The sequence below is a fragment of the Giesbergeria sinuosa genome, assembly GCF_042652905.1.
Lineage (GTDB): Bacteria > Pseudomonadota > Gammaproteobacteria > Burkholderiales > Burkholderiaceae_C > Simplicispira > Simplicispira sinuosa.
On record NZ_JBHSHJ010000007.1, the window covers coordinates 1 to 57671 of the forward strand.

At 59.0% G+C, this 57671-nt stretch carries 53 protein-coding genes, 1 tRNA gene and 1 pseudogene (1 of these 55 running past the window's edge); 44 read left to right on the forward strand and 11 right to left on the reverse strand.

The window, feature by feature from the left end; translation table 11 throughout:
- Together ACFO6X_RS09850 and ychF are read right to left on the reverse strand one after the other, a co-directional pair.
- Positions 1-189: pseudogene (locus ACFO6X_RS09850) on the reverse strand (RNA-guided endonuclease InsQ/TnpB family protein); the annotation flags it as partial.
- A 235-nt stretch (positions 190-424) separates the two neighbouring features.
- A complete protein-coding gene (gene ychF / locus ACFO6X_RS09855; RefSeq protein ID WP_382432515.1) occupies positions 425-1519 on the reverse strand; it encodes a redox-regulated ATPase YchF in 1095 nt (364 codons plus the stop codon).
- A gap of 87 nt (positions 1520-1606) precedes the next feature.
- Between ychF and ACFO6X_RS09860 the strand changes: the two genes are divergently transcribed.
- From ACFO6X_RS09860 to ACFO6X_RS09960, 21 genes are all read left to right on the forward strand, one after another.
- Positions 1607-2737: an FAD-dependent monooxygenase gene (locus ACFO6X_RS09860; protein WP_382432517.1), complete on the forward strand. Its 1131-nt coding sequence runs from the start codon at positions 1607-1609 to the stop codon at positions 2735-2737.
- Between the two features lie 40 nt (positions 2738-2777).
- Positions 2778-3512, forward strand: a complete 735-nt coding sequence (locus ACFO6X_RS09865) for a DsbC family protein (RefSeq protein ID WP_382432519.1) — start codon at positions 2778-2780, stop codon at positions 3510-3512.
- Positions 3513-3585: 73 nt separating this feature from the next.
- A complete protein-coding gene (locus tag ACFO6X_RS09870; RefSeq protein WP_382432521.1) occupies positions 3586-5358 on the forward strand; it encodes a M61 family metallopeptidase in 1773 nt (590 codons plus the stop codon).
- Between the two features lie 65 nt (positions 5359-5423).
- The gene (locus tag ACFO6X_RS09875) at positions 5424-6203 is read left to right on the forward strand and encodes an enoyl-CoA hydratase (RefSeq protein WP_382432523.1); all 780 of its coding nucleotides are present in this window, start codon (positions 5424-5426) and stop codon (positions 6201-6203) included.
- Positions 6204-6229: 26 nt separating this feature from the next.
- Positions 6230-6306: transfer RNA gene (locus ACFO6X_RS09880), tRNA-Met, on the forward strand.
- Positions 6307-6540: 234 nt separating this feature from the next.
- Positions 6541-7785 carry a tyrosine-type recombinase/integrase gene (locus tag ACFO6X_RS09885; protein WP_382432525.1) on the forward strand — a complete coding sequence of 415 codons (1245 nt, stop codon included), beginning with the start codon at positions 6541-6543 and terminating at the stop codon, positions 7783-7785.
- Positions 7786-8113: 328 nt separating this feature from the next.
- Positions 8114-8692 (forward strand): Panacea domain-containing protein, encoded by a 579-nt coding sequence (locus ACFO6X_RS09890; RefSeq protein ID WP_382432527.1) that lies wholly within the window; start codon positions 8114-8116, stop codon positions 8690-8692.
- Between the two features lie 2 nt (positions 8693-8694).
- Positions 8695-9102, forward strand: coding sequence for a hypothetical protein (locus ACFO6X_RS09895; protein WP_382432529.1), 408 nt, complete (start codon positions 8695-8697; stop codon positions 9100-9102).
- A gap of 421 nt (positions 9103-9523) precedes the next feature.
- Positions 9524-10204: a hypothetical protein gene (locus tag ACFO6X_RS09900; RefSeq protein ID WP_382432531.1), complete on the forward strand. Its 681-nt coding sequence runs from the start codon at positions 9524-9526 to the stop codon at positions 10202-10204.
- A 153-nt stretch (positions 10205-10357) separates the two neighbouring features.
- Entirely contained in the window at positions 10358-10675 is a 318-nt protein-coding gene (locus ACFO6X_RS09905) for a helix-turn-helix transcriptional regulator (protein ID WP_382432533.1), read from the forward strand.
- Positions 10676-10730: 55 nt separating this feature from the next.
- Positions 10731-11012 carry a hypothetical protein gene (locus tag ACFO6X_RS09910; RefSeq protein WP_382432535.1) on the forward strand — a complete coding sequence of 94 codons (282 nt, stop codon included), beginning with the start codon at positions 10731-10733 and terminating at the stop codon, positions 11010-11012.
- A 326-nt stretch (positions 11013-11338) separates the two neighbouring features.
- A complete protein-coding gene (locus tag ACFO6X_RS09915; protein WP_382432537.1) occupies positions 11339-11575 on the forward strand; it encodes a hypothetical protein in 237 nt (78 codons plus the stop codon).
- Entirely contained in the window at positions 11568-11795 is a 228-nt protein-coding gene (locus ACFO6X_RS09920; RefSeq protein WP_382432539.1) for a hypothetical protein, read from the forward strand. Before ACFO6X_RS09915 ends, ACFO6X_RS09920 begins: the two co-directional genes overlap by 8 nt.
- Positions 11792-12061, forward strand: a complete 270-nt coding sequence (locus ACFO6X_RS09925) for a hypothetical protein (RefSeq protein ID WP_382432541.1) — start codon at positions 11792-11794, stop codon at positions 12059-12061. Before ACFO6X_RS09920 ends, ACFO6X_RS09925 begins: the two co-directional genes overlap by 4 nt.
- Complete coding sequence (locus tag ACFO6X_RS09930) at positions 12061-12255, forward strand: hypothetical protein (protein WP_382432543.1); 195 nt, start codon at positions 12061-12063, stop codon at positions 12253-12255. The genes ACFO6X_RS09925 and ACFO6X_RS09930 overlap by 1 nt, the downstream gene beginning before the upstream one ends.
- Before the next feature lie 8 nt (positions 12256-12263).
- A complete protein-coding gene (locus tag ACFO6X_RS09935) occupies positions 12264-13556 on the forward strand; it encodes a ParB N-terminal domain-containing protein (RefSeq protein WP_382432545.1) in 1293 nt (430 codons plus the stop codon).
- Positions 13553-15121 carry a DEAD/DEAH box helicase gene (locus ACFO6X_RS09940; protein WP_382432547.1) on the forward strand — a complete coding sequence of 523 codons (1569 nt, stop codon included), beginning with the start codon at positions 13553-13555 and terminating at the stop codon, positions 15119-15121. Before ACFO6X_RS09935 ends, ACFO6X_RS09940 begins: the two co-directional genes overlap by 4 nt.
- A complete protein-coding gene (locus ACFO6X_RS09945) occupies positions 15118-15987 on the forward strand; it encodes a hypothetical protein (RefSeq protein ID WP_382432549.1) in 870 nt (289 codons plus the stop codon). The genes ACFO6X_RS09940 and ACFO6X_RS09945 overlap by 4 nt, the downstream gene beginning before the upstream one ends.
- Positions 15988-15989: 2 nt before the next feature.
- Positions 15990-17450: a hypothetical protein gene (locus ACFO6X_RS09950; protein ID WP_382432551.1), complete on the forward strand. Its 1461-nt coding sequence runs from the start codon at positions 15990-15992 to the stop codon at positions 17448-17450.
- Between the two features lie 127 nt (positions 17451-17577).
- Positions 17578-18507 (forward strand): hypothetical protein, encoded by a 930-nt coding sequence (locus ACFO6X_RS09955; RefSeq protein ID WP_382432553.1) that lies wholly within the window; start codon positions 17578-17580, stop codon positions 18505-18507.
- 85 nt (positions 18508-18592) lie between these two features.
- Entirely contained in the window at positions 18593-19123 is a 531-nt protein-coding gene (locus ACFO6X_RS09960) for a hypothetical protein (protein ID WP_382432555.1), read from the forward strand.
- 730 nt (positions 19124-19853) lie between these two features.
- On the opposite strand, the gene ACFO6X_RS09965 is transcribed toward ACFO6X_RS09960, so the two are convergent.
- A complete protein-coding gene (locus tag ACFO6X_RS09965; protein ID WP_382432557.1) occupies positions 19854-20111 on the reverse strand; it encodes a hypothetical protein in 258 nt (85 codons plus the stop codon).
- 773 nt (positions 20112-20884) lie between these two features.
- On the opposite strand from ACFO6X_RS09965, the gene ACFO6X_RS09970 reads away from it, so the two are divergent.
- From ACFO6X_RS09970 to ACFO6X_RS09990, 5 genes are read left to right on the forward strand one after another with little or no spacing between them, the layout of a single operon-like run.
- A complete protein-coding gene (locus ACFO6X_RS09970; RefSeq protein WP_382432559.1) occupies positions 20885-21511 on the forward strand; it encodes a tetratricopeptide repeat protein in 627 nt (208 codons plus the stop codon).
- A gap of 55 nt (positions 21512-21566) precedes the next feature.
- A complete protein-coding gene (gene ppk2 / locus ACFO6X_RS09975) occupies positions 21567-22757 on the forward strand; it encodes a polyphosphate kinase 2 (RefSeq protein ID WP_382432561.1) in 1191 nt (396 codons plus the stop codon).
- 11 nt (positions 22758-22768) lie between these two features.
- The gene (locus ACFO6X_RS09980) at positions 22769-23179 is read left to right on the forward strand and encodes a YchJ family protein (RefSeq protein WP_382432795.1); all 411 of its coding nucleotides are present in this window, start codon (positions 22769-22771) and stop codon (positions 23177-23179) included.
- A 30-nt stretch (positions 23180-23209) separates the two neighbouring features.
- Positions 23210-23878: an HAD family hydrolase gene (locus ACFO6X_RS09985; protein ID WP_382432796.1), complete on the forward strand. Its 669-nt coding sequence runs from the start codon at positions 23210-23212 to the stop codon at positions 23876-23878.
- A gap of 19 nt (positions 23879-23897) precedes the next feature.
- Positions 23898-25112 carry an HD-GYP domain-containing protein gene (locus ACFO6X_RS09990; RefSeq protein WP_382432563.1) on the forward strand — a complete coding sequence of 405 codons (1215 nt, stop codon included), beginning with the start codon at positions 23898-23900 and terminating at the stop codon, positions 25110-25112.
- Positions 25113-25118: 6 nt separating this feature from the next.
- Here ACFO6X_RS09990 and ACFO6X_RS09995 read toward each other — a convergent pair whose 3' ends face one another.
- Entirely contained in the window at positions 25119-26183 is a 1065-nt protein-coding gene (locus tag ACFO6X_RS09995; protein ID WP_382432565.1) for an AraC family transcriptional regulator, read from the reverse strand.
- 117 nt (positions 26184-26300) lie between these two features.
- Between ACFO6X_RS09995 and ACFO6X_RS10000 the strand changes: the two genes are divergently transcribed.
- From ACFO6X_RS10000 to ACFO6X_RS10025, 6 genes are read left to right on the forward strand one after another with little or no spacing between them, the layout of a single operon-like run.
- Entirely contained in the window at positions 26301-27908 is a 1608-nt protein-coding gene (locus ACFO6X_RS10000) for a carboxyl transferase domain-containing protein (RefSeq protein WP_382432567.1), read from the forward strand.
- A gap of 15 nt (positions 27909-27923) precedes the next feature.
- The gene (locus ACFO6X_RS10005; RefSeq protein WP_382432569.1) at positions 27924-28703 is read left to right on the forward strand and encodes an enoyl-CoA hydratase/isomerase family protein; all 780 of its coding nucleotides are present in this window, start codon (positions 27924-27926) and stop codon (positions 28701-28703) included.
- Between the two features lie 30 nt (positions 28704-28733).
- A complete protein-coding gene (locus tag ACFO6X_RS10010; protein ID WP_382432571.1) occupies positions 28734-30764 on the forward strand; it encodes an acetyl/propionyl/methylcrotonyl-CoA carboxylase subunit alpha in 2031 nt (676 codons plus the stop codon).
- Entirely contained in the window at positions 30761-31678 is a 918-nt protein-coding gene (locus tag ACFO6X_RS10015; protein ID WP_382432573.1) for a hydroxymethylglutaryl-CoA lyase, read from the forward strand. The genes ACFO6X_RS10010 and ACFO6X_RS10015 overlap by 4 nt, the downstream gene beginning before the upstream one ends.
- A 55-nt stretch (positions 31679-31733) precedes the next feature.
- Positions 31734-32018 (forward strand): DUF1289 domain-containing protein, encoded by a 285-nt coding sequence (locus ACFO6X_RS10020; protein ID WP_382432575.1) that lies wholly within the window; start codon positions 31734-31736, stop codon positions 32016-32018.
- Positions 32015-32659, forward strand: a complete 645-nt coding sequence (locus ACFO6X_RS10025; protein WP_382432577.1) for a DsbA family protein — start codon at positions 32015-32017, stop codon at positions 32657-32659. The genes ACFO6X_RS10020 and ACFO6X_RS10025 overlap by 4 nt, the downstream gene beginning before the upstream one ends.
- A gap of 26 nt (positions 32660-32685) precedes the next feature.
- On the opposite strand, the gene ACFO6X_RS10030 is transcribed toward ACFO6X_RS10025, so the two are convergent.
- Positions 32686-32907: a hypothetical protein gene (locus tag ACFO6X_RS10030; RefSeq protein WP_382432579.1), complete on the reverse strand. Its 222-nt coding sequence runs from the start codon at positions 32905-32907 to the stop codon at positions 32686-32688.
- A 5-nt stretch (positions 32908-32912) separates the two neighbouring features.
- Positions 32913-33224, reverse strand: coding sequence for a hypothetical protein (locus ACFO6X_RS10035; RefSeq protein ID WP_382432581.1), 312 nt, complete (start codon positions 33222-33224; stop codon positions 32913-32915).
- Between the two features lie 311 nt (positions 33225-33535).
- On the opposite strand from ACFO6X_RS10035, the gene ACFO6X_RS10040 reads away from it, so the two are divergent.
- Genes ACFO6X_RS10040 through ACFO6X_RS10070 form a run of 7 tightly spaced genes read left to right on the forward strand, consistent with a single transcriptional unit; the run spans position 33536 to position 41456 of the window.
- Positions 33536-35701: a TonB-dependent receptor gene (locus ACFO6X_RS10040; protein ID WP_382432583.1), complete on the forward strand. Its 2166-nt coding sequence runs from the start codon at positions 33536-33538 to the stop codon at positions 35699-35701.
- Positions 35702-35706: 5 nt separating this feature from the next.
- Complete coding sequence (locus ACFO6X_RS10045) at positions 35707-36651, forward strand: alpha/beta hydrolase (protein ID WP_382432585.1); 945 nt, start codon at positions 35707-35709, stop codon at positions 36649-36651.
- The gene (locus ACFO6X_RS10050; protein WP_382432587.1) at positions 36648-36917 is read left to right on the forward strand and encodes a hypothetical protein; all 270 of its coding nucleotides are present in this window, start codon (positions 36648-36650) and stop codon (positions 36915-36917) included. The genes ACFO6X_RS10045 and ACFO6X_RS10050 overlap by 4 nt, the downstream gene beginning before the upstream one ends.
- 4 nt (positions 36918-36921) lie before the next feature.
- Positions 36922-37215, forward strand: a complete 294-nt coding sequence (locus ACFO6X_RS10055; protein WP_382432589.1) for a hypothetical protein — start codon at positions 36922-36924, stop codon at positions 37213-37215.
- A gap of 19 nt (positions 37216-37234) precedes the next feature.
- Positions 37235-38932 carry a PepSY-associated TM helix domain-containing protein gene (locus ACFO6X_RS10060; protein WP_382432591.1) on the forward strand — a complete coding sequence of 566 codons (1698 nt, stop codon included), beginning with the start codon at positions 37235-37237 and terminating at the stop codon, positions 38930-38932.
- Positions 38933-38979: 47 nt separating this feature from the next.
- Positions 38980-40800 carry a DUF294 nucleotidyltransferase-like domain-containing protein gene (locus ACFO6X_RS10065; protein WP_382432593.1) on the forward strand — a complete coding sequence of 607 codons (1821 nt, stop codon included), beginning with the start codon at positions 38980-38982 and terminating at the stop codon, positions 40798-40800.
- Positions 40797-41456: a 3'-5' exonuclease gene (locus ACFO6X_RS10070; RefSeq protein WP_382432595.1), complete on the forward strand. Its 660-nt coding sequence runs from the start codon at positions 40797-40799 to the stop codon at positions 41454-41456. Before ACFO6X_RS10065 ends, ACFO6X_RS10070 begins: the two co-directional genes overlap by 4 nt.
- Positions 41457-41481: 25 nt before the next feature.
- On the opposite strand, the gene ACFO6X_RS10075 is transcribed toward ACFO6X_RS10070, so the two are convergent.
- The 3 genes from ACFO6X_RS10075 to ACFO6X_RS10085 all read right to left on the reverse strand — a co-directional run bounded on the left by ACFO6X_RS10075 (position 41482) and on the right by ACFO6X_RS10085 (position 44796).
- Positions 41482-42639 carry a hypothetical protein gene (locus ACFO6X_RS10075; protein ID WP_382432597.1) on the reverse strand — a complete coding sequence of 386 codons (1158 nt, stop codon included), beginning with the start codon at positions 42637-42639 and terminating at the stop codon, positions 41482-41484.
- Between the two features lie 124 nt (positions 42640-42763).
- Positions 42764-44491 carry a cation acetate symporter gene (locus tag ACFO6X_RS10080; protein ID WP_382432599.1) on the reverse strand — a complete coding sequence of 576 codons (1728 nt, stop codon included), beginning with the start codon at positions 44489-44491 and terminating at the stop codon, positions 42764-42766.
- Positions 44488-44796 (reverse strand): DUF485 domain-containing protein, encoded by a 309-nt coding sequence (locus ACFO6X_RS10085; protein ID WP_382432601.1) that lies wholly within the window; start codon positions 44794-44796, stop codon positions 44488-44490. Before ACFO6X_RS10085 ends, ACFO6X_RS10080 begins: the two co-directional genes overlap by 4 nt.
- A gap of 260 nt (positions 44797-45056) precedes the next feature.
- Between ACFO6X_RS10085 and uvrA the strand changes: the two genes are divergently transcribed.
- Positions 45057-50801 carry an excinuclease ABC subunit UvrA gene (uvrA, locus tag ACFO6X_RS10090; protein ID WP_382432603.1) on the forward strand — a complete coding sequence of 1915 codons (5745 nt, stop codon included), beginning with the start codon at positions 45057-45059 and terminating at the stop codon, positions 50799-50801.
- A 1-nt stretch (position 50802) separates the two neighbouring features.
- Here uvrA and ACFO6X_RS10095 read toward each other — a convergent pair whose 3' ends face one another.
- Positions 50803-52053: a BaiN/RdsA family NAD(P)/FAD-dependent oxidoreductase gene (locus ACFO6X_RS10095; RefSeq protein ID WP_382432605.1), complete on the reverse strand. Its 1251-nt coding sequence runs from the start codon at positions 52051-52053 to the stop codon at positions 50803-50805.
- A gap of 81 nt (positions 52054-52134) precedes the next feature.
- Positions 52135-52896, reverse strand: a complete 762-nt coding sequence (locus ACFO6X_RS10100; protein WP_382432607.1) for a GntR family transcriptional regulator — start codon at positions 52894-52896, stop codon at positions 52135-52137.
- Positions 52897-53179: 283 nt separating this feature from the next.
- Here ACFO6X_RS10100 and ACFO6X_RS10105 point away from each other — a divergent pair, with 283 nt between their 5' ends.
- From ACFO6X_RS10105 to ACFO6X_RS10120, 4 genes are all read left to right on the forward strand, one after another.
- Complete coding sequence (locus ACFO6X_RS10105; RefSeq protein ID WP_382432609.1) at positions 53180-54001, forward strand: (Fe-S)-binding protein; 822 nt, start codon at positions 53180-53182, stop codon at positions 53999-54001.
- Positions 53998-54672, forward strand: coding sequence for a LutC/YkgG family protein (locus ACFO6X_RS10110; RefSeq protein WP_382432611.1), 675 nt, complete (start codon positions 53998-54000; stop codon positions 54670-54672). Before ACFO6X_RS10105 ends, ACFO6X_RS10110 begins: the two co-directional genes overlap by 4 nt.
- A complete protein-coding gene (locus ACFO6X_RS10115) occupies positions 54669-56105 on the forward strand; it encodes a LutB/LldF family L-lactate oxidation iron-sulfur protein (RefSeq protein ID WP_382432613.1) in 1437 nt (478 codons plus the stop codon). Before ACFO6X_RS10110 ends, ACFO6X_RS10115 begins: the two co-directional genes overlap by 4 nt.
- Positions 56106-56241: 136 nt before the next feature.
- On the forward strand, positions 56242-57671 hold the 5' portion of the coding sequence (locus tag ACFO6X_RS10120) for an FAD-binding and (Fe-S)-binding domain-containing protein (RefSeq protein WP_382432615.1). Its footprint extends 1351 nt past the window's final position; only the first 1430 of its 2781 coding nucleotides appear in the window; it begins with the start codon at positions 56242-56244; the stop codon falls past the right edge of the window.

The window sequence follows — 57671 nt, forward strand, 5'->3', positions numbered from 1 at the left end:
GCACTTGCTGAACCCATTGGTCAGCTTTTGCAGGTCGTAACCAGTCAGAAACTGGTGGCGCTCGCGGATGGCGCGGTGGCTGGTTTCGTTACAAAAATTCCAGACCTGATTGACCTCACGCGCCATCGCAGCCAGCACTGTGGCGTGCTTGTCTTTAATGCGCAGGCGCAGGGTTTTGGTGCAGTCCATGACGTAGATTATGGATTGCAAATCCCTATTAGCACGCCTACGGCGCGCGCGCTCTCAACCCCGGACTGAACTCCGGGGCTTCCCGCGCACCGGGTGACAGCATTGGCCCAATGCAGCCAGCCAATGAAAAACGGCGCTGCGTGGTGCAACACGAAGCGCCGTAAAGTTTCATTTGAAATGATCTGTTAAACCGTCATGGCATGGTTGGCACAGATGCCAAATGTGGGAGGGCTGGTCAGACGTTGAACAGGAAGTTCATCACATCGCCATCTTTGACGATGTATTCTTTGCCTTCGGCGCGCATCTTGCCTGCGTCTTTGGCGCCCTGTTCGCCCTTGTGGGCAATGAAGTCATCAAAAGCGATGGTTTGGGCACGGATAAAGCCCCGCTCGAAGTCGCCGTGAATCACCCCTGCGGCCTGCGGTGCCGTATCGCCTACACGGATAGTCCAGGCGCGTACCTCTTTCACGCCAGCGGTGAAGTAGGTTTGCAGGCCCAATAGTTTGAAGCCAGCGCGGATCAGGCGGTTCAGGCCGGGCTCGGTCTGCCCCATTTCTGCCAAGAACATGTCGCGGTCTTCATCGCTCATCTCAGCCATTTCGGCTTCCATCTTGGCGCAAATAGCCACCACGGGGGCATTTTGGCTGGCCGCATACTCTTGTAGACGCTGCAGGTATGGGTTGTTCTCGAACCCATCTTCACTGACATTGCCAACAAACATTGCCGGTTTGGCGGTGATCAGGCAAAAGGACTTGAGCAGAGGCTGGTCTTCTTTGCTGACCTCGACGCTGCGCGCTGGTTTGCCTTCGTTCAGTGCCGCTTGGATGCGTGTTAGCAGCGCCACCAGCTTGGCCGCTTCTTTGTCGTTGCCCGATTTGGCTGCTTTGCTGTAGCGGTTCAGGGCTTTTTCGACGGTGCCCAGATCGGCCAGGCACAGTTCGGTCTGGATGACCTCAATATCGGCAATTGGATCGACCCGGTTGGCTACGTGAATCACGTTGTCGTCTTCAAAGCAGCGCACCACATTGACGATGGCGTCGGTCTCGCGGATGTGGGCCAGGAACTGGTTGCCCAGCCCCTCACCCTTGGAAGCGCCAGCGACCAGACCAGCAATGTCTACAAACTCGACAATGGCTGGCACGATGCGCTCGGGTTCGATGATGTGGGCTAGCTGTTGCAGACGCGGATCGGGCACCTCGACCACGCCAGTATTCGGCTCAATGGTGCAGAAGGGGTAGTTCTCGGCGGCAATGCCGGCCTTGGTCAGTGCGTTAAAAAGGGTGGACTTGCCCACATTGGGCAAACCCACGATGCCGCATTTCAGGCTCATGGCAGGGCTTTCAGGTAATCAGGGGAAACAGAAGTGGCGATTTTAGAGTCCCGCCACAAAGGTGGGTGTGCCTCCTACAATCGCCCCATGCCGCAAACCTTTGATGTCTGTATTCGCGGCGCCGGTGTGGTTGGTCACACCCTGGCGCTTTTATTGGCGCGCGAGAGGCTGCGCGTGGCACTGGTCAGCAGTGCCCCCACCCCCGGCCCGGACGTGCGGGCCTATGCGCTCAACACGGCTTCGCGCCAGCTCCTTGAGTCTTTGCGCACCTGGCCCGATGCTATTCATGCCAGCCCAGTGCTGCGAATGCAGGTGCAGGGCGACCAAGGCGGCGAGGTGGTGTTTGATGCCGCAGCCCAAGGCACAGAAGCCTTGACATGGATTGTGGATGTGCCAGCGTTAGAGACCCGTCTGGCGGAGGCAGTGCGCTATCAACCCCAAGTAGAGCGGGTATCAGCCCCAGTGCCAGCCGCCCTGACCGTGGTGTGTGAAGGCCGTGCCAGCCAGACGCGCACCGAGTTGGGCGTGGATTTTGAGGTCATGCCATACGCACAACATGCCATTGCTACCCGGCTGGTTTGTGAGCTGCCCCACGGTCAAACGGCACGGCAATGGTTTCATCAGGGCAGTATCTTGGCCTTTTTGCCCTTAGAGGGCGAAACGGGCAACAAGGTGGCGGTAGTTTGGTCGGTGCCAGCAGAACAGGTCAGCGAGTTGCTGACCTTGGACGACGACGGTTTTGCCCAAGCCTTGTATGTGGCCAGCCACGGAGAACTGGGGGCACTGGAATTGTGCTCGGCACGGGCTGCATGGCCCTTGCAACAGGCCCAAGCCAGCCGCTGGTGTGGCCCCGTGTTGCACCACGGCCAACCCAGTGCCGTCGAGAGTTGGGTGCTCGCTGGTGATGCGGCCCACAACGTACACCCGTTGGCAGGCCAAGGCTTGAACTTGGGGTTGGGGGATGTGCAAGCATTGGCCCAGATCTTGAGCCAGCGCGAGGACTGGCGCAGTGTGGCCGATTTGCGGCTGTTGCGCCGCTACGAGCGTGAACGCAAGGCGGCTCTTTTGCCCGTTGGGTTGCTCATGGATGGTTTGCAGCAATTGTTCTCGCGCACCGAAGCCCCATTGCAGGCGCTGCGTAACTGGGGCATGAACAGCTTTGAGCGCAGTGGCGCCCTCAAGGATTGGATGGCCCGCCGTGCCATGGGCACCCGTTGACGCTCCCTCTCATCGTCTATCTACTTCTCTGATCTCCTCCATGACCCTGATTCGTACGCTGCTGGTTGCTGCCAGTTTGGGTGTGGCTTTGGCCGCAACTGCCCAAGAGCCCACCATTCGCAAGACTTTGATTGAGCGTATTCCACAACTGGAAAAAATTGACGAGGTGCGCGCCACCCCCATGAAAGGTCTGTATGAAGTGCGCGTGGGCACCGACCTGTTCTATACCGACACCAAAGGCAACTTTCTGATTCAAGGTGAGCTGATCGATACCCAGGCGCGGCGCAACCTGACCGAAGACCGGATCAAGCAACTCACGGCAGTGGACTTCAACGCGTTGCCACTGCAAGATGCGTTTGTCACGGTGCGTGGCAATGGCAAGCGCAAACTGGTCGTGTTTGCCGATCCCAATTGCGGCTATTGCAAACGCTTTGAGCGTGATCTACAGCAGGTGGACAACATTACGGTACATACTTTTTTGTACCCCATCCTGAGCCCAGAATCGGCAGAGAAATCACGCAATATCTGGTGTGCCAAAGACCGCGTTGCCACTTGGAATGATTGGATGCTGCGCGACAAAACACCCCCCGCTGCCAGTTGTGACACAGCCGCTTTGCAACGCAATCTGGTGTTTGGCAAAAAGCACAAAATCACTGGCACGCCCACGTTGTTGTTTGCCAACGGTAGTCGCATTCCCGGTGCCATCGGTACACAAGATATTGAAAAACGCCTTGCCGACATCGAGGCTGGAGCTAAGGTCAGCGCCGCTCAGTAAGCTGTCCTATCCCTTGTATCACCCCGGTGCTTGCACACGCTGGGGGTCTGTGTTTGCTGCCTGAGGCGTTGCCATGTCTATTTCCATCGAACCTGCCGCCCTGCACTACCGTGTTGCAGTGGCTGATTTGCACGCCCATTTGTTTCACGTCACGCTCACCATTACTGAGCCGCTGGCGATGCAAGAGCTATCGCTGCCGGTATGGATTCCGGGCAGTTACTTGGTACGTGAATTTGCCAAAAATCTGCAAAACCTGCGGGCAAGCCAACAAGGCCAGCCTGTGGCCTGCGTGCAACTCAACAAACAGCGTTGGCAAACGGCCAGCCAACCCGGTCAGCCGTTGGTACTGGAGTACGAGGTCTATGCCAACGACCCCTCCGTACGCACGGCCAGTTTGGATGCGCTGCGCGGGTTCTTCAATGGCACCAGCCTGTGTCTGCGCCCCGAAGGCTTAACCGAGCACTCTTGTGTGCTCGAAGTGGTTCCGCCTGAACTGCCTGCAAATCAGCCCGGTTGGCAATGTGCGACGGGTCTGGCGGCCATACAAACTGACCCCGCTGGCTTTGGTTTCTACCGGGCCGCAGACTATGACGAGCTGACCGACAGCCCCGTCGAGATGGGCAATTTTTGGAGTACCGAGTTTGTCGCTGCAGGCGTACCGCATCGGTTGGTGGTGGCTGGTGCAGCACCATCGTTGGATGCCAGCCGCTTGCTGGCAGATACCCAGCGCATTTGCGAAGCTGCGATCCGTTTCTGGCATGGTACAGAGCCACCACCATTTCAGCACTATGTTTTCTTGCTGCATGCCACCGCCGATGGCTATGGTGGGTTGGAACACCGCCACTCTACCGCCCTGATCTGTGCCCGCAGCGATTTGCCTCGCCAAGGCCAAACCCAGCCCAGTGAGGGCTACACCACGCTGCTGGGGTTGATCAGCCACGAGTATTTTCATACGTGGAACGTCAAGCGGTTGCGCCCGGCAGAATTTACCCGCTACGACTACAGCCAAGAAAACTACACAGAACTGCTGTGGTTTTTTGAAGGCTTTACCAGCTACTACGACGATCTGTTGCTGCGCCGTGCGGGGCTGATCGACGATGCCACCTACCTCAAGCTGCTGGGTAAAACCATTGCCCAAGTGCAGCAAACCCCTGGTCGGTTAGTCCAAACGGTGGCCCAGGCCAGCATGGATGCTTGGATCAAGTACTACCGCCAAGATGAAAACACCCCCAACGCCACCGTCAGTTACTACACCAAGGGCGCATTGGTGGCGCTGTGCTTGGATTTAACGCTGCGCCACGAAGGCCAAACCACCCTGGATGTGGTGATGCAAGCCTTGTGGCGGCGCTGCGCTGGTGGCCCCATGACTGAAGCTGATTTGCGCGCTGTGCTGCGCGATTGGGCGGGGCGCTCTTTTGATGCGGAGTTGGATGCGTGGGTGCATAGCACTGCAGAACTGCCAGTGCCCGCTTTGCTGGCTGCCCACGGCATTGCGCAGCAGACCGAAGACGCCCCTGCCGCCCAAATTTTGGGCCTGCGTGTTACAGAAAACGGTGGCATTCGCCTGCAAACGGTGCTGCGTGGCAGCTTGGCCGAGCGTGCAGGCATGGCGGCCAACGATGAGTGGCTGGGCCTAGAAGTGCAAGGCCAAGGCTGGCGTTTGCGCAAACTGGCCGATGTGGCGTTGTATGCGGGCCATGCCACACGGGTGACAGCATTGGTGGTCAGGGGCGAACGCCTATTGCGCCTGCCGCTGGAGTTGCCTGGTGCAGAGGCCCGCACTGTGGCGAGCCAATGGCAAGTCAGCGATAGTGCAGCAGCCACCCGCTGGTTATCCGGCCACTGAAACGGGTCTGTCTTACGTCTTGGTTATATTGACAGGCTTCATCCCACATAAACCCAGGAGATACCATGACCTATGAAATGATTGAAGTTCGTGTTGAAGCCGAGAAAGTCGGCGTCATTACCCTCAATCGTCCCAAGCAGCTCAATGCCCTGAATGACCAACTCATGGACGAGTTGGGCGCAGCCCTCAAGGCTTTTGATGCCGATGAAAAAATTGGCTGCATCATCCTGACTGGCAGTGAAAAGGCTTTTGCTGCCGGTGCCGACATCACTGTCATGGCCAAGTTCACCTTTGCCGATGCCTACAAGGGCGATTTCATCACCCGCAACTGGGAAACCATTCGCAACATTCGCAAGCCCGTGATTGCTGCCGTGAGTGGCTTTGCCTTGGGTGGAGGCTGTGAGTTAGCCATGATGTGTGATTTCATCATTGCCGCCGACAATGCCAAGTTTGGTCAACCCGAAATCAAGCTGGGCACGATTCCTGGTGCCGGTGGCACTCAGCGTCTGCCCCGTGCGGTGGGCAAGTCCAAAGCGATGGACATGGCCCTGACTGGCCGCATGATGAATGCCGAAGAAGCAGAACGTGCTGGTTTGGTCAGCCGCGTTGTGGCACTGGACAAACTGCAAGAAGAGGCGTTGGGGGCTGCTTTGGTGATCAGCGACTACTCGCAAATTACCGTGATGGCTGCCAAAGAAGCCGTCAACCGTGCGTTTGAAGGCACTCTGTCGGATGGCCTGATGTTTGAGCGTCGCCTGTTCCATTCGCTGTTTGCTACTGCTGACCAAAAAGAAGGTATGGATGCCTTTGTGAACAAACGCAAGGCTGTGTTTACACACCAGTGATTTTTGGGCTATAATTTCGCTCGTTCGGTGATATAGCTCAGTTGGTTAGAGCGCAGCATTCATAATGCTGATGTCGGTGGTTCAAATCCACCTATCACCACCACCTACCAGAACAAAGCCGTCCAACCTAGTACAGGTGGGCGGCTTTTTAATTGGGCGATCCACTAGGGCACTGTGCAAGCTAGGCCAAGCCGGTACACTGCAAGCCAGCACAAAACGGGGGAACAAACGGGGGAACGATTGGCACGGATTCGGGGAAATGGGGTTTTTGTTCCCCCATCCCCCTCTGTAGCAGGTCAATTTCCACTGTTCCCCCACCGCCCGGAGGAACTGCCCCATGTTGACCGATACCGCCTGCAAGAAAGCCACCTGCCCACCAGACAAGAAGCGCGAACGCTTTGCCGACTCTGGTGGCCTGTATTTGGAGGTCAGCCCCAACGGCTCTAAGCGTTGGTTCTGGAAATACCGTAAGCAGGGCAAGGAAGGCCGTATGGCTTTGGGCAGCTACCCTGACGTGGGCTTGGCTGCGGCCCGTACTGCCCGTGATACCGCCAAGAACGTCAAGGCGGGGGGGGTTGACCCGGTGCAAGAACGCAAGGTGGGCCAGCTCAAGGCCGCCGCAAATCTGGGAGAAACCTTTGAGCTGGTGGCCCGTGAGTGGTTTGATAAGCGTGCCCCCGGCTGGAGTAGCCACCACCAAGTGCGTGAACTACGCAACCTAGAGAAAGACTTGATACCGTGGCTAGGAGCGCGCAAGGTGGGCGATATGGAGGCCGTGGAGTTGTTGGCCGCCGTGCGCCGGGTAGAAGATCGTGGTGCCTTGGACGTGGCACACCGGGTATTGAGTACCGCCCGTGGCGCACTGGCCTACGCCGTGGCCACTGGCAGGGCCAGCCGCAATGTGGCGCTGGACTTGGCAGGGGCACTCACCCCCCACCGCAAAAAGCACTTTGCCGCTATCACCGACCCAGGCAAGCTGGGAGAACTACTGCGCGCCATTCGGGGCTATCAGGGTGGGCCGGTGGTACGCACGGCGCTGGCGCTGGCGCCCATGCTGTTTCAACGCCCCAACGAGCTGCGCGGCATGGCGTGGGCAGAACTGGATTTAGAGGCTGGCTTGTGGAGCATTGCCCCGGCCCGGATGAAGCGCACCAAGGATGGCAAGGAAAACGGCGCTCCCCACTTGGTGCCACTGCCACGCCAAGCCGTGGAGTTGCTGCGCGACTTGCAGCTCCTGACCGGCCACACGGGCTTGGTGTTTCCGGGGGAGAGAGGCACCACCCGGCCTATCAGTGACAACACCTTGCGCACGGCCCTGCAAACCTTGGGCTATGCCAGCGACACCCAGACCGTCCACGGCTTTCGGGCCACGGCCCGCACCATCTTGGCCGAACGCTTGGAGTTTGACCCGCTGATTGTGGAAGCCCAGTTGGCCCATGCCGTGAAAGATGCCAATGGCCGGGCTTACAACCGCACCAGCTATGTAGAGCAGCGCCGCGCCATGATGCAGACATGGGCTGATTACCTGGACAAGCTGCGCACGGGGGTGAACGTGATTCCACTGCATGGCAAGGTGGCGTAAATGCACTTCACTGGACTGCACTGGCCTTCCTTGCACTTCACGGGTTGCCTGAAAATGGTACGATCTTTGGCATATAAGCACCTACAAAACCTGATGGCTGGCTTTACGTTGGCTGCCAATTGGGGGCTACAGGATAGGCCATACACTTTGCCAAGTGGGGGCTTTGCTCGTGACCGCCACAAGCTGTCTGGGAATGTGCAGCGCGTAGGTAATGACATCCGCAAGGTATCCGAGCGACAGGGGAATCCCCTTCAATGAACAAGCGCAACAGCTTTACATGTGCAAATGTCTGCCTGAGATGCCTCAATTGATCCTATAGAGAGATGCCATGAATCAATACAGCCTGTTCGATGAGCGCAAAGCAGCGCAGGCGGCTGCGTACCTGTTGTTTCGGGCCGGTGGTCAGTTGCCCATCCTCAAGTTGATGAAGCTTTTGTATCTGGCCGAACGCGAGTCGTTCAAACGCTACGGCGACTCCATCACTGGAGACCGTTTGGTCTCGATGCCGCATGGCCCGGTGCTGTCTAGGACGTATGACCTCAGCGGAGGATGTGAGTCTTCCAAGGCGGGCGGTTGGGATACATGGATTGGCGACCGCGCTGGCTACGATGTGGCGCTCAAGGATGCCAGCATGATCCGTTCGCCAGAAGAAGATTTGCTGGCTTTGAGTGATAGCGACCTTGATTGCCTAGCAGAGACATGGAAGCAATTTGGTCATTGGGATAAATACAAGCTTCGTGACTACACCCATACCGATGCGTGCCCAGAGTGGATTGATCCCTTGGACGGTAGTCACGACATACCCTATGCGCGTCTACTCAAGGCTGTGGGCCATAGCCCAGAGCAAGTTGAGGCACTGTCCCGCCGATTGCACGAGCAACGCTACATCAACCAAGCTTTTGCCTGAACGTGCAAGATTGGCGTTGCAGCAAAGGGGAGTCACTGCTGATTCCATCAGGGCCAAGCGAAAAGAGGCATTTGTTTGCTATCTTGCTTGATCCCTGTCGGGTTGAAGGGCGTGGTTCAAAACCACATGTTCTGCTGGCTTCGGTTCTGAGTATCAAGCCGGGGATGTTTGTTGACGACAGTTGCTTACTCAAGCCCGGAGATCATCCTTTCATACGGCACGACAGCTTCATCGACTACCGCTTCACTCGCTTGGAGCAGGCAGAACATGTGGAGGCCAGAGTTGCCGAGGGTGTGTTTGATGTCAAAGAATCCTGTTCTCCAGACCTGATCCGGCGCATCATCGAAGGTGCTCTCAAATCTCCCCGCATCCCGCGAGAGTACAAGATGATTCTGAAAAATCAGTTGTAACCTCAGCCCTCACTCGTCACCGCCCACACCACCAGCCCGGCCACCGCGCCGGGTTTGTGCTTTCTGGGGGCACAGCACCATACTTAAAAACAGAATACGGGGGAAAAAAACAAACGCGCGCGACTTGTATTTGTTGGGGGTACCGGGGGTACTGGGGGTACCACAATACATTTACAGAGAGAAGCTATCCAAAAAAGAGCGGTACCCCGGCAATTTTTAACGGGGGTACCGGGGGTACCGACACCACCAGCCTGTGCCATTGTTCGCTGGCGTTGGTGCCCTTCCCACTGGTGCCGTGCCCCTGTGCCACAATCGCCACCAGCGCCCCAAGCATCGGCCTAATTACCCGATGCCACACCGGATTCCCCCTGTCCGGTTTGGGGCGCTTTCTTGTTTCAGGGGGCAATGCAAAGGGGGGTGCATGAGCATTGTCGCTAAATTGCTTCAAGAGAAACGGGCCGAATTCATTAGTTTGCACGAGCTATTGGAAACAATCGTCCAGCATGACGGCTGCACATTGAGGTTGGCAGCACAGTTTGTTGACCAAAAATTTACAGATGATCCAAAATCAGGATCATTTTCATGGTTGGTTCGCTTGGGTGAAAACACCATTGATATGGGCAATGACGATGAAATAGAGTTTCTAGATTTGCTGGAGTATGTCGCTTTGCATGGCAATTATCACAGCGCATCTTCTGATGCTTCAATTGATAAAAACTACTTCAACTTTGTATTTGAACGTGCAGAAATTTTCAATTTTCTCAATCGGCACGGACTTAATCTGGGATACGTGGCAGTAGAAACATCAGAATCCACCACTCCCACGGCTGCGACACAAGCACCGACTGTGCCAGCATTAAATGACTCGACAGAACCTGAAAGCTACTGGCCTTGGGGCAACCATCACACTGAAGCCTTAGGGCACTTGGAAGCTGCTGCACGGGAATTTTGGTCAGCCTACGACCATACCAAGCCAAGAACCGCACCCAAGAACGAGGTTGTATCCAACTGGCTGCAAGCGCGTGGGGTGTCAAAAACGAACAGCGACGTTATGGCATCTATCCTGCGCTTGGATGGCCTGCCAACCGGCCCGCGCAAATAGTTGTCCCGCCCCATTAAACCCAGCATCCATGCGGGTTTGCGGGGTTGTCCGGGGTAACTCTGCCCCAGTTACCCGGATGAACCCGCCCTATTCGCCAGTCCCCAAACCCGGCCAAATTGCTGTCATTGCAACTACAGACAAGGACGGCCAAGCATGGCTATCTTGCGAATTGACGGGGTTTTGGGTAAGACGGGGCAGCGATCCAAGTCCGCCATCTACTGCGCGGCACGAGAGGGTCTATTCACCAAGCCCGTGAAAATCGGCGCACAAATCACAGGCTGGCCCGATTATGAAGTGGAAACCATCGTGGCGGCCCAAGTGGCAGGCCAAACGAAGGAACAAATCCGCGAGTTGGTCAACCAGCTTCACGCCCAACGCATGGAGCGTTTCAAGGCTTTGCTGAATTCGGCCACGGCCATGAATACCAGTCCTGCCAATACCAACGTGGTGCAAATGGCGGGGGCACGTTAATGGTGGCCGCCATCTTCTATTTGGTGCTGCGCCTGCGCAAATGGAGGGCTTCAAAGTGAAAACGCCCGACACCACCAAAGCAGTATCGAGCGCCCCTACAACAGGCCACTATTCTGCCACCACCACCCAGGTCAATACGGAAGTGCCCGACCAGCCCGCCAGTTTCAGCAACATGACCTTGGCCGAGCTGCTCAAGCGCCTCGGTGCCATCCAAGCCGCTGCCTACCGCAACATGGCTACGATGACCGGCGCGGCCTACACACAGGCAGCCCAAACACACGCCTATGCTGTGCTGGCTGTCCAGACAATCCAAAGCGTGATTGACGGGGGGCTGTAATGATGACCAGCATTATGTTGGCCCTGCCCCGCACTTGCTTGGCTGGCGCTGGCCATGCTACAGTTGCACCCGATGCCAAACAGCATCACGGGTTTGGCGACCCGGTATTAGATAAGGCGCAGCAGCCGCGCCCCTCTCGGACAGCGGCTTTTTTCATGCCCGTGGGCTGCACACGGCACGCACGGCTATCCATTTTGGTGGGCCGTGTGGGGACACCCGCGAGGGTGTGCCGGTTCCTTATCCCGGTTCGCCAACCCCGCACGGTCTGCCACCCTCATTTGGCGATGAGGACGGCAGGTTTCAAACCTGTTGATAAGGAGCCACTCGTGGCTAACACCATCCCCAAGGGCCATATTGCGCCCGCCTCTTTGCCCAGCACGGGCAAGCACTCCCACCCTGTTGACTTGGTAGCCCTGCATGGTGAAGCTGTCAACGCCTGCGCTATGGCCCGTTGGTATGCCGCCCGGCACAACCATGCAGCCGCTGCCCGCAAGTCGGCTCAAGCCCTGTCTGCACTGCGCAAGCTGGCTGCTTTTGAACGTGTGGAGGCAAGCCATGCTTGACCACACCACCACCATTGAGCTTGCAGCCAATACCGTAGCCATCGTGTCGCCATCGCTGGTATTCCCTGACCACCGTATCGCCATGAACGTCTTTGACCGTGGAGCATGGAGCAACTTCGGTATCGAACTGACCCCAGACACCGCCCGTCAATTGGCCGCTGCACTGGTGGCCCAAGCGGATGCCATGCAAGCGCGCAACACGGCGGGGGGGGCAGCATGAGCTATCCAAAATTCAACCCCGACATCTGCTTCGTGGCTGGACTCACCTTGTACGGCAGGAACGGCAAGGTTGCGGCTTCAGCCAAGGTGGGAGGCCCATCGTTCGTGTCGGCTACCCAGCCAGGTGAAATCAACTTGGGCGTGGCGATAGATGGCGAGGCCTTCCATGTGAAGCTCTGCACCAAGTCGGCCCGCGAGTTTGGGGCAGCACTGATGACGGCAGCAGTGCTGCGCGATGCGGCAGACCGCGCGAAGGGGGCCAAGTAATGACTGCCACCACCGCCTATCTGCACTGGCTAGATGCCGAACTGGACGCCACCGCCAACGACCTACGCCAACAGGCTGGCCCCGGCTTGGCCGATGCCGCTGAACGCCTGACCGACCTGATGGTAGCCAAAACCATGCTACGCGAGTTCATCGCCAGCCAGACCCCCAACACCCCCGCAAACCTCACCGAGTAGAGGGAAACATGACCCAATTTCAGAAGCCCGAGCAGTCGGGTCAAGCCGCTGCATTGCCTAAAACCTACGCCCAGCACCCTTTGAGCGCCGCTTTCCCGGCCATGACCGCCGAGGAATTTCAGGAGCTGAAGGACTCAATCGAGAATTTCGGCCCCATGAGTCCGGTTGTGATTGCCAATGGCATGGTGTTGCACGGTTGGGACATCTACCGCGCCTGCACCGAGTTGGCCGTGCCCTACCAAGTGCAAGAACTGCCCGCCCACGTTACCCCGCAGGATTACCTTGACGCGCAAAGCATTGGACGCAAGGCAAGCAGCGTAGAGCAGGTATCTGGCCCCAACGCCATCATGCTGGCGCTGGAATCCATCCGCATTGACGGCAATACCCAATCGCGGGTTGAGCTGGATCAGGCCGTGGTGGCCGAGTACGCCGAAGCTATGGCCGAAGGTGCGCAGTTTCCGCCGCTGATCGTGTTCTTTGACGGCGCGCATCGCTGGCTAGGGGATGGCTTTCACCGCTACTTTGGTGCCCGTAAGGCCGGATTGGTACAGATGGTTGCCGAAGTACGCAGCGGCACCCAGCAGGACGCACAACTGTTTAGCTTTGGCGTGAACGCAAGCCACGGCCTACGCCGCACCAATGCGGACAAGCGCAAGGCGGTTACTGGGGCGCTGCAACACCCGGTTTCATGCCAGTGGAGTGACCGGCAAATTGCCAAACACTGCGGGGTATCCGGCAAGACGGTCGCTTCTGTTCGCCAAGCTAACTGCGGAAATTCCGCAGTGACGCATCAAGAGCGCACCTACACCACCAAACACGGCACCACCGCCGTGATGAACACCAGCAATATCGGCAAGAAGCCAGAGGGACCACAGGCCGCACCGCTCGAGCAGCAGGCCCAGCCCCTGCGGCACACCGTGTCGGTGGTGCCCCCGCCCAAGAGCAGCCAGCCCGACGAGTTGGCCAACTTGGAGGAAGGCGACTACACCCCGCCCGAAGGCATGACCGAGGAAGACTTCGGCCCCAGCCCGGAGGAAATCGCCGAAGCACTGGCGCACGAGGCAGCAGAAAAAGCCAAGCGTGAGCTGCTGGAAAAGATGATCGAGTCGGACAACCAGATGGCTACGTTGTTCGAGGAAGCCAAGATGCTCAAGGCACAGGTGGCCCGGCTGGAACGCTACCGCGACGAGCTGATGAACAAGGCCCATGCCATCGAGCAGATTGCCAAGAAGCGCGACCGCGAGAACCTTCGTCTGCGCAAAGAGTTGGACGCACTGCGTGGCAAAGGTGGTGCCCAATGAACGCCCCTATCTCCAGCCGCCTGTTTCAGGACGCGGCCCCCGACTACAGCAACACCAGCTTTCCGCCGCCACGCCCCTTCCAACAAAGCGCCCATGAGGCACTGCGTCAGGGCTTTCGGGAAGGCCACCGCTGCCAACTCATCATGGCCCCCACCGGGGCTGGGAAGAGCTACCTAGGGCACCGCATTGCCCATGAAGCCTTGCTCAAGGGCCGCCGCGTGGTGTTCCTGTGTGACCGCAACACCCTCATTAACCAGACCAGCGCTGGGGCTGATGCCTATGGGCTGACCCAACACGGCATCATTCAGGCGGGCCACCTACGCCGTGACAGCGAGTTGCCCTACCAAATTGCCAGCGTCCAGACTTTAGCCAAGCGCGGTTTCTGGCCCAAGCTAGATGTGTTGATTGTGGACGAGGCCCACACGATGCACAGCAGTTGGGTAGAGTTTGCCAAGACCACCAAGGCTGCGGTGATTGGCCTATCGGCTACGCCCTTCACCAAGGGGCTGGGGCAGGTGTTCGGCCAGCTCATCAATGCCACCACCACCCACGACCTGACCGAATCCGGGGTGCTGGTACCGCTGCGGGTGTTGTCCTGCACCAAACCCGATATGGCTGGCGCTGCCGTGAGCAAGTCGGGGGAGTGGAGCGATAAGGCCGCCGAAGAACGGGGTATGGCCATCATCGGTGACGTGGTTTCCGAGTGGCTTGGGCATGGCGAGAACCGCAAAACCATCGTGTTCGGGGCCAGCATTGTGCACTGCAAGGAACTGTGCCGCCAGTTTGTCGATGCCGGTGTCATGGCTGCCGTTTTCACCTCAGAGACCACCGCCGCCGAGCGTGAAGTGCTGGTACGCGAGTTCTCTAAGCCAGACGCCACCTTGCGCGTGCTCATATCCGTTGAGGCTTTGGCAAAAGGTTTTGACGTGCCAGACGTGGGCTGTGTGGTTGATTGCCGACCACTGCGCAAGAGCTTGTCCACCTTCATGCAGATGATTGACAGGGGCTTGCGCTCCAGCCCTGCCACCGGCAAGACCGATTGCATCTTGCTTGACCACTCTGGAAACATCTTGCGCTTCGCCGAAGACTTCGAGCAGGTCTATTTCAATGGCGTTGAGTCCTTGGACATGGGCCAGAAGCTGGATAAGACAGTGCGCAAGGAGGAGCAGCAGGACGAATATGAGGCCAAAGGCTGCCCCCATTGTGGCCACAAGCCGTTCCGTAAGCATTGCATGGCCTGTGGCTATGAGAAACCAGCCCCGGCAGTAGAGGTTGCTGGGTCAGGCCAGATGGTGGAAATCACGATCGGCAAGGGAAAAAACAAGAAGGTGCTGGCTGATAACCCCGCGCACCTCTGGGGCCAAGTCTGCACCTACGCCCGCACCCACAGTGCCCCAGACAAGCAGGAGTGGCGTGCCCGCTTTTTGTACCGCGACATCATGGGGGGCCAGCTACCGCCCAAGGCATGGCACATCAGCACCACCCCCGAAGTTCCGCTGTCTGCCGCAGTCGCCAGCAAGATCAAAAGCCTGACGATTCGCAACGTCAACCGGAGGGCAGCATGAGCTTCGTGCAGTTTGCTCGTGCCCACGGGGTGGAGATTGACCCGGCCAAGCTGTACCCCAGCCAGAAAATCCGCCGCTGCGGCACGACTGAGAAGCCCCGCTCCGGCAACGGTGCCTACTTCTGGGACGGAGAGCGCGGCTGGGTGTTTGATTGGAGTGGTGAAGCCAAGGTCAATTGGTACAACGACCCGAACGCCCAGCCGTGGACGCAGGCGGAGAAAGACGCATGGAAGGCCAAGCGCCAAGCCCAGCGCGCCCAGCAGGAGCAGGGCTACCAACGCGCTGCCCAGCAGGCCGCCGAGATGCTACGCAGTGCAACACCCGGCGAACACAGCTACCTGCACAGCAAGGGCTTTCCACTGGCCCAAGGGCTGGTGGCCCAGGACGGTGCCTTGCTGGTACCCATGCGCCACCACCAAACCAACGCGCTGCAAGGCGTGCAGGTCATCCGCTGGTTAGAGGACGAGCGCCGCCACGAGAAAAAGATGCAGCCCTATGGCATGAAGGCTGCTGGCGCTGTGTTGCGCATGGGGCCACCCAAGGCCGTTGAGACGGTACTGGTGGAGGGCTATGCCACCGGCTTGACCGTACTGGAGGCACTGCGTGGTATCGGCATCCATGCTGTGGTGCTGGTCACGTTCAGCGCCCACAACCTCACCCAAGTGGCCCAAGCCGTGGGGGGGAAGGCGTACATCTTTGCCGACCACGACCAGAGCGGCACCGGCCAGAAGGCGGCAGAAGCTACCGGACTGCCGTGGTGCATGAGTCCGGTGGAGGGGGAAGACGCCAACGACTTGCACCAGCGTGCGGGCCTGTTGGCCGTGCGGCAGTTGCTCATGCGGGTGCGCCTGCAACGGAAGGGGTAATCATGGCCGTGAAACGCGATGAAGTAGTGCCCGAGGACTTGGTGGCTCACCTGCAAAAGACCATCCCCGGCTTCAGGAAGGAGGCCATGCACCACCAATTGGCCCTAGCCAGCATGGTATGGACTGGCTCCAGCAAGCGCCGCCAACATGAGAGCTTGGAGGGGGCCATGAGCTTTTACTGCCGGGAACTGGAGGATGCCTTTGGCCGTGGCGGGTTCAAAGAGATCAACAAGCGACTGGAGTTTTTCATCAGCACCGGTCAATGGTTCCGCGATAGCGGCGAGACAAAAGGCTATTGGTTCACTGACCGGGTGAAGGAGAGCCGGGACACCTACCTTGCAAGGCGCTGGCGCAAGGTGACGCGGCTACTCAAGGCTGATGGCACGGTGATGAAAACCATCCCGGCAGCGGTGGCAGGCAAGGATATGTTGGGTGTCAACACCACGGCATGGACAAACGCTAAAGAGTTGAACGTGGTCAGAGTTGACCTTGCATCATTGGAGCGTTTGCGGCGCTGGCTTGCACAGGTTTTAGCGGACTACGACGATGGCCGCGTGCCCCACGACCTAGCCACGGAGTTCCCAGCCAGAGAGGATGTCGAGCGTTTGGCCCACGCCACCGGCCAGATTATTCGGCTGGCCAAGACCGATGTTGCTGGCAATGGGTATATCGCCCATCGTTATGTCCAAGCGACAACAGGCCGCCTATATGCCAAAGGCGTCAACTTGCAAAACGCCCCCAGCCTCATCAAGCAGGCCGCCCTTGCTGGCTTGTGGGAGTACGACTTCAGCAATTGCCACTTCGCCATCATCGCCCAAATGGCCCAGCAGCACGGCTACCAATGCAAAGCCATTGCCCGCTATTTGGCCGACAAGAAGGCTACCCGGCGGGTGATTGCGGCACAGGCTGGTATCAGCGACAACCAAGCCAAAGTGTGCCTGCTGGCCGTGATGTACGGAGCACGGCTATCGGAATGGCATGAGAACGCTATCCCTGAAGCTATCGGCCAAGAGGCAGCAGCCCGGCTTTTTAAGGTGGCGCAGTTCAAAGCCATTGCAGATGATGTTGCGGCAGCAAGGCGGGCTATCTTGAAGGGATGGCCGCGCACAGCCGCTGGACGCCTGACTAATGCTTTCGGCAAGGCTATCGACGGCAAGGCCCGTGCTGTGGAGCAGATGGCCCATTTGGTGCAGGGTGTTGAGGCCAAGGCCCTACAAACCGCCATCGACCTCTATCCCAACAAGATTGTTCTACTCCAACACGATGGCTTTGCATCCACATCCAAGCTGAATGTGGGCGTCATTACCGAGGCGGTTTTTCAGGCCACGGGCTACCGGCTGGAGTTGGAAGAAGACCGGATTCGGGTTGACCCAGACGCCCACTTTTTGAAGAACAGAATTCTTTTTGAAATGGCCCGCCAGCCCAATAACCATGCGGGTTTGCGTGATTCGCTTGCACATTAATAGTGCCTCTTGCTTTCCTCCCTTCCTGCTGCCTGGTATGGGCATTTTCGCGCCCAAGTTCTGGCACAGCTTTCAACCCCCCCGGCCCGCTGACAGGCCACTTACCCCACCACTGAAAGGAAACACCATGGCTACCACCTACACCGACTTGGCCACCGAGGCCGAAACCTACGCCAAGGAATGGGAAAAGGACTTCCCACCGCCACCCGCAGACGGCCAAAGCGCCGAAGTTGATCGCCTCAAGGCGGCCCAAGATGAAAAGTACAGCCGGGGTTGGGCTGACCTTGAAGACGAAACCGGCAACAGCACCTCGTCATCCGCCCAGACCAGCCAGATCGAAACCAAGGCCATAGACCCACTGCCACCTGAACCAGCCGGCACCACCCCGGTATCGGTACCAAGCAGCACCGCAGCCAAGGCACTAGAGCCGCTGGCTCAGACTGGCGAACTGTCTTTCGTGGACGCCCAAGCCAAGGCCAAGGCAGACGGCAAGGCCGCGTTTACATGGAATGGCCGCAGCTTCGAGACTGGTGGTACCGAGCGTGGAGAAACCGCCACTCAGCCCAAGAGTTTCGGTCATGCGTTTGCACAAGCACGCCGATCCGGTCTGTCCGCTTTTGAGTGGCATGGCAAGCAGTACACCACCCAAACCAAGGAGGAAGCAGCATCAGGGCGCAAGGCACCTGCACCGGCCAACACCAGCACGCCGACTGCAGCCCCCAAGGCCACGGCCCCCGCTCCAGTAGCTGCACTGCCTACACCGACGCCAGCATCCCGCCCAGCTATGGCGGCCCCAGTCGCCGCACCGGCCCTTACCGCCAGCCAACCCGCCGCAGCGCCCGTAGCCCCCAAGGCACAAGCCCAAGTCGCACCTGCGCCCATGCCCAGTGGGTTGACCTACCGACAGGAGTTGCAGAAGTCCTACGACGACTGGCAGGCGGCCAAGAGTGCTAACACCAACTGGTACGGCGGCAAGGCACAAGGCAGTCCGGGCCGCAAAGAGGCAGAGACCCAAGCCGAACAGCGTTACCAAGAACTGCTGCGCAACCCACGTTGATCACCCACCCCCGGCCTGCTGGCGCTGCAAGAGCTACCAGCATTGGGGTTCGACACCGGGGGCTGTACGTCAGAACATCGTGCCCATGACCAGCACAGCCACCCCCATCAGATTCGACCGTGCCGCCAGCAAGCGCGCCCAGCTACTGGATGCGTTGGCCTTTCTCTACCACCAGCGTCAGCGCCCAATTTCACCACTGGAGCTACAGGCCGAAACTGGTTTCACCGCAGAGACCACGAATGAAATCCTGAAGGCATTCCGCGAGCGTGGAGAGGTCTTCACTGTTGGTCGTGGCATGTACGCGCCCGTAGTGCAACACGCCCCGCCCCGCGCCGTCAGTCTGACCATGCTGCATGACGGCAGCGCCAAGCTGGAGGTGGGCGACGAACTGCTGTCCCTTGGGCCACTGGAGTACCGGACTCTAGTCCGAGTGGTCGGGGGCATCGCCAGCGAAACCGCCATGCTGGCCGCCGAGAGCAACAACTCAGCAAAGGTGTCCGCACTGGCGGCAAGCGTTCACCGCAACGATGAGTTAATCAAGCGCATGGCCGACTTGCTGGCATCGGTGGCTCCCAAGGGCAGGCCGCCCACGCAAGCCCCTGATGCGCCCTGTTAATCCGCACATGGATGGTTACGGGCGAGCAAGGTTACAGCGATGGTTACGGCTCAGAAGCACTTTGCAGGCTGGTTGACAGCAAAACCCGTGGTTACCAAAGTGCAGGTTACCAAGCCAGTTCCCAACCAAAGGCGCATTTGTGGATGGTGAACAAAGGCGGGGGAAACAAGGCCGTAAACAAGAAAAGCAATGTTTCCAAGGTAGTGGTTTCCAAGCAGGTTTCCAAGGAAACACGCATTTTGGAGCCGGTGCGCAAAGTGTGGTGCTCAGCGAAACCGCTATTTCTGGGAGTGGGTGCCAACTACAAGGGCTACCCGAAGTGGGTACGCAAAACAACGGTACGCAGCTTGGTACGCACGCAATCTGCTATTTCTGGGTGCGTACTTTCCGGGTTAGCGTGGTGCCGGTTAGTGCGAAACGACGCAACAAAATGCGACAGCCCAGCCGCAACCGCAGTTCAGTAGCACATGGCTTGGTTTGCGGCTACAGTTAGAAATTGGCCGCAAGCGTTGGAACTGCCCTGACTGGACGCTACTTCAGGAGAGGCACTAGCTGCAGTTGCGAATGCGGGCCGTTGTCCAGAGACGGCAGACGTGGGTTCGCTCCCGTCCCAATTGATGCCCATGAAGCTGCGGCAGCCCGGCCTCGTGCCGGGTTTTGCTTTTGGTGCTGGCTGCATATCCAACCACTCGCCCCATAGTCGGTAGGTGACGCAGGCAACATGGTCTTCTCAACTGTTGCAGCGAAGCCTGCCCAAGGTGTTTCTATACAGCGCACTCAGGAAATTGCTGACCGCATCCTTGATGATCTGAGGATAGGTGCGGAAGCCAGGGCGCAGGTGTTCAGGAATCCTACCGATGCTGGTCTTTTCACGCCACCGGGGATTGTGCCAACCGGCGGGACGCGCAACGGGCAAATCTACCTTTTTGCCAAGAACTTTGCCAATGATCTTGAGGTCTTCAGAACTGTGTGGCATGAGTTGTTTCACTTCGGATTAAGCACTTGCACCGCTCAGGTTAACGCCGTGGTTAACGCGATTTGGGGCATTAACCAAGGTGCGTTAACTCTGGCCGCCAAGCGGTGGTCTTGCCTAAACGCAACAGCCCAAGGCGGTAAGATTGGAGCGCGTCGGTCATGTACCGGGGAGGCCCGCCACCGTGCGGGCTTTTCTTTTGGGATTGGCTTGGTTTACAAACTGGTTTACACGTTTTGGGGCTGTAAACCGTGGCCTGTAAACGTGCTGTGTGCCCAAGGGGGTAGCCGGAAATTAGCCGGTATGCTGGCTGCAACCAGCCCAACAACATTGGGTAGGCGCTGGCGCTGGCAGTGCCCAAGGTGGCTCAGTTTTGAGCCATCACCCTTAGGCTACGGCCCACCCTTACAAAACTTTTGTAGAGCCACCAGCCGCATAGATCGGCTGAAACTTTAGCCCATGTGGTGCTGGTGATATTCAAATCCAAACAGGGGGAATAAAATGAAACGGGGGAACAAATGGGGGAACAAATGGGGGAACAAATCGCACTTTTAGGTAGTTTCCCATTGGGAAATTCAAATCCACCTATCAAAAAAACCCGCTTTGCATTGCAAAGCGGGTTTTTTATTTTTTCAGCCGATGGACAAAGCAATCGGCTAAAAAGCCCGGCCATTGCCCGCAATACCCAGCCATTCACAACATTGACTTGCGTTAAGGTTGCATGGGTACATCAGACTGCCCTCCAACCTTGCGGCAGTTTGCCACCATTGAATGACGGGAGACGCGCAATGCACCAAAAATTCCACGCCTGCTGGCTGCTGCTGGCCTTCATGGCTGGAGGCATCGCCCATGCGCAGCCCTTGGCCCCGGTCACAGAGCCTATACCAGCCGAAACTTTGGCCGCCTCTGTTGCTGCCGAGGGGCCATCGGCACTTTCCACGTTGCGGGCCTATGCAGAAATGGGCCACATCTTGGCGCAATACCAATTGGCCCAACGTTATTACGTGGGTGATGGTGTGGTGCGTGATGTGTCGTTGGCCGCGTTATGGTTTCAACGGGCGGCAGATGCTGGGGAGCCACGCTCGCAATTGGCACTGGCGCAGTTGCACGCCAAAGGCGAGGGTGTAGCTCGCAGTGAACGCTGGGCTGCTTATTGGACTCGCCAAGCGGCAGAAAGTGGCTTTCGTGATGCCCAGTTGCGATTGGGCCAGATGTATGAACGTGGTCAGGGGGTGAGCAAAGACGAGGCGGAAGCCTATTTTTGGTACTGCTTGGCCAGTGATGGTGGTTGGAGTGGTGATATGGCCTTGCGCGAGCGTGAACGGCTGGGGCCACAACTCACCCATGTGCAGCGGACATCGGCACGTTACGCCGCTTTTCATTGGCGGCCTCGGCAAGGAATGACCTCACCGTGATGTGGTTGGCATCACGGTATAACGATTGGCCATTTTCTGGTGCCAAAATGCAGCCATGAGCCAAAAAACCACCCCCCAGCCTTCTGCCGATCATCCCGCCGCTGCTGGCGTGGATGCCCCTTCCCGCAAACCTGTTGCCAAAGTGGCTGCCAGCACCCGTTCTCGTCGGGCCAGCAGTGGCGACACTGCGCCCGTTCTGAATGCTGTTGCCGTAGCGCACCATGTGCCACAAGAGGCTACGTTGGCGGCGCAGGATAAACAAATGGCCGTTCTTTCTGGCCTGCTGCACAACGATGAGCTGCCCAGCAAACAGCGTGCAGCCGCCTTGCGTGCCACGCTGGAGGGAGCCTCGGCAGACGATTTGGCCGTACTGCGCCAGATGTTGCTGGGCACCAGCGCCACGGGTATTGTCAAGGGGCACCCCGATGAGCAATTAGCCTCTGACTGGCGTGAGGGTGGTTACCCTTACAAAAACCTGATGCGCCGTTCTACCTACGAGGCGCAAAAATACCAATTGCAGGTAGAGCTGCTGAAATTGCAGGCTTGGGTGAAAGAAACCGGCCAGCGGGTGGTCATTTTGTTTGAAGGCCGTGATGCTGCGGGCAAGGGCGGTGCCATCAAGCGGTTTATGGAGCACCTGAACCCGCGTGGTGCCCATGTGGTGGCCCTAGAAAAGCCCAGCGAGGTTGAGCGCGGCCAGTGGTATTTTCAGCGATACATTCAGCACCTGCCTACTGCCGGAGAGATCGTGCTGTTTGACCGCAGCTGGTACAACCGTGCTGGCGTCGAGCATGTCATGGGCTTTTGCTCAGAGGCAGAGTACCAAGAATTTATGCGCCAAGTGCCCGAGTTTGAGCGCACCTTGGTGCGCAGTGGCATCCATCTGGTCAAATTTTGGTTTTCTGTCAGCCAAGCTGAGCAGCGCCGCCGCTTCAAGGAGCGCGAAGTGCATCCACTCAAACAATGGAAGCTCAGCCCTATCGACTTGGCCAGTCTGGACAAATGGGATGATTACACCCGCGCCAAAGAGGCGATGTTCTTTGGCACAGATACCGCCGATTCGCCTTGGACAGTGGTCAAGAGCGATTGCAAAAAGCGCGCTCGCCTCAACGCGATGCGCTACGTATTGCACAAGTTGCCTTACGCCAACAAAGACCTAGACACCATTGGCAAGCTCGACCCACTGATTGTGGGCCGCGCCCACGTTGTCTATGAGCGTGGTGAGCAGCCTGGCTCGTTGTTGTGACCCGTGAACGTCTGGGTGCTACGGTGGTGCGGCCATGCCCTTGCGGACGACAGTCCGCAGGAAAGCGGCCACTGGCTTATGCCGACTGCTGTGGCCGTTACATTGAGTACGCAGATACCGTACCCGCTCCAGACGCCGAAGCGTTGATGCGTTCGCGCTACAGTGCTTTTGTGCTGGGGCGCGTGGATTACTTGCTCGCCACTTGGCACAGCAGCCAACGCCCAAGCACCCTGGAGTTGGAACCACAGGCCCGTTGGTTGGGGTTGGAGGTGCGTGGGCACCACGGTGTGGATGCCAATCATGCCGAGGTGGAGTTTGTGGCCCGCTATCGCGTGGCTGGGCGGGCCGTGCGTTTGCATGAGCGCAGCCGTTTTGTGCGTGAAGCGGGGCGTTGGTATTACGTGGATGGCGATCAGTACTGAATCCTGTCTTTGAATCTTGAATTGGGTGCCATGACATTTGAGGCCGTTTTGTTTGATTGCGATGGGGTGCTGGTAGACAGCGAACCTATCACCAACAGCGTGCTATGCCAGATGCTCAATGAAGCTGGCTGGGTGCTGAGTCCGCAGGAGTGCATGCGCATCTTTCTGGGCAAGACAGTGCGCAGCGAGGCTGCGCGCATCCAGGCCCACACGGGTCGCCCGCTCACCGATGAATGGATGGCGGCTTTTTATGAGCGCCGTAACGTCAAGCTCAAGGCACAGCTCAAGCCGATGGCTGGGGCTGTGGCTGCTGTGCAGGCGGTACACGCCTTGCTGCAAGGGCGCATTGCCTGTGCCTCGGGGGCCGACCGCTTCAAGGTAGAGATGCAATTGGCCCAGGTGGGGTTGACGCAGTATTTTGAGGGGCGTATCTTCAGCGGCCACGAAATGACTGCCACCAAACCGGCTCCTGACGTCTATCTGGCCGCCGCTGCTGCGCTACAGGTGCCAGCCTCACGCTGTCTGGTGGTTGAAGACACCGTGACTGGGGTCACGGCAGGCGTGGCGGCAGGTGCCACCGTGATTGGTTACAGCCCCCCCTCTACACAGGGTCATAGCAGTGCCGTGGCCTTGCGGGCTGCTGGTGCTGTAGATGTGCTGACCAAACTGGCTGATTTGCCTGCCCTGTTGGGTGATTGAGCCTTGAGCGAGTCTGCCCTTGGAAGCTGAGTTACACCATATCATCTACGCCCTGTCTGATGCGCTGGACTTGGTGGGTGTCGATGACGTTGCCCACGGTAAGCGGGTGGGTGTTATGGCTTCGGCCTGTGCTGAAGTGCTGGGCTGGGAGCCTGCAGTATGCGACTTTATGTTCGAGTTGGGCATGTTGCACGATATTGGCGTCTCCTCTACCCGTACACACCAGCATTTGGTGGCCGAGTTTGACTGGGTAGGCTCCCAAGAACATGCTATTTTGGGGCATGATCTGTTGGTAGATTTTGTGCCACTGGCCAAGATGGCCTTGCCCATCCGCTACCACCACACGCTGTGGGCCAAGTTGCAGACCTTGGCGCTGGCACCAGAGATTGCACTGCAAGCCAACCTGGTGTACCTGACGGATCGGGTAGATACTCTGGCGGCTCCTTACTATGCCAGCCATGCGGTGTTGTTCCATGCCGATGGCATTCGTGCTGAAATTGCCCGGCGGGTAGACAGCCATTTTGCGCCGGAGTTGGTGCGGGCCTTTATGGAGATTTCGCACACAGAGGCTTTTTGGTTGCGGCTTGAACCCAGAGCAGTAGACCAATGCTTGCAACAGCAATTGGCCCATGCCCAGCCCATTCCAGCGCATGGCCCCGAGATTCGCCAGGTGGCAGATTTGTTTGCCCGTATTGTGGATGCCAAAAGTCCCTTTACTGCGCGCCATTCCCACGGTGTGGCCCGGCTATCGCGCTTGTTGGCGCAGTGCATGGGGGTGAGTGCAGAGCAATGTGACAAGATCGAAGTGGCTGGTCTGTTGCATGATTTGGGAAAACTGCGGGTGCCTGACGAAATCCTAGAAAAGCCAGGCGCTTTAGATGCCTACGAACGCCAAGTTATTCACACCCACAGCTTTGAGACCTTCCAGATTTTGCGCAGCATTCTGGGCTTTGAAGAGGTGGCGTTGTGGGCGGCTTATCACCACGAAGAGCCTGGGGGCAGTGGCTACCCGTTCCACGTCGATGCCCAGGTGCTGCCCTTAGAAGCCCGTATTTTGCGTGTGGCCGATATTTTCCAAGCGATGGTGCAAGACCGCCCTTATCGGGCTGGACTGACGGGGCCAGAAGCGATGGTCTTTATGCGTACCCTGCAAACCGAAGGTCGTATAGAGGGGCAGATTTTGGATGTGCTCGAAAGCCATTTGGACGAGGCGATGAGCGCAGCCCACGCCTGATTCCCTTTATGCCCCTTGGCGCGCATTGCGCCGAAACTCGGCGGGGGATTGCCCCGTCCAGCCCCGAAAAGCCCGGATAAAACTCTTATCGTTGGTAAAGCCGGTATCGTGCGCTACTTGCTTGATGGGGCGCTCGGTGCGGTGCAACAGGCTGATGGCCCGCTCGCGGCGCACCTCGTCTTTCAACGCCTGCAAGGAGGCACCCTCTTCCTTGAGTTGGCGGTGCAAGGTGCGCGGTGACAGGTGCAAGCGCAACGCCAGTGCCTCGGCGCTGTGGCTGGCACCGGGGTCTGCCGCTAGCACTTGGCGCACCCGTTGCACCAACAGCCGGTCGCGGCGGTATTGCAGCACCGTCAGTGGTAGGGCGCGTTGCAGCATTTGGCGCAAGGCGGCTTCGTCGCGGGCTAAAGGCAAGTTCAGGTAACGGGCATCAAAGCGCAGTAAAGCCGGGTTGCTGCCCCATTGCACTGGCCCCGGAAACAGCAGCGGGTAAACATCTTGGTGTGGTGGAGCGGCAAACGGAAACTGCGCTCCCTGCAACGGAATGCGCGAATCAATCAACCAACAGGCCACGCCGTGGGCATTGCGCAGCACCGAAACTAAACAGAACTCGCGCAGCAGGCCCAAGTGCTGCCGTTCGGTTAAGGACAATGTTGCCATGCCATCACGGGTCTCTAGCTGGAGCGCGATGGCCTCGGTCAGTAAGTTATGGTGGCGACACCAACGCCGCAAGGCTACCCCCAAGGTGGGCGAACTGATGGAGGCACGCACCAACATGCCATAGCTGCCCCAAGGCAGGCGGCGCTCAAACCAGCCCAAGGCTTCATCATCGAGCGTGCGCATAGCCAAATCTGAGAGGCGTTCAAACTGCCAAGCGGTAATGCGGGACTGAGGGTTTTCCAGTTGGGCTGGCGCAATTTGTGCCTGTTGCAACAAGGGCGTTGGGTCGATTTGGGCGCGTTCCAGGGCATGCACAATGGCCTGGACAAAGGCTATGGGCGTAGCAGCCGGCCCGCTGGATAAAGACAGTGGCGAGGCCACAGCAGAAGCAGTACAGATCAGGGTATTCACGGATACCAGTGTGGCCCAGTATGGCGCAATTTGCAACCCTGCTGGCACCCGCTACACCGCCAGAAGACGTATTCTTGACCGCTACATCGTTCCCTTTTTGCCCCCGGAAAGACCTCCATGCCCGTTTTGCAGAGTCAACTCAACGCCCGCTCGGCCGACTTCCAGACCAATGCCAACGCCATGCGTGCGCTGGTGGCCGACCTGAACGCGCAAATCACCAAAATTTTTGCCGGTGGCGGCGAAGCGGCCCGCGCCAAACACACCGCCCGTGGCAAGCTGCTGCCGCGTGAGCGCGTGCAAATGCTGCTCGACCCCGGCACACCCTTCTTAGAGCTGGCTCCGTTGGCCGCGCTGAACATGTACAACAACGATGCCCCTGGCGCTGGCGTGATTGCCGGTATTGGGCGCGTCAGCGGCATTGATTGCATGATTGTCTGCAACGATGCCACCGTGAAGGGCGGCACCTACTACCCCATCACCGTGAAAAAGCACCTGCGGGCGCAAGAAGTGGCCGCACAAAACCGCCTGCCCTGTATTTATCTGGTCGATTCGGGTGGTGCTAATTTGCCCAACCAAGACGAGGTGTTCCCCGACCGCGACCACTTTGGCCGCATCTTCTACAACCAAGCCACCATGAGTGCCGATGGCATCGCGCAGATTGCCGTGGTCATGGGCAGTTGTACCGCCGGTGGTGCTTATGTGCCCGCCATGAGCGATGAATCCATCATCGTGAAAAACCAAGGCACCATCTTTTTGGGTGGCCCACCGTTGGTGAAAGCAGCCACGGGCGAAGTGGTCAGTGCCGAAGACTTGGGCGGTGGCGATGTGCATACCCGCCTATCGGGGGTGGCCGACCATCTGGCACAAAACGATATGCACGCACTGGCCTTGGCCCGCAATGCGGTACGCAACCTCAACCGTAGCAAAACCCCCAACCCAGCCGATACCGCCCCGGTGCCGCCTTTGTTTCAGGCTGAAGAGTTGTATGGCGTGATTCCTGCCGATACGCGCAAGCCGTTTGATGTGCGCGAAATCATCGCCCGCATTGTCGATGGCAGCGAGTTTGACGAGTTCAAAGCCCGCTACGGCACTACCTTGGTCACGGGCTTTGCCCGCATTGAAGGTATGCAAGTGGGCATCATTGCCAACAATGGCATCTTGTTTTCTGAGTCGGCCCTCAAGGGGGCGCACTTTATCGAGCTGTGCTGTCAGCGCAAAATTCCGCTAGTGTTCTTGCAAAACATCACCGGCTTTATGGTGGGGCGCAAGTACGAAAACGAGGGCATCGCGCGCAATGGTGCCAAGATGGTGACGGCGGTAGCCACGGCCAGCGTGCCCAAGTTCACCATCATCATCGGTGGCAGCTTTGGTGCGGGCAACTACGGCATGTGTGGCCGCGCTTACAGCCCACGCTTTTTGTGGATGTGGCCCAATGCGCGTATTTCCGTCATGGGGGGCGAACAGGCCGCAGGCGTGCTGGCGACCGTTAAGCGCGATGGCATCGAAGCCAAGGGCGGCACGTGGAGCATGGAAGAAGAAGAAGCCTTCAAAGCCCCGATTCGCCGCCAATACGAAGACCAAGGCCACCCCTACTATGCCAGCGCCCGCCTGTGGGACGATGGCGTGATTGACCCCGCCGACACCCGCCGCGTGCTGGCGCTGGGCCTATCGGCCACGCGCAACGCGCCGATAGAAGACACCAAGTTTGGCATCTTCCGTATGTGATAGAGGGGATTGAATATGAGCGCCCTCTCTATCACCTACGACGGCCCCCGTGCCACCATCACCCTGACCCAGCCCGAAGTGCGCAACGCCTTCAGCGATGAGGTGATTGCCGACATCACCGCCGCCTTTGCCGAGGTGGGTAGCCGCGACGAGGTACGCGTGGTGGTGTTGGCCGCGCAAGGCCCGGCCTTTTGTGCCGGGGCCAACCTCAATTGGATGCGCCGTATGGCCGACTACACACGCGGCGAGAACCTGCAAGACGCAGGCAAGCTGGCCGAGATGCTGCGTGTGATTTACGAATGCCCCAAACCGACCATTGCGCGCGTGCAGGGCGATGTCTATGCCGGTGGCATGGGCTTGGTAGCCGCCTGCGATATGGCGGTGAGCGTAGACAGTGCCGGTTTTTGCCTGAGCGAAGTCAAGCTCGGCCTGATTCCAGCCACTATCAGCCCCTATGTGATTCGCTCTATGGGGCCACGCGCGGCGCACCGCTACTTCCTGACCGCCGAGCGTTTTGATGCGGCCGAGGCGCTGCGTATCGGTTTTGTCCATGCTGTGGTAGCCGCAGAAGCACTGGATGCCAAAGTGGATGAATTGGCCAAGGCCATCACCGTAGCCAGCCCCAATGCCGTGCGGGCCTGCAAAAAACTGCTGCAAGACGTGGCCGAGCGTGACATCAACACTGAACTGATTGCCGCCACCGTAGAAAGCATTGCCGACATCCGCGCCAGCAGCGAAGGCAAAGAGGGCGTGCAATCCTTCTTGCAAAAACGCAAACCCCGCTGGTTGGCCTGACCCCTTCAAAGAACATTGGAAAGAACTACCATGTTTAAAAAAATCCTGATTGCCAACCGCGGTGAAATCGCCTGCCGCGTGGCTGCCACTGCCCACCGTTTGGGCGTGAAAACCGTGGCCGTGTATTCCGATGCCGATGCCCATGCCAAGCATGTCGCCGCTTGCGACGAAGCCGTGCATATTGGTGGCAGCGCCCCCAAAGAAAGCTACCTGCGCTGGGAACGCATCATCGAAGCGGCCAAAGCCACGGGCGCACAGGCCATCCACCCCGGTTACGGCTTCTTGAGCGAGAACGAAGAATTTGCCCAAGCCTGCGCTAATGCCGGTTTGGTCTTCATTGGCCCGCCCGCCTCGGCCATCCAAGCGATGGGCCTGAAGGCCGAATCCAAGCAACTGATGGAAAAAGCGGGCGTGCCTTTGGTGCCCGGCTACCACGGTGCTAACCAAGACCCAGTCCTGCTGCAAGCCGAAGCCGACCGCATTGGCTACCCGGCGCTGATCAAAGCCAGTGCCGGTGGTGGTGGCAAAGGGATGCGCGTGGTGGAGAAAAGCGAAGACTTTGCCGCAGCCCTGGCCTCGTGCCAGCGCGAAGCCATCAACAGCTTTGGCGATGATGCCGTGCTGATTGAAAAATACGTGCAGCGCCCCCGCCACATTGAAATCCAAGTGTTTGGCGACACGCAGGGCAACTACGTCTATCTGTTTGAGCGCGATTGCTCGGTGCAGCGCCGCCACCAAAAGGTGCTGGAAGAAGCCCCGGCCCCCGGCATGAGCGCCGAAATGCGTGCCCAAATGGGGCTGGCTGCGGTGTCGGCAGCCCGTGCAGTGAACTATGTCGGTGCTGGCACGGTCGAGTTCATCGTCGAGCAACGCCCCGATGGCAGCATGGCCTTCTTCTTCATGGAGATGAACACCCGCTTGCAGGTAGAGCACCCCGTGACCGAAGCTATCACCGGCCAAGATTTGGTGGAATGGCAATTGCGCGTGGCCGCCGGCGAGCCGCTGCCACTGCGCCAAGAGCAATTGCAAATCACCGGCCATGCCATTGAGGCGCGTATTTGCGCCGAAAACCCCGAAAACCAATTCTTGCCCGCCACCGGCACGCTGGCCGTGTACCGCAAGCCAGCTTGCACCAGCTTTAGCCGGGGCGAGGTGCGCTTTGACGATGGCGTGCGCGAAGGCGACACCATCAGCCCGTTCTATGACCCGATGATTGCCAAACTCATCGTGCATGGCGACACACGCGAGCAAGCCTTGGCCCGTCTGGATGAAGCCTTGGCCCAAACCCATATCGTTGGGCTGGCGAACAACGTGCAGTTTTTGCGCTTAGTGGCCCGCAGCCCGTCCTTTGCCCAAGCGCAACTCGATACGGCTTTGATCCCGCGCGAAGCCGCGGTGCTGTTTGGTCAAGAAACCGTCGGCCTGCCGCTCGCCGCTGCCGCTGCCGTGGCCCAAACCCTGCTGGCCGAGCAAACCTTGGAAGGCGTAGACCCGTTTAGCCGCCGCGATGGTTGGCGCTCGCATGGCCGCACCCAGCGCAGCTTTGCTTTTGAGTTTGGCGGCGCACCAGCCAGCGCCCAACTCACCTATTTGGGGGGGGCGCTGCAATTGGCGGTGCAACCCGGCCAAGGCAGCAGCGCCAGTGCCGCCAGCGGTGCTTTGAGCTTCCAAGCTCTGGGCAACGGCCAGATTGAATTGCAATTTGCCGAAGAACGTGCCTTGGTCAACGTGTATGCCCAAGGCGAAACCCTGCAAGTGTTTGCCGCACGCGGGGCCACACAGATTGTCGAAATCGACCTGCTGGCGCACGCGGGCGAAACCCAGGCTGAAGGTGGCCGCCTCACGGCCCCGATGCCGGGCAAGGTGGTCTCGTTTGCTGTGCAAGCAGGTGACAAGGTGAGCAAGGGCCAACCTCTGGCCGTGATGGAAGCCATGAAAATGGAACACACCATTGCCGCCCCCGCCGATGGCGTGGTGCTAGAACTGCTCTATGCACCCGGCGACCAAGTGAGCGAAGGCGCAGAACTGTTGCAACTGCAAGTTGCCGAGGCCGCCGCATGAGCCTGAACCAACTCCCCAGCCGCGTGCGGCTGATCGATGTCGGGCCACGCGATGGCCTGCAAAACGAAAAAACCCCCGTGCCCGCCGACGTCAAAATCGGCTTGGTGCAACGTCTGCAAGACGCGGGCCTGCAAGAGATTGAAGTCACCAGCTTTGTCAGCCCCAAATGGGTGCCGCAAATGGCCGACAACGCGCAGGTCATGGCGGGCATCCAGCGCCAACCGGGGGTGCGTTATTCCGTCCTCACGCCCAATATGCAGGGTTACGAGGCGGCGCTGGCCTCGCAGTCGAACGAAATCGTCGTGTTTGGCGCGGCCAGCGAAGCCTTTAGCCAGAAAAACATCAATTGCAGCATTGCTGAAAGCATCGAACGCTTTGCGCCGGTCGTGCAAGCCGCTTTGGCGGCGGGCATTGGTGTGCGCGCTGCCATGAGTTGCACCGTGGGTTGCCCCTACGAGGGCGAGATTGCCCCCGAGCGCGTGGGCTATCTGGCGGGCTTGCTCAAGCAAATCGGCGTGCAACGGGTCGATGTGGCCGACACCATTGGTGCTGGGACACCGCGCAAGGTGCAAGCGGCCATCGAGGCCACCCTGCGCCACTACAGCATCGACAACATCTCGGGCCATTTCCACGACACCTACGGCCAAGCCCTGTCCAATACGCTGGCGGCGCTCGAAATGGGGGTGTGGAACTTCCAATCCTCGGTGGCTGGTTTGGGTGGCTGCCCTTACGCCAAGGGGGCTACGGGCAACGTGGCGACCGAAGATGTGGTTTATATGCTGCACGGCATGGGCATCGACACAGGTATTGACTTGGACAAGCTGATTGACGCTGGCAGCTATATCAGCGAATTTTTGGGGCGCAAGTCGCATTCGCGCGTGGCGGTGGCGCTGCTGAATCGCCGAGCGGGATAGAGCGCAAAAAGCTACCAAATAGTGGGATGATGGCAGCCATTTTTCCAGAAAGAATATGGAAGCCACCTCTTCCCCACCTATTGCCGCCCGTGCCCAATTGCTAGCCGAGGCGGGTTATTTTGCTCCCGACAGTGACGAGGGCGTGCCCTCGCCCTGCATTGCCGTGTGCCGCATGAGTGCTGATCAGAGCCATTGCGAAGGCTGTTTCCGCACGATCCCAGAAATCCGCGCTTGGGCTGGGGCCGACAGCGCCGAACGCCTAGGTATCTGGAGCCGGCTGGCACAGCGTGCGGGCTTTGCCTTTCCCCCTACTGCCACTACACAGCCAGCGCAACCATGAAGCACATTACTTTTTACTTGGATTTCGTCTCGCCCTATGCTTGGCTGGCCTTTGAAAAATTGCCACAGGTGCTGGAGGGGCTGAGCTACAGTGTCGAGTACCGCCCCATCTTGCTGGGGGCACTCTTGCAAGCACAGGGCAATCCTGGCCCGGCGGGCATTCCGTCCAAGCGCGATTGGACTTATCGCCACGTCACTTGGTTGGGCCACAGCTTGGGCATCCCAGTGCAGATGCCCGCCCGCCATCCTTTCCCGCCCCTGCCATTGTTGCGCTTGGCACTGGCTTGCAGCATGGATGGCAGCATTAACCGCTTTACGGCGGGCACGTTGTTGCGCCATGTGTGGCAAGGCGGTCACGATGCTTTAGACCCCGCCCGACTCGAAGCCCTCAGCCCGGCCTTGGTCGAGCAGCACCAACCCGGCGGTGATGATCCCAAGAACTTGCTTTGGGCCAATACCGAAGCGGCTGCCGATCGAGGGGTGTTTGGCGTGCCGGCCTTTGAAGTGGATGGCAAGATTTTTTGGGGGCTGGACAGCCTGCCTATGCTGCGCGCCTACCTAGAGGGCGACACTTGGTTTGATAGCCACTGGCAACAAGTGGCCCAGGTGCCCAATGGCCTGCCTTCTGCACCAGCCAAGTGACAGGGGCAATCCCAACCAACAAGGGTTCAGGTATTGCGTGTCAGACTTGGCAATGCGCCCCATAAAGAAGCCGTTCGTGCCAGCAGCAACTGAACACGCAATCGGAGTATGTCGGTTTCTTGGGCCACCACCTTGCCGTAGGTGGTGCTAGCCCACGGGCCCACCCGTGGCTGTAAGCGCCCTGCTGGGCCGATCAGGGCCACATCTTCAACCGGGGGATGAACCGAGGAATGCAGTGGATCAGCCATGTGGTTTATTGAATCCATGAAGCCATCGGGTAACGGTATGGCGTGTGTGACCACGTGATGCTGGATGGGCAGGAATGGCTCGGCCCAGCCAGCACTTGCCAATGGTGGTACAGGCTATGGATCATGCGGCGCAACTCCAGCGACAGTCCTGGATGCCGACACAGCAAATCCAGATGGGTACGAATCTTGTGTGCCATCCATGTTTGTTGGCTGGCACAGGCACTCTGTGCGTGGCCAGTCATCAGTGCCAAAGTGGCAGCCAATACGGCCTCTGCGCCAGACAGCTCGTACTCTTGATCTGCGGGGTGTGAGTCCATCGCATCGCTCCTGTATGTAGGAAGAAGGTCATTCAGTGATTGCAGCCCAATTCTATTTGAGAATAGTTCTTATTTGTAATTAGTTTAATACTATTGGTGTTTGTGTTCAAATTGTCATTTGCTAATTTGGCGGTGATGACCGCGTGCAGCGCCTTGCATGCTGGGTTGTGGTATCTTTTATTGATAATGATTATTGATTACAATTTAGTTTGGGGCACGCTGAGTGCCCAAGATGCCCCCGTGCCAACCCCATAACTCAAGCACAACAGCCAGCGTTTGCCAGCCAGTGCATCTCTGAATAGGAATACACCATGCTGCGAATGACCCCTGTTGCCCTTGCGGTCAGCATCCTCAGTGCTCCTTCATGGAGCTGGTCTCAATCTGCCCCCCACAGCGCAGCCGCAGACGCCTTGACCTTGCCTGCCGTTCGTGTTTCAGCCAGTGCTGAGCGCCCATCCGATACCCCTGCACCGTATGCCGGTGGTCAAGTGGCCCAAGGGGCGCGCCTGGGGGCTTTGGGTAATCAGAGCGTGTGGGATACGCCCTTCAGCATCAGCAGCTATACCTCTGAGTTGATTGTCAATCAACAGGCCCGCAATTTGGCGGACGTGATGGTCAATGATGCTTCTGTACGCTTTACCACGTCCAGTGGGCATGCCTACGAAAACTATCGTATTCGGGGCTTTGATGTCAGTTCGTCAGAATTGGCTATCCACGGCATGTTTGGCTTGGCCCCTATGGGCCATGCACCACTGGAATCGATAGAACGGGTCGAAGTGCTCAAGGGCCCCTCTGCCTTGTTCAGTGGTATGCCTCCGGGGGGTGGGGTGGGTGGAGTGATCAATCTGGTGCCCAAGCGGGCAGGCGATGATCCGTTGTCGCAGGTTGCGTTGGGCTACCAATCGGCAGGGCAGTGGACGACTGGGCTGGACTTGGGGCGCCGCTTTGGCGAAAACAAGGAATGGGGTGTCCGGATCAATGGCGCTTTGGGCGATGGAGACACGGAGCTCGATGGTCAGTCTAAAAAGCGCGAGTTCCTGTCTGGGGCTTGGGATTACCGTGGTCAGGCATTGACGGCCTCATTGGATGCCTATTACAGCCATGAATCCTTTGCAGGTGGCATACCCGCTATGTATTGGTTTCAGAGCACCACCCCCATACCTGCTGCGGTAGATCCGCACAAGACGGTCTTTCCTGGGGCCAGTGGTGCGTTGGAAAGCAAAGCAGTGATGGGCCGGGCAGAGTATGCGTTCAACCGGCACCTATCGGCTTTTGCTGGGGTGGGGGTGATGGGGTTTGAGCAGACCGGATTTATCAACGGCACCCATGCCCGCAACATTGCAGCCAATGGCAACTTCACTGCGGCCACCAACGGCACGCGCTCATTCACAGACAACGTGGCATTAGAAGCTGGCCTGCGTGCGCGCTTTAGCACTGCATCGGTAGACCATGAGTTGACCCTGCACGCCACCCGTCTGGAGCAGAAAAGCGGCTCGGCCACGGTTTCGGCCACGGCCACTTCCAATATCTATCAGCCAGAAAAAAATCTGGTCATGCCAGCGCCGCCCGGTGTAGCGCCCAAGACCAGTGACACCTCGCTGTCGAGTTTGGCGCTGATCGATACGCTCTCGTTCATGGAAGACCGCATCCGCATGACATGGGGTCTGCGCCACCAGCGCATCCAAACTAACAATTACCATGCCAGCACGGGGGCTGTGACGGCGCAATACGACAAAAGTACGGTGTCACCAGCCTTGGCTCTGGTGGTCAAGCCTTGGGGGCCAACGGTCGCCCTGTACGCCAACTACACCGAGGGTTTAAGCAAGGGCGATACCGTCAGCGATGCACAGGCCACCAATAGAAACTTTGTCTTTGAACCCTACCAAACCCAGCAAAAAGAAATTGGGGTTAAATGGGATGCGGGCCGTTTTGCCCACACCTTGGGTTTGTTTCAAATCACCAAGCCCACGATGGTGGCCCTGGGTAGCAGTGACCATCCCACCTATACCGATGATGGAGAAAAACAGGTGCGTGGCCTAGAGTGGAACACCTGGGGTGCGTTGGTGCGCAATGTGCGTTTGTTGGGGGGAGCATCCTATAACCAAGGTGTGCAGACAAAAACGGCCTATGGTCGCTACGATGGCAACACCGCTATTGGCGTACCACGCTGGCAGGCCAATCTGGGGCTAGAGTGGGATGCATCTGCGGTGCCAGGCCTGACCCTCAGTGGCCGCATGACGGCCACCAGTGGCCAATATTTGGATGCGGCCAACCAACAGCGCATTCCTGGCTGGGCCACATTGGATGCCGGGGTGCGCTACGCTATGGATTGGCAGGGACGCAAAACGGTGCTGCGTCTGAACGTCAACAACCTGTTGGATCGGCGCTATTGGTCTGGCAGCTTTAGCGACAGTTACGCTATGGCTACTTTGGGGGCACCTCGCACGGTGTCGGTGTCTGCCACGGTTGATTTCTGACGCCGATGCGCCGATTGCACAATTTAGGGCTGCTGTGCAGCAGCCTGGTGTGGGGCATCCTGATGTCTTTGCCTGCCCATGCGCAAGCCGTGGACAGTGGTTGGGCCACGGTGGCATTGACTGCGGCACAGCAGCTGGACATTCGGGCGCGCACTACCGGATACCCCTACCGTATTTTGATGTCGGTGCCAGATGCGCCAGCACCCAAGCAAGGCTATCCGGTGCTCTATGTGTTGGATGGCAATGCCGCCTTTCCGGTGGCAGCCTTTTTGGCACGCAGTGTGGCTAGCCGCCGTGATGTGACTGGCCACCAGCCCCCTTTGGTGGTGGGCATTGGCTACCCTGGCGATCGTGATTTTGATGTGGCTGCACGCCAACGAGACTACACCCCCGGTGCCCAGAGCCCACACCCCCCAGCCACCGAAGGGGGAGCTGACCATTTTCTGGATTTCATCGACCGAGAAGTCAAACCTATGGTGGCCGCCCGCTACCCCATCGACAGCCAGCGGCAGGCATTGTTTGGTCATTCTTTTGGGGGATTGTTGGCATTGCACGCGTTGTTGACCCGCCCCACCAGTTTCAGCACCTATTTGTTGTCTAGCCCATCTATTTGGTGGCAAGACAAACGGGTTTTGGCTGGGTGGCCGAATCTGGTGCGCAGCGCCGCAAGGCCACGGGTGCAGATCAGTGTGGGTACCTTGGAGGACGATCCACCCAAAGGAAACTATCCACCAGAGGTGCGGGCCTTGTGGGCCCAACGGCCTATGGTGATGCCAGCGCGCCATTTGGCGCACCAATTGCGCGAGTTGCCGGGCTGGAGTGATGCCAACACGGTCTATTACGAATTGGCTGGCGAAAACCACGGCCCCGCATGGTTGCCCGCCATGACGCGTGGCATGCAGTTTTTCATGGAGCAAGCTCCGTCCCACTCGGTAGCAGCCACACCATGACCTTTTTTATTGTCATAGGCTTGCTGGCCATTGCATCCGGTTGCGTTGGCATTTATCTGGCATCTCCCCACCAGAGTTGGTGTGCGGTGTCATGGCCTAGGCTTCCAGCCCACAGTGTGGGTGTTTTTTTGCTGTTGTTAGGTTGGAGTAGTTTGCTGCAAGCCATGCACGGGTTAACGGCCTTTTTTGTGCTGTGTACCACCTTGATGTGGGTCTTTGTTGCACTGCCGTATGTGGGTGCATTGGCCCACCTTGGCCGTAAGTGATGACATGACGCACAAGCAGAAAGATCTCCCCATTCAGCGGGACTGGCTGTCCAAAACATTGGCGGGCATCGTGTGGGGCGTGGTGCTGGGATTGGCTGGCAGCGGCTGGTTTTCTTACCTCCATCCAGACATGCCGTTGGCTGTCCGTGGGCAGTTGGCGATGTGGATGTTTGCGCCGATTGCCTTGGGGGTATTGGCTGGCGTGTATTTCTTTTCTAGCGGCATCCGCGCTTGGTGTTGGCTGGGCAGTGTGGCATTGCTGGCATCGGGCACGTTAGCTCTATGGCGTCTGTTTTGAAGCTCTGTATCCCATCACCATGAGAAGCGATTTTGTCCGCATTTACAAATCGGTTCATACTTGGACAGGCATTCTGTCTGGGTTGGCTTTGTTCATTGCCTTCTATGCCGGTGCCCTCACCATTTTCAAAGAGCCCTTGACCCGCTGGGCGACTCCACCCCAGCAGGTGCGCTGGGTGCCGTTGGCCCAAACCCAGTCATTGATCCTCCAGACCTTGGAGGCCCACCCTGAAGTGGCCAAGGACTTTAGTATTTACCTCCAAGATGCCGAGCATGTCCCGGCACGCATGGGCTGGCAGGTGCGCGATCCGCAGGCAGACGACCATGATGACACCCAAGCGCGGCACTATGTTGCCACGCTGGATGCGCAGGGCCAGGTGCAGGTGGCGGCCTCGCAGCCTTCGCAATTGGCCTCTTTGATAGATGTGCTCCACCGGGTTGTGGGATTGCCCGTGGATAGTGATCCCAACCGTTGGTTGATGGGTGGGGTGGCTGTTCTGTATGCGCTGGCGCTGGTGTCTGGGGTGGTGGTTTTGATGCCATCCTTGGTCAAGGATTTCTTTGCTTTGCGGATAGGCAAGAACCTCAAACGCATGTGGCTTGATGCCCACAATGTGGTGGGCATTGTGAGTTTGCCCTTTCATTTGGTCATGGTGCTGACGGCCATCGTGTTTGCCTACCACGACGGTATTTACTTTGTTCAAGACAAGCTGTTGCACGATGGCCGATGGGCTACAGCATTTCAGCGACCTTCCACGGCACCGCCGCATCCTGTGCCAGGCAAAAACCCAGCCCTGATGCTGTCACCCGAGGATTTGCTCTATACCGCACGCCAATCGGCCCCAGGGTTTGAGCCATCTTTGCTGCAATACCAGCAGGTAACGGGGGCACGGGCCGTGGTGCGTGTTTGGGGCAAAGATCCTTCGGCTGTGTCACCCCGAGCCCGAGGGGGGTTTTTGGCGATAGACCCCTACAGTGGCAAGATTCTGAACACCGATTTTCTGCCGGGTGCCCAAAATACAGCCAACCTTTTTATCAGCAGCTTCTTTGCGCTGCACATGGCCGCATTTGGTGGCGTAGCAGTGCAGTGGTTGTATTTTTTACTGGGGTTGGCAGGGGCTTGGCTTTTTTACAGTGGCAACCTTCTGTGGGTGGAAAGCCGACGCAAGAGGCAAGGACGCCAGAGCCCCAGTGTGCCCATGCAGCGGCTCGATACGCGACTGATGGCTGCCGTGACGGTCGGGGTGTCTTTGGGGTGTGTCAGTGGTGTTTCATTGGCAATGGTGGGCAGCAAATGGCTGCATGTGCTGCTAGGAGATGCCAATCCGTGGCTGGCTGGCATGTATTACACCGCCTTTGGGGGCTGCATTGCTTGGGCATGTTGGCAGGGCGCAGGCCGGGCCGCTGTGCATTTGCTTTGGCTGGCCTCGCTACTGACACTGGCTATCCCCCTGACGACCCTGTTGGCATGGTGCATGCCCGCTTCAGGGCTTTGGGCGCACCACTCCATTGCCAGCCTTGGTGTGGATATCACGGCCTTGGTCGGTGCTGTCGTATTGGGCAGTATGGCAAAAAGCACGGCGCAGCGTGTGTACACGGGAGCATCAGACAGCGTATGGTCTACGGGTCGGACATGGGGGCCGCAAGGCAGCACAGCCCCAGTGCCAAGGCAGGCACAGGTGGTTGATGCAATGGGCGAGCGCACTGGAAAACCCTGATGCCAGGTGCAAGCCTTTTGCAAGGCCCACCGGGTTGAATGGGCTCTATGCCCAATGCCTTCAATTTTTCCGCTTCACCGTTTGACTGCCTGAACCCCGAAGAGCAGGGGCTGGTACGCAAGAGTGTGGATATTGCCTATTTCCCGGAGGGTGCAGTGGTGCTGGATGTGGGGGCCGTACCCACGCACCTGTTCATCATCATCAAGGGCTATGTCACGCAGAGTGAAAGCGAGGAGGTGTTGGCAACTTACGGCCCCGATGATACTTTTGATGGTCGGGGCTTGGTGGCTGGGCGTGTTAGCAGCCGGTTTGTGGCTGCCGAAGAGGTGGTGGCTTACCAGCTCACCCATGAGGCCGTGAATGAACTGATTGCCCGCAACGCCACCTTTGGTGCCTTGTTGTTTTCCGATATTGGGCACAAGCTCAACACCTTGGCACAACGGGGCGATGAGCACGAGTTGCAGTCGCTCACCTTGGCACGGGTGGATGCGACCTATCTGCGCCCAGCCCACACGGTAGATGCGCAGACCGACATCATCTCTGTGGTGCATTTGTTTCAGGCACAGCGCACCAACAGTGTGTTGGTCACAGACTTGCCCGGTGGGCAGTTGGGCATTTTCAGCAACACCACCTTGCAGCGGGCCGTGTTGGATGGCCGCCCGCTCCACGAACTGACTGTGGGTGAGTTTGCTAGCAGTCCAGTCGTCACGATACGCCCTGGCGATCAGTTGGGCGATGCCATGGCCTTGTTGTTGCGCAGCCGTGTCCATAGACTGGTGGTGGTGGATGAACAGGGAAAAATCCATGGCATTCTCGAGGCGCTGGACATGTTCAGCTTCTTGGCTAACCACTCGCACCTGATTACGGTGCAGATTGAACAAGCCCCCGATTTGGCAGCACTGGAGCAGGCTGCTGCACAGATCACACGGTTGGTGGCCTTGCTCTACCGGGGGGGCACCCGTATTCGTTTAATGGCTACCTTGGTGCAGCAACTCAATGCCCGGCTGTTTGAGCGTGCATGGCAGATGCTCGCACCGCCAGATTTGGTGAGCAACAGTTGTCTGTTTGTGATGGGCAGTGAGGGCCGGGGCGAACAACTGCTCAAGACCGACCAAGACAACGGCTTGATCTTGCGCGATGGCTACACCCCGCCAGCAGAGTTAGACGCCATTTGCCAGCGGTTTTCTCAGGCATTGATTCGTTTTGGTTATCCAGAATGCCCAGGCTACATCATGGTGAGCAATTCTGCTTGGCGTGATTCGGTGAGTATGTGGGCGCAAAAGGTGCGCCAATGGCTCTTGTTGCCCGATGCCGATAGCCCGATGCATTTGGCTATCTTCATGGATGCCCATGCCGTGGCTGGTGACGCCCGTTTGTTGGACGAGGTGCGTGCTCGGCTGATGGAGTTGGCCATTGACAACGATGCCCTGCTGGGCCGTTTTGCCGCAGTGGTGGAGTCTTTTGGTCACCATGCCAGTTGGTGGGCGCGTCTGTTGGGCAACGGCCACAGCGCGCGTGGCCTGAACCTGAAAAAGGAAGGCATCTTTCCTATTGTGCATGGGGTACGCAGCTTGGCCTTGGCCCGGCGCATTGTCCACACCAGTACCGCTGAGCGCATCTCGGCCTTGGTGGCCGATGGCACGCTCAGTGCCAGTCAAGGGGCCGAGTTGAGCGAAAGTCTGTTCTTTTTGATGGGGTTGCGCCTCAAGGCGGGGTTGGCCGAGTTGGACACCGGCCATTGCGTCAGTGGCGATGTGACGCCCGAGCATTTGAGCAGCCTGGAGCGCGATTTGCTCAAAGACACCCTGTCGGTGGTCAAACGCTTCAAGGCACTGTTGCACCAGCGTTTTCGATTGGATGCCCTATGAGCATGGCCCCGGCTCCCCGGCGCTGGTTGCAGCAATGGCAACGCCAATGGCAGTTGCGCCAACTCAGCGATCCACAGTACCGTTTTCTTTGGGACGCCCCTCCTGCCGATGAGTGGGTCTCGCTCGACTGTGAAACCACCGGACTGAACGTGCGCAGCGATGAGATCATCTCTATTGGGGCGGTGCGCATTGCAGGCCAGCGCATCTTGAGCAGCCAGCGCCTAGAGTTGTTGGTGCGCCCCGATAAAGGGGTGTCTGCGGAGAGTGTGCGTATTCACCGCCTGCGTGAACGCGATGTGGCCCAAGGACTGCCCTTGGCCCAAGCCATGCATGAGCTGTTGCACTTTATTGGCAGTCGTCCGTTGGTGGGTTATTTTTTGGAGTTTGATGTAGCCATGCTCAATCGGGCGGTGCGGCCGTTGTTGGGGACAGGTCTGCCACAACCCCAGGTAGAGGTGTCTGCGCTTTACTACGACTACAAGTTCCGCCAGCTTCCACCCTATCGGCAGCAAGAGAACGCCGATATTGATTTGCGCTTTGATACCCTGATGACCGATTTGCAGCTGCCCCGGCGCGATGCGCACGATGCGCTCAATGATGCTGTGATGGCTGCGCTGGCTTTTATCAAGTTGCGCCAGTTAGGGGCCAGCGCATAAATGGGCTTGGTGCTGGCCCGCTGTGCTAGCGGTTGGTTTTGCGCCAATGTTGCATGGCCGTCTTGCCTGTGGGTGTTAGCAGGGGCTGCAATTGGCGCCAAGCCAGGGTGATGCTGTCGTTGCAAGCCCGCATGGCATGTGGATGCAGGGTCTCAAACACCAGTCCTTGCGGGGTTGGATAGGGCTGGGCAATCTCCATGTGTTCGGAGTCTTCGGCACAATCGTCTCCGGGGGTGTTGCGGGGGTCATGCTTTTCCAGCAGCGCCCGCAGAGGGGTGCGTATGGCTTCTCCTGAGGGGGTGTGTTGGGGAGCTGCCGCCTTGGCACCCCCTTGGAGCCAATCCCAAACCACCGTGGGCAGGCCGGTCTCTAAATTCCATGTCAGATGAGAGACGGAGGAAAAGCCGTGGGCACCACCGCAATACAGCTCTGGCGTAAAGTCACGCAACACCAAAGTGGTATCTGTCCAGAACACCAGCTCTAGGGTGCTCTCCCAAGTGCTGCCGCCCATGCGTGTGCATTCGTAATCTTGTATGGCTTGTTCACCCAGCCATTGGCGCGCATAGGCATTGAAAGCCGCAACGCCAGAGCTGTTGCCGGGGAGTTGCAAGGCACGGGCAATGGGCGTGCGCAATTCTTGATAGCTGCGCCCTTGGTATTGCCGGGGGTGTGATTGCACTGTGTGGGCGGCCTGAATGGGGGCATAAAACTGGGCACCACAGGCGGCGCTGTCTTCCTGCTGGCGCCCCGCCACTGCGGGCAGGCGCGTGAGCTGGATGGGCAGTTTTTTCTGTCCTGTCAGGTCACGCCAGATGCCATGCAGCCCCCCTTGGGCATTGGGCTCCAGTTGCCAATGGGCCAAGGGCCGTAGTTCAATGCTGCCTGCATCACGTACTTGTTCTGTCAGGGTCAGTTGCCCTGTTTGCAAGGCTTGGGCCAGCGCATCTTCGCTGCTTTGGCCGGTGGCCTTGGCTTCTAGCCATAGACCGCGCCGCTGTTGAAGGGAGTAATACTGGGCCGTTTGGGGAGACAGGCACACCATGACGTTGTGTGGGCCAATGCTCCCTTTCCAGGTGCCTGCATACGGCACAGTGGTGGCTGTTGTGCCAGCTTGGCTGGACGGAATAGTGACCAACCAAGCCGTGCAAAGCAAAGCGGCAGGAATACACGCAAGCACTTTCAATCGAGTCTCCTTGATGCAGGGGGCAGTGTGCCGCGGGACAATAAAAAAACCGGGCCTGATGGCCCGGTTTTTGTCAGGGGAAGGCGCCACTGTAGAACAACAGCGCCCTTATCAGGCCCAACGCTCAGTGGCCAGAAGCACCCGAGGCACCCAGGCCGGTTTCCGAACGCACTTTTTGTGCGGGGAAGGCAGCACGTTCACGGGCGGCATTGGCGCTCTTGTCCATGACAGAGAACAACCAAACACCCAAGAAGCCGATGGTCATGGAGAACAGAGCAGGCGAGCTGTAGGGGAACAGAGCCGAACCCTTAGGATTGCCCAGCGTGGCTTCCCACACCGAGGGCGACACCACAGTCAGGGCCACAGAGGAGATCAGGCCCAAGAAGCCACCGATCACAGCACCCTTGGTGGTGCAGTCTTTCCACAGCACCGACATGAACAACACGGGGAAGTTGGCCGAAGCAGCAATCGCGAAAGCCAGCGACACCATGAAGGCGATGTTTTGCTTTTCAAACGCAATACCCAGCACCACAGCAATCACGCCCAGAGCCAAGGTGGTCATGCGGGAAACCTTCAGCTCGGATGCGCTGTCGGCATTGCCCTTCTTGATGACGGTAGCGTACAGGTCGTGCGACACAGCAGAAGCGCCCGACAAGGTCAAGCCAGCCACCACAGCCAGAATGGTAGCGAAGGCCACAGCCGAGATAAAGCCGAAGAACACGTTGCCACCGACCGACTTGGCCACCAGCACCGCAGCCATGTTGGCCGTACCTGCACCGCCGTGGATCACGCCCTTGGCGGTATCGGCGTACTCGGGGTTGGTCAGCACCAAAGTGATAGCGCCGAAACCGATGATGAAGATCAGGACGCAGAAGTAGCCAATCCAAGTGGTGGCCCACAGCACGGATTTACGGGCTTCTTTGGCATCAGGCACGGTAAAGAAGCGCATCAGGATGTGGGGCAGACCAGCGGTACCGAACATCAGGGCCATACCGAAGGAAATGGCAGAGATGGGGTCTTTGATGAAGCCACCGGGGCCCATGATGGCCAAACCAGCCTTGGCAGCCTCTTCAGGGGTTTTGCCTGAGTTGGCAGCAATACCAGCACGCACTTCCACACCCTTGGCAAACAGTGCTTCGGGGCTGAAACCAAACTGGGCCAGCACCATGAAGGCCATGAAGGTCACGCCCGACAGCAGCAGCACGGCCTTGATGATCTGCACCCAAGTGGTGGCTGTCATGCCGCCAAACAGCACGTACACCATCATCAGCACACCCACGATGACCACAGCCATCCAGTATTCCAGACCGAACAGCAGTTTGATCAGCTGACCTGCACCCACCATTTGGGCGATCAGGTAGAAGGCCACCACCACCAGCGTGCCAGAAGCAGCAAAGGCGCGGATGGGGGTTTGTTGGAAGCGATAACCGGCCACGTCGGCAAAGGTGAACTTGCCCAAGTTACGCAGGCGCTCGGCCATCAGGAAGGTGATGATGGGCCAGCCCACCAAGAAGCCCAGCGAGTAAATCAGGCCGTCAAAGCCCGAAGCCATCACCGCAGCCGAAATACCCAAGAAGGAAGCGGCAGACATGTAGTCGCCCGCAATGGCCAAACCGTTTTGGAAGCCCGTGATGCCACCACCGCCGGTATAGAAGTCAGCCGCCGATTTGGTCTTGGCAGCAGCCCATTTGGTGATATACAAGGTGCCGGCCACAAAGATGCCGAACATGATGATGGCCGTCCAGTTGGTGGCCTGTTTGGCCGCTTGGCCCACATCACCGCCAGCGGCGTAAGCGCCCCCGGCAGCCAATAGCGCCATCAGAGCGCCCAACAATTGCACACGAGACTTCATTTGGCAGCGTCCTTCAGGATTTCTTGGGTCAGGCGGTCAAACTCACCGTTGGCGCGATTGACATAGTAGCCAGTGATGGCAATAGTGAAAACGATCACGCCCATGCCGATAGGAATACCAATCGAGGTAACACCCGCACCGATAGGTTGGGCCAAGAAGGGCTTGTTGAAGGCGACCAAAGCGATGAAGCCGTAGTACACGATCATCATCATAATGGTCAGGGTGACACCTAGGCCGTTGCGCTTGGCTTGCAACTCTAAGTATTTGGGATGGCGCTGTATCTTGTCTACCACCGAATCGCTCATTGCGTCGTCTCCTCAGAAATGGATGAAAGCAATAAAACCCTAGGGGCTTTAAGGCATCGGCCCATTCTGCAAATGCCGTCTGACCAACTCCTTACGAAAATCGCTCAAAACTGTCATTTAAGTATTTGATTTGCTTGGGGAAAACCCGTTGGTAATTACCCTAGGTTCTACCCTGTCAACACACCTTTGGCTGCTGCTTTTGCTGGCTTAGGGCACCATCCTAGGATTTTTTGGCTTTTCCTTTTTCCGAAAGATTCTCGATGAGCGATGGCCTGATTCGCATTCGTGGCGCCCGTCAGCACAATCTGCAAAACCTTGATTTGGATATTCGTACCGGGGAGCTGACCGTGGTCACTGGCCCCAGCGGTTCGGGCAAGTCCAGTTTGGTGTTTGATACCCTGTATGCCGAGGGCCAACGCCGCTATGTGGAAACCTTTAGCGCCTATGCCCGCCAGTTTTTGGAGCGCATGGACAAACCGGCTGTGGATGCGATAGAGGGCGTGCCACCGGCCATTGCCATCGACCAGACCAATCCGGTACGCAGTTCGCGCTCCACCGTGGGCACCATGACTGAGCTGAACGACCACCTCAAGCTGCTGCTGGCGCGTTGTGGTCGATTGTTTGACCGCCAAACCGCGCAGCCGGTGCGCCACGACAGCCCCGAAAGCATCTATGCCGAATTGCAGCACCGCTGTGCCACCACCGACCCCCGGTTGGTACTGACCTTTGCCGTAGAGCTGCCTGCCGATACCAGCCCGGAGCAGCTCCAACAATGGCTGTTGGCCAGCGGCTTTACCAAAGTGCAGGCACAGCGCAGCATCGATACCCCCAGCGGGCCGCGCCAAGTGCTGGACGTGGTGGCCGACCGCTTTCGTATTGGCAAGGTAGAAAAAGCCCGCGCCATCGAAGCGATTGAACTGGCCTTGCAACGCGGCAGCGGGCGCTTGCAGGTGTTGGTGCTGCACGAAGGGCCAGAAGCGGCCCCCGAAACTTGGCGTTTTTCTACCGGCCTGCATTGCCCAGACAGCGACCTGCGCTACAGCGAGCCACTGCCATCGGCATTCTCCTTCAACTCGGCGGTGGGGGCGTGCGAAACCTGCCGGGGCTTTGGCCGCGTGATTGGGGTCGATTGGGGATTGGTGATTCCCGATGGCAAGCGCACGCTGCGCGAAGGCTGTATCAAGGTGATTCAAACCCCGGCGTGGAAAGAAGCCCAAGACGACCTGATGCGCCATGCCGAGGCCGAAGGCATCCCACGCGACACACCGTGGAATTTGCTCACGCCAGAGCAGCAGCAGTGGGTGCTGCAAGGCTCGCCCCGTTGGAACGGCCAATGGAACCAGCAGTGGTATGGCATTCAACGCTTTTTTGATTATTTAGAGAGCAAAGCCTACAAAATGCACATCCGGGTGCTGCTGTCCAAATACCGCAGCTACACCGAATGCCCACACTGCGCTGGCGCGCGCCTGAAAACCGAAAGCCTGCTCTGGCGCATCGGCAGCCAAGCAGAGGCCGATGCGGTGTTGCCGCCAGCGCAACGCTTTATGCCGGTGGGCGTAGCGTGGAGCCGCGCCCAACTCGAAGCCCTGCCCGGCCTGTGCCTGCACGATTTGATGCGGCTGCCCATTGCCCGCTTGCGCCAATTTTTTGCCGGGTTAGACAGCAGCGGCCAAGGCAGCGATGCCCAAGCCTTGCGCTTATTGCACACCGAGATTAGCACCCGGCTCCAATACCTATGCGATGTTGGCATTGGCTACCTGACACTAGACCGGCAAAGCCGCACCTTGAGCGGCGGCGAAGTACAACGCATCAACCTGACCACGGCGCTGGGCACGTCCTTGGTGAACACCTTGTTTGTGTTGGATGAGCCTAGCATTGGCCTGCACCCGCGTGATATGCACCGCATCACCCAAGCCATGTTGCGGCTGCGCGATGCGGGCAACACGCTGGTGGTGGTAGAGCATGACCCCGCCGCCATGCTGGCTGCCGACCGCATCATCGATATGGGGCCAGGCCCAGGTGAACGGGGCGGCCAGATTGTGTTTGATGGCAGCACCGATGCCCTGCGCCATGCCGATACCCTGACCGGCCACTATTTGGGCGGGCGCAAGCACATTGGCATGGGCTTTCAGCGCCCCGTAAGCGAGGCCACACCGCGCCTGCTGCTGGAAGGGGTGCGCGCGCACAATTTGCAAAATTTGACGGTGGGCTTTCCACTGCAACGCTTGGTCACGGTCACGGGGGTGAGTGGCTCCGGCAAATCCACCTTGATTCAAAATGTGCTGGCCCCAGCCTTGATGCGCCATTTTGGGCTCGCCACCGAAGCCCCCGGAATCCACGACCGGCTGTTGGGGGCCGAACATCTGAGCGCCGTGGTGTTTGTCGATCAATCACCCATTGGCAAAACGGCACGCTCCAATCCGGTCAGCTATGTGGGTGCTTGGGATGCCATCCGTGAATTGTTTGCCTGCACGCCGGTAGCACGCCAGCGTGGCTACACCGCCGCCAAGTTCAGTTTTAACAGTGGCGATGGGCGCTGCCCTACCTGTGGTGGCTCGGGCTTTGAGCATGTGGAAATGCAGTTCTTGAGCGATGTCTATTTGCGCTGCCCGGATTGCCACGGCCAGCGTTATCGGCCCGAAATTCTGGAAGTGTGTATCGAACGCACCCAGCCGCAAACTTCCGACTCGGATGCTGACGCGTGGGAAACGCGCACCCTGAACGTAGCGCAGGTGTTGGAACTGACCGTGAGCGAAGCCGCCGTGCTGTTTGCCCAAGACCATGCCGTAATGGCTGGCCTGCGCCCGCTGTTGGATGTGGGGCTGGAATACATCCGTTTGGGCCAGCCCGTGCCTACGCTATCGGGTGGGGAGGCGCAACGACTCAAACTGGCAGGCCATTTGGCCGAAGCGGGGCGCACGGCCAGCAAGTCGCGCCAACCGCTGGCGCGCAAGGGCACTTTGTTCTTATTGGATGAACCGACCACCGGCCTGCATTTTGACGATATTGCCAAGCTGATGCGCGCGCTGCGCCAGTTGGTCGATGCGGGGCATTCGCTGGTGGTGATTGAACACAATTTGGATGTGATTCGCGCCAGCGACTGGCTGATAGACCTTGGCCCCGAAGGCGGCGAGGGTGGCGGCTGCATGGTGGCAGAAGGCACTCCGCACGACTTGCGCCAACACCCCACGTCCCACACCGGCGCAGCCTTGCGCGACTACGCGCAGGCGTTGGGCGTGTCGCCTTTGAATGTGCAAGAGCCACGGGCCCATTGGGACACACCGGCCAGCGCCAGCAATGCGCCCGCCATGTCCGAGTGCATCCAAATCGTCAATGCCAAAGAACACAATTTGAAAGGCTTGTCGGTGGAGATTCCACGCGGGCGCTTCAATGTGATTACGGGCGTGAGCGGCTCGGGCAAATCCACATTGGCGTTTGATATTTTGTTCAACGAGGGCCAGCGCCGTTATTTGGAATCGCTCAATGCCTACGCCCGCAGCATGGTGCAACCGGCAGGGCGGCCCGAAGTGGATGCGGTGTATGGCATTGCCCCCACGGTAGCGATTGAGCAGCGCCTGTCACGCGGCGGGCGCAAATCCACCGTGGGCACGGCCACCGAAGTGTGGCATTTTCTGCGCCTGCTGTATGTGAAGCTGGGGGTGCAGCATTGCATCCACGACGATGCGCCAGTGCAACCACAAAGCATTGACCGCATTGCCGCCCAGTGGCTGACGGAGTTTCGCGGCCAGCAGATTGGCCTCTTGGCCCCGCTGGTGGTGAACCGCAAGGGCGTTTATACCGAACTGGCCGACTGGGCACGCCAGCGCGGCCACACCCATCTGCGCGTGGATGGCGAGTTCTTGCCCACCACGGGCTTTCCACGTTTGGACCGCTTCAAAGAGCACTCGATTGAATTGCCTATCCTCAGTTTGGAGGTGTTGCCAGAACAAGAAGCCCTGTTACGCGCCGGTTTGGCGAAGGCGCTAGAGCATGGCAAAGGCGTGGTGCAGGTTTTGAGCAATTTACACGGATTGCGCGAGGCCATGCAAACCGGCAGTAGCACCGCGGGCATTGGGCGCTTGCAGGTCTATTCGACCCTGCGGGCTTGCCCGGTCTGTGCCACCAGCTATGCCGAATTGCAGCCCGCATTGTTCAGCTACAACAGCAAGCATGGTTGGTGTCCGCATTGCGTCGGCACGGGCGTGGCCTTGACTGCCGCGCAGCGCAAGGCCTTGGACGACTCGGTGCGCGACGACAAAGACAAAGGCCGCGAGCAAACCTTTGCCGAGCCAGACATCGACGAAGTCGCCGATACCCCCTGCCCGCATTGCGAGGGCACGCGCTTGAACGCCACGGCCCGCGCAGTGCGCTTTGGCGGCCACAGCATCACCGAAGTGGCTCGCTGGCCGATAGGGCAAATCCAGCACTGGCTCAACCAGCTGGCTTTGAGTGAGCGCGAAGCAGGCATTGCACGCGATTTGATTCCCGAAATCCGCAGCCGTTTGCAATTTCTGCAAGAAGTGGGCTTGGGCTACCTGACGCTCGACCGGGGCGCGCCCACGCTGTCGGGCGGCGAGGCGCAACGCATTCGGCTGGCAGCGCAATTGGGCAGCAACCTGCAAGGGGTGTGCTATGTGTTGGACGAGCCCACCATTGGCTTGCACCCACGCGACAACCATATCCTGCTCAACGCCCTGCAAAAATTGGGCGACCAAGGCAACACCTTGGTCGTCGTAGAACACGATGAAGACACCATCCGCCGGGCCGAACACCTGATCGACATTGGCCCCGGTGCGGGCCAGCGTGGTGGGCAGTTGGTAGCCCAAGGCAGTGTGGCCGACCTGACGGCAGCCCCCCATTCGCAAACTGGCCGCTATCTGTTGCACGCCATGCAGCACCCCTTGCAAGCCCGGCGGGCCACCGATGCGGCAGACACGGCTTGGCTCACGGTGCAGGGGGCACAGTTGCACAACTTGCAGCAAGTCACGGCCCGTGTACCCTTGCACCGGCTGGTGGCCGTCACGGGGGTGAGTGGCTCGGGCAAATCCACCTTGGCGCGTGATGTCTTGTTGACCAATGTGGCTGCATGGGTGCAACAGCGCAGCACGCAGGCCGGACGGCAAGCGATGGACGCAGGCCAAGCCCCGCCCTTGCACGGTTGCACCGGCCTGCAAGGCTTTGAGAGCATTGCGCGGGTGTTAGAAGTCGATCAAACCCCGATTGGCAAAACCCCGCGTTCCTGTCCAGCCACCTATATCGGTTTTTGGGACAACATCCGGCAACTGTTTGCCCAAACGCTAGAGGCCCAAGCGCGTGGCTACAGTGCAGGGCGCTTTAGCTTTAATACCGGCGCGGGCCGCTGCCCGCATTGCGAAGGGGCGGGCATCCGTACTATTGCCATGAGCTTTCTGCCCGATGTGAAAGTGCCCTGCGAGGTTTGCCACGGCGCGCGCTTCAACCCCGAAACCTTGGCAGTGACTTGGCGCGGCAAACACATCGGCGAGGTGCTGAACATGGAAGTGGACGAAGCCGTGGGCTTTTTTGCCTCCATGCCAGTGATTGCCCACCCGTTGCAACTGTTGCAAGACGTGGGCTTAGGCTACCTGACCTTGGGCCAGCCCAGCCCCACCCTGAGCGGTGGTGAGGCCCAGCGCATCAAACTGGTGACTGAGCTGACCAAGGTGCGCGATGACATCACACGCCGCGGGCAAAAAGCCGCGCACACCTTGTATGTGTTGGATGAACCTACCGTGGGCCTGCACATGGCCGATGTGGATCGGCTGATTCGGGTGTTGCATCGGCTGGTGGACGGTGGCCACAGCGTGTTGGTGATTGAACACGACTTGGATGTGATTGCCGAGGCCGATTGGGTGCTGGACTTGGGGCCAGAAGGTGGCGCTGCGGGGGGCTGCATTGTGGCAGCCGGTACGCCAGAAGCACTGGTGCGGGCCGGTACGCACACCGGGAAGGCACTGGCCCCGGTGTTGGCACGCTCTGGGGTGTAACTCAGGCTGTAGCGGCCAAGGCTTGCGCCCGCTCGGCCAGCCCTTGCGCGCAAGCAAAGGCGCTGGCCCAAGCCCATTGAAAGTTGTAGCCCCCCAACCAGCCGGTAATGTCCACCACCTCGCCCACAAAATACAGCCCCGGTTGCGCTTTGGCCTCCATGGTTTGTTGCGATAGGGCTTTGGTGTCGATGCCACCCAGCGTGACTTCGGCCTTCTTGTAGCCTTCGGTGCCGGTGGGGGTGAGTTGCCAGCGGCTCAGGCGCTCGGCCAGCCGGGCCAAGGCCTTATCAGAGGCTTCGGCGATGGGGCGCTGCCAATCGGCCTCTTGGCTGGCCCAAGCATCGGCCAAACGGCTGGGCACCAGCGTCGCCAACTCATTGGCAATCAGCTTGCGAGAGCGCAGCTTGGCCTGTGCCAATGCAGTGGGCAAATCGACCGTGGGGGCTAAATTGAGTGATAGCGGCGTGCCCTGTTGCCAATAGCTGGAAATTTGCAACACCGCCGGGCCAGACAAGCCCCGGTGGGTAAAGAGCAAATCTTCGTCAAATGCCATCAGGTTCTTTTTGCTGCCGGTGCTGATGCTCACCGGCAAGGCCAACCCAGACAATTGGGCGTAGGGTGCCCAATCCGTGCCATCAAAGGTCAGCGGCACCAAGCCGGGGTGGCGCTCGACCAGCGGAATGTTGAATTGCTGTGCCAGCCGGTAGCCCAGATCGGTCGCGCCAATTTTGGGAATGGACAGTCCGCCCGTAGCCACCACCAAGCTGGGGGCTTGCACCACGCCTTGGCTGGTGTCGAGCTGGTAGCTGCCGCCAGATTCTGTCGCGACAAAACCGATTTTTTGCACCTTGCAGGGTTGCCAGCGTTGCACCTGCCCAGCAGCGCACTCGGCCAGCAGCATCTGGATGATGTCTTCCGCCGAGCGGTCGCAAAACAATTGGCCTTTGTGCTTCTCATGGAAGGGAATGCCGTGTTTTTGCAGCAGCGCGATAAAGTCTTGCGGCGTATAGCGTGACAGCGCCGAGCGGCAAAACTGTGGGTTTTGCCCGACAAAATGCTTGTGCGGCGCACGCACATCCAAATCGCGGTTGGTAAAGTTGCAGCGCCCACCGCCAGAGATGCGGATTTTCTCGCCCACGCGCTCGGCGTGGTCAATCAGCAGCACCTTGAGGCCGCGCTGGCCTGCTTGGGCCGCACAAAACAGACCGGCGGCACCGGCCCCAAGGATGATGGCGTCAAAGGTAAGGCTCAAAAGGTGCTCCAAGGCCAAAGATAAACAAGGTGGTAAGGGGCGCGAGGTTAGCTGATGGCAGGGGGCTGGGTGGGTGTGCTTTTACCCTTCGGTATCTCCGCCTAACCCACGCACCCGCGCCCGGTGTTCGCGCTCTTCATGCAGCGCACGGGCTTTCATGCTTTCATGGACAAAGGCGATATGGCCTTCTACCGCTTGCACGGCAGCAGTGGGGTCGGCATCGCGGATGGCTTCCCACACAGCACGGTGCTGTTCACGCAGGCGGCACCAGTCTTCTTCATTGCGGCGCAGGTGGCGCAGGTTGCGGTCAATGTGGTCGTTAATCACTTTGAGCAGGCTGGCCGTGAGGTGACCAATCATCACATTGTGGGCCGCTTCGGCCACAGCTTGGTGGAAGGCCAGGTCGGCCTTGACCTGTTGTGCCAACACGGCGGTAGAGGTGCCTTGGGCAAACAGGGCATCGACGCGGGCATAGGCTTCGCCAATGCGTTGCCGGTCGGCATCGGTAGCCCGACGTGCGGCCAAACGTGCAGCTTCTTTTTCCAACATACCTCGAAACTCCAGCAAATCGTCTTGGAGCTTGGGGTGCTGGGCCAGCATGTTGTGCCAAGGGTCGGTAAAACCAGCCTCGGGTTGGTCGGTGACATAGGTGCCACCGCCTTGGCGGCTGAACAGCATCCCTTTAGACACCAGTTTTTGAATCGCCTCGCGCAATGAGGGGCGGGAGACGCCCAACTCCACCGCCAACTCACGCTCTGGTGGAAGGCGGTCACCGGGCTTCAAGGCACCGTCCAAGATGCGGCGTTCTAGTTCGTGAACGATGGTGTCCGAGAGTCGCTGCACGACAAGCTTGCCAGTAGCCATAAAGAGCATGAAGAAATTGGTCTGACCAAAATTTTAATGTTCTCTTTCGGGAGTATGTAGCAAAAAACTGGCTTTCACTACAGGTTTACCCTTATTTTTTCCATAAATTACAGGGATTGCAGGCGCAATGGATTGACTTCGCTAGCGTTCCTAGGTAAATTTTGCTGCACACAGTCAATTGGTCTTATCAATTTACCAAGCAAGAGACACAGTATCTGCGTGACGCGATACACACCGGGGGGCCACCCGGACAGGAGCACAGATGAGTCATCCCGCAACCGGCGCGTCTGCGCGCAGTTATCCATCCCGCCCGCAGGCGGTGTATTTTTATGGCACCTGTCTGGTCGACATGTTTGTGCCCGAGGCTGGGCTGGACGCCATTGCCCTGCTGGAGCAGGAGGGCATCCGGGTGATTTTTCCGGAGAATCAGACCTGCTGCGGCCAACCGGCGTTTACCAGTGGCTTTCCGGGCGAGGCGCGGCAGGTAGTGGCATCGCAGTTGGATTTGTTTCCAGATGACTATCCCATCGTGGTGCCATCAGGCTCTTGCGGGGGCATGATCCGCTGGCACTGGGAAAAGGTGGTGGCCGATGATCCAGTCCTCCAAGCCAAGGCGCAGGCCATTGCCGCACGCACTTATGAGCTGGCCGAGTTCCTGCTCCATGTGGTGGGGTTCAATCGTCCCGATCAAGGCCCGGCCACCACCGTCACCCTGCATACCTCGTGCTCTGCCCGCCGTGAGATGGGCACCCATCTGGCTGGCCGTGAACTGTTGGCACGGCTGGGCAATGTGACCTTGGCCCACCACGACCACGAGTCTGAATGTTGTGGTTTTGGTGGTACCTTCTCGCTCAAGCACCCCGATGTGTCCACCGCGATGGTCAGTGACAAGGTGGCCGCCCTACAGGCCACTGGCGCACAGCAGATGGTGACGGCCGATTGCGGCTGTATGCTCAACATTACCCGGCACGCCGCATGGCAACAGCAGCACACCAGTGGCAGCAAGCCCGCCTTGTTGGGCGAGCATTTGGCTACCTTTTTGCTGCGCCGCTTGGGCGGTCAGCCTGCCGGAGAGCAGCGATGAGCGCGCGCGACCGCATTTTGGCCAAGCTGCGCGCCCACCGGCCAGAGCAGCCCCATGCTCTGCCCGATCTGAAAGCCCATTACGCTCCCCGTGCCCGTGGCGAATCTGTTGCGCAACGGCTGGTGCGCTTTCGTGCAGGTATCGAGGGTTTTCAAGCCCAAGTCCACCTGAGCACCGAGGCCGATTGGCCTGACCTTTTGGCCCGGTTGTGCGCACAAAAGCAAGTGGGCACGCTGATCTATGGTGCCGACACCCCCGCAGGCCGCCGCTTGCAAACGGATGGTTTGGGGCAAACCACGCTGCGCCCGTGGGCGGGCCAGTTTGAAACATTGAAAGCCGATCTGTTCCACCGTGTGGATGCTGGATTTACCCAAGCCCGTGGCGCCATTGCCGAAACGGGCAGTCTGATCGTTTGGGCGTCGGAGGCGGAGCCGCGCACTTTGTCGCTGGTGCCGCCCATCCACTTTGCGCTGCTGGATGCGCGCACCATCCACCCGACCTTCTTCGATGCCTTGGTTAACGAGTGCTGGGCGGCGGGCCTGCCCACCAACGCCCTGTTGATTTCTGGCCCTTCCAAAACGGCCGATATCCAGCAAACCTTGGCCTATGGTGCCCACGGCCCCAAAGAGCTGGTGGTGATCGTCACCCACACCGAAGGAGAGGCGCCATGAGCACCCAACCCCAGCCTATCGCTTTTGTTTCGGCCCAAGCCCTGCGCGAGCGTATGCACAGCGCGGTCAATGACCCACACCTGCGCCAGAGTTTTCGGGGGGCCATGGATTTTCTGATGGCCAAGCGGGCGGCGCAGTTTCCTGACCCGGCTGAGTTGGAGTCGTTGCGCAGCCTGTCCGAGCGCATTCGCCAATACAGCTTGTCCAAACTGCCCGACCTGCTGGAGCAGCTAGAAGCCAACCTGACGCGCAACGGCGTGACAGTGCATTGGGCCGAAACCCCCGCAGCAGCCAACGCCATCATGCTGGGCATTGCTCGCCAACACGCAGCCAAGCTGATTGTGAAGGGCAAGTCGATGGTGAGCGAAGAGATCGAGTTCAACCACGCCATGGAAGCCGCAGGCATTGGTGCGTTGGAATCGGACATGGGCGAATACATCGTGCAATTGGCCGGCGAGAAGCCTTCGCACATCATCATGCCCGCCATCCACCAAACCAAGCTGCAAATTGCCAAGCTGTTTGCCGAGAAGATTCCGGGCGTGGATTACACCGACAACGTAGACACGCTGATCCAGATTGGCCGCCGTGTGCTGCGCGAAAAGTTTGAGCAGGCAGAAATTGGCCTGTCGGGCGTCAACTTTGCAGTGGCCGAAACCGGCACCCTGTGCCTGGTAGAGAACGAAGGCAATGGCCGTATGTGTACCACCGTGCCCAAGGTGCATATTGCCATCACTGGCATTGAGAAAATTGTCGAAAAGCTAGAGCATGTGGCACCGCTGTATTCGATCTTGACGCGCTCGGCCACCGGGCAGGCGGTGTCCACCTATTTCAATTTGATCTCTGGCCCGCGCCGCCCCGGCGAGCAAGACGGCCCCGAAGAAGTACATCTGGTGCTGCTGGACAATGGCCGCAGCCAAGCCTATGCCGATGAGCAACTGCGCAAAACGTTGCAATGTATCCGCTGCGGTGCCTGTATGAACCACTGCCCGGTGTACACCCGCATTGGCGGCCATGCTTATGGCACCACCTACCCCGGCCCCATCGGCAAGATCATCTCACCCCACATGATGGGGTTGGAGCAAACCCACTTGCTGCCCACGGCCTCTAGCCTGTGCGGTGCCTGCGGTGAGGTTTGCCCGGTCAAGATCCCCATTCCGGAGCTTTTGATCCGCCTGCGCAGCGAAGCCCAAAGTGCTCCCCACGCCCAGCCCGCCATGGTGGGCCAAGGCGCGGGCTACGACCCGAAGGTCAGCTGGATGTGGCAGATGTGGGCGCGCATCTATAGCCGCCCCACCGCTTACCGTGCCCTCACTTGGTTGGCTACTCGGTTTCGTGCTTTAACGCCCCGCCAGCAAAGTGGTTGGACAGCAGCGCGTACCCCTTTGCAACCGGCACCCCGCAGGCTCAGAGACAGACTCCACGAGCGACGATGACGCCCGCCTTACCGCCGCCCCCCTAGCCCCCCTGCCCTGAACGCATAAGGCGTTGTGCTCCTCCTGTTTGCAGACAGGAGCGGGCCGACTTTTTTCCTGTAACCCGATCAATCCCTTTGCCGGGAGGAGCCCCCCTGTGTCCACGCTGATCAATGCCCTGCGCCAGCGCCTGCCCGCCGAGCGCGTAATCACCGACGAACTGCGCCGCCTGGCCTATGGCACCGATGGCAGTTTTTACCGTTTGATACCCGAGGTGGTCACGGTGGTGCAAACCGAGGACGAAGTGCGCGCGGTGATGGACATCGCCCGAAGCAATCAGCGCCCGGTGACTTTTCGTGCGGCAGGCACCAGCCTGTGCGGTCAGGCGGTCACGGATGGCGTGCTGGTGTTGTTGGGCGAGGGGCTGGCTACCTGCCAAATCAGCCCCGATGGTGCCACCGTGCAGCTGGGACCGGCCATCGTGGGCGCAGAAGTCAACCGCCGTTTGGCACCGCTGGGGCGCAAGATTGGCCCCGATCCGGCCTCCATCAACGCCGCCAAGATTGGCGGCATGGCCGCCAACAACAGCTCGGGTATGTGCTGCGGCACGGCACAGAACAGCTACCACACGCTGGCGGCTTTGCGCGTGATGCTGGCCGATGGCACGGTGCTGGACACCGGCGATGCCCACAGTGTGGCTACTTTCCGCCAAAGCCACCGCACTTTGTTGGAACGGCTGGACGAGCTGGCCGCTGGGGTGCGGGCCGATGCGGCCTTGAGCGCACGTATCCGTGCCAAATACAAGATCAAGAACACCACCGGCTACAGCCTGAATGCCTTGGTCGATTACCACGACCCGGTAGCTATTTTGGCCCACTTGATGATTGGCTCGGAGGGCACGCTGGGCTTTATCTCACGCATTACTTACTACACAGTGCTGGAGCACGCACACAAAGCCAGTGTGTTGGCCTTCTTTCACGACATGGAAAGTGCCTGCCGCGCCGTGATCGGCCTCAAGGCGCGGCCCGTAGATGCCGTGGAGCTGCTCGACCGGGCCTCATTGCGCTGCGTGGCCGACAAGCCAGGAATGCCGCCCCTGTTGGCTACTTTGCCCGAGGGGGCCACGGCCCTGTTGATCGAAACCCGTGCGCCCTCGGCGGCAGATTTGCAACAGCGCATGGATGCCGTGTTGCAAGAGTTGGCGGCCTATCCGTTGGTTGAGACCCCAACCTTTACCACCAACCCGGCAGAAATGGAGCGGCTGTGGAATGTGCGAAAAGGCACCTTTCCGGCGGTGGGGGCAGTGCGCAAGCCGGGCACCACCGTCATTATTGAGGATGTGGCCGTGGCGGTGGCCGATTTGGCCGCTTGCTGCCGCGATTTGCAACAGCTCTTTGCCCGGCATGGCTACCACGAGGCCATCATCTTTGGCCATGCGCTCGAAGGCAATGTGCATTTTGTCTTCACGCAAGACTTTGGCATTGAGGCCGAAGTGGCCCGCTATGCCGCTTTCATGGACGACTTGTGCCACACGCTGGTGCGCAAATACGATGCCTCGCTCAAGGCCGAGCATGGCACAGGCCGCAA

Excerpts from the sequence above, each read along its gene's own strand:
- ychF (WP_382432515.1), bottom strand. The coding sequence starts at position 1,519 with ATGAGCCTGAAATGCGGCATCGTGGGTTTGCCCAATGTGGGCAAGTCC.
- ACFO6X_RS09860 (WP_382432517.1), top strand. The coding sequence starts at position 1,607 with ATGCCGCAAACCTTTGATGTCTGTATTCGCGGCGCCGGTGTGGTTGGT.
- ACFO6X_RS09865 (WP_382432519.1), top strand. The coding sequence starts at position 2,778 with ATGACCCTGATTCGTACGCTGCTGGTTGCTGCCAGTTTGGGTGTGGCT.
- ACFO6X_RS09870 (WP_382432521.1), top strand. The coding sequence starts at position 3,586 with ATGTCTATTTCCATCGAACCTGCCGCCCTGCACTACCGTGTTGCAGTG.
- ACFO6X_RS09875 (WP_382432523.1), top strand. The coding sequence starts at position 5,424 with ATGACCTATGAAATGATTGAAGTTCGTGTTGAAGCCGAGAAAGTCGGC.
- ACFO6X_RS09885 (WP_382432525.1), top strand. The coding sequence starts at position 6,541 with ATGTTGACCGATACCGCCTGCAAGAAAGCCACCTGCCCACCAGACAAG.
- ACFO6X_RS09890 (WP_382432527.1), top strand. The coding sequence starts at position 8,114 with ATGAATCAATACAGCCTGTTCGATGAGCGCAAAGCAGCGCAGGCGGCT.
- ACFO6X_RS09900 (WP_382432531.1), top strand. The coding sequence starts at position 9,524 with ATGAGCATTGTCGCTAAATTGCTTCAAGAGAAACGGGCCGAATTCATT.
- ACFO6X_RS09905 (WP_382432533.1), top strand. The coding sequence starts at position 10,358 with ATGGCTATCTTGCGAATTGACGGGGTTTTGGGTAAGACGGGGCAGCGA.
- ACFO6X_RS09920 (WP_382432539.1), top strand. The coding sequence starts at position 11,568 with ATGCTTGACCACACCACCACCATTGAGCTTGCAGCCAATACCGTAGCC.
- ACFO6X_RS09925 (WP_382432541.1), top strand. The coding sequence starts at position 11,792 with ATGAGCTATCCAAAATTCAACCCCGACATCTGCTTCGTGGCTGGACTC.
- ACFO6X_RS09930 (WP_382432543.1), top strand. The coding sequence starts at position 12,061 with ATGACTGCCACCACCGCCTATCTGCACTGGCTAGATGCCGAACTGGAC.
- ACFO6X_RS09935 (WP_382432545.1), top strand. The coding sequence starts at position 12,264 with ATGACCCAATTTCAGAAGCCCGAGCAGTCGGGTCAAGCCGCTGCATTG.
- ACFO6X_RS09940 (WP_382432547.1), top strand. The coding sequence starts at position 13,553 with ATGAACGCCCCTATCTCCAGCCGCCTGTTTCAGGACGCGGCCCCCGAC.
- ACFO6X_RS09945 (WP_382432549.1), top strand. The coding sequence starts at position 15,118 with ATGAGCTTCGTGCAGTTTGCTCGTGCCCACGGGGTGGAGATTGACCCG.
- ACFO6X_RS09950 (WP_382432551.1), top strand. The coding sequence starts at position 15,990 with ATGGCCGTGAAACGCGATGAAGTAGTGCCCGAGGACTTGGTGGCTCAC.
- ACFO6X_RS09955 (WP_382432553.1), top strand. The coding sequence starts at position 17,578 with ATGGCTACCACCTACACCGACTTGGCCACCGAGGCCGAAACCTACGCC.
- ACFO6X_RS09960 (WP_382432555.1), top strand. The coding sequence starts at position 18,593 with ATGACCAGCACAGCCACCCCCATCAGATTCGACCGTGCCGCCAGCAAG.
- ACFO6X_RS09970 (WP_382432559.1), top strand. The coding sequence starts at position 20,885 with ATGCACCAAAAATTCCACGCCTGCTGGCTGCTGCTGGCCTTCATGGCT.
- ppk2 (WP_382432561.1), top strand. The coding sequence starts at position 21,567 with ATGAGCCAAAAAACCACCCCCCAGCCTTCTGCCGATCATCCCGCCGCT.
- ACFO6X_RS09985 (WP_382432796.1), top strand. The coding sequence starts at position 23,210 with ATGACATTTGAGGCCGTTTTGTTTGATTGCGATGGGGTGCTGGTAGAC.
- ACFO6X_RS10000 (WP_382432567.1), top strand. The coding sequence starts at position 26,301 with ATGCCCGTTTTGCAGAGTCAACTCAACGCCCGCTCGGCCGACTTCCAG.
- ACFO6X_RS10005 (WP_382432569.1), top strand. The coding sequence starts at position 27,924 with ATGAGCGCCCTCTCTATCACCTACGACGGCCCCCGTGCCACCATCACC.
- ACFO6X_RS10010 (WP_382432571.1), top strand. The coding sequence starts at position 28,734 with ATGTTTAAAAAAATCCTGATTGCCAACCGCGGTGAAATCGCCTGCCGC.
- ACFO6X_RS10015 (WP_382432573.1), top strand. The coding sequence starts at position 30,761 with ATGAGCCTGAACCAACTCCCCAGCCGCGTGCGGCTGATCGATGTCGGG.
- ACFO6X_RS10020 (WP_382432575.1), top strand. The coding sequence starts at position 31,734 with ATGGAAGCCACCTCTTCCCCACCTATTGCCGCCCGTGCCCAATTGCTA.
- ACFO6X_RS10025 (WP_382432577.1), top strand. The coding sequence starts at position 32,015 with ATGAAGCACATTACTTTTTACTTGGATTTCGTCTCGCCCTATGCTTGG.
- ACFO6X_RS10030 (WP_382432579.1), bottom strand. The coding sequence starts at position 32,907 with ATGGCTGATCCACTGCATTCCTCGGTTCATCCCCCGGTTGAAGATGTG.
- ACFO6X_RS10035 (WP_382432581.1), bottom strand. The coding sequence starts at position 33,224 with ATGGACTCACACCCCGCAGATCAAGAGTACGAGCTGTCTGGCGCAGAG.
- ACFO6X_RS10040 (WP_382432583.1), top strand. The coding sequence starts at position 33,536 with ATGCTGCGAATGACCCCTGTTGCCCTTGCGGTCAGCATCCTCAGTGCT.
- ACFO6X_RS10045 (WP_382432585.1), top strand. The coding sequence starts at position 35,707 with ATGCGCCGATTGCACAATTTAGGGCTGCTGTGCAGCAGCCTGGTGTGG.
- ACFO6X_RS10050 (WP_382432587.1), top strand. The coding sequence starts at position 36,648 with ATGACCTTTTTTATTGTCATAGGCTTGCTGGCCATTGCATCCGGTTGC.
- ACFO6X_RS10055 (WP_382432589.1), top strand. The coding sequence starts at position 36,922 with ATGACGCACAAGCAGAAAGATCTCCCCATTCAGCGGGACTGGCTGTCC.
- ACFO6X_RS10060 (WP_382432591.1), top strand. The coding sequence starts at position 37,235 with ATGAGAAGCGATTTTGTCCGCATTTACAAATCGGTTCATACTTGGACA.
- ACFO6X_RS10065 (WP_382432593.1), top strand. The coding sequence starts at position 38,980 with ATGCCCAATGCCTTCAATTTTTCCGCTTCACCGTTTGACTGCCTGAAC.
- ACFO6X_RS10070 (WP_382432595.1), top strand. The coding sequence starts at position 40,797 with ATGAGCATGGCCCCGGCTCCCCGGCGCTGGTTGCAGCAATGGCAACGC.
- ACFO6X_RS10080 (WP_382432599.1), bottom strand. The coding sequence starts at position 44,491 with ATGAAGTCTCGTGTGCAATTGTTGGGCGCTCTGATGGCGCTATTGGCT.
- ACFO6X_RS10085 (WP_382432601.1), bottom strand. The coding sequence starts at position 44,796 with ATGAGCGATTCGGTGGTAGACAAGATACAGCGCCATCCCAAATACTTA.
- uvrA (WP_382432603.1), top strand. The coding sequence starts at position 45,057 with ATGAGCGATGGCCTGATTCGCATTCGTGGCGCCCGTCAGCACAATCTG.
- ACFO6X_RS10105 (WP_382432609.1), top strand. The coding sequence starts at position 53,180 with ATGAGTCATCCCGCAACCGGCGCGTCTGCGCGCAGTTATCCATCCCGC.
- ACFO6X_RS10110 (WP_382432611.1), top strand. The coding sequence starts at position 53,998 with ATGAGCGCGCGCGACCGCATTTTGGCCAAGCTGCGCGCCCACCGGCCA.
- ACFO6X_RS10115 (WP_382432613.1), top strand. The coding sequence starts at position 54,669 with ATGAGCACCCAACCCCAGCCTATCGCTTTTGTTTCGGCCCAAGCCCTG.